Source organism: Flavonifractor sp. DFI.6.63 (genome assembly GCF_024462255.1).
GTDB classification, from domain to species: domain Bacteria; phylum Bacillota; class Clostridia; order Oscillospirales; family Oscillospiraceae; genus Lawsonibacter_A; species Lawsonibacter_A hominis.
The window spans coordinates 1-52325 of record NZ_JANGBE010000026.1 but is presented as its reverse complement, the minus strand read 5'-3'; the positions used below and the strand labels follow the sequence as shown (position 1 = coordinate 52325).

Sequence of the window (52325 nt, the reverse complement as noted above, 5' to 3'; positions counted from 1 at the left end):
GTGTCCCTCAGGGACCAAATCTTCTATCGTCACCATGTGCAGCTTCAGTTGCATTCCCATCCCCCTCTCCGCTCTTTTTTCATTATATCATATTTCCAGTGATACGCGGGCTTTGTCAACAGCCCCATATCGCGCCCAGGTGGATACGATGGGAGGAGAACTCATATCCTGCCGGGACGGACAGGGACTGGAATACATCTGGCAGGGGGACGCCGCCGTCTGGCCGGGCCGCAACCCGCTGCTGTTCCCGATCGTGGGTGCTCTGGCGGACGCAACGGTCTGCTTCGCGGGCAGGGCATACCATATGCAGCGCCATGGTTTTGCCCGGCGGCAGGAGTTTGCGGTGACCGGGCGCGGGGAAAACTGGGCGGAGCTGGAGCTGCGGGACAGCCCCGAGACCCGGGCGGCCTATCCCTACCCCTTCCGCCTGCGGGTGCGGCAGACGCTGGGCGAGGGCGGCTTTACCACTGCGGTCACGGTGGAGAACCCCGGACCGGCGGAGCTGCCCTTCTGCCTGGGGGCGCATACCGGCTTTCGCTGCCCCCTGCTGCCGGGAGAACGGTTTGAAGACTATGAGCTGGTCTTTGCACAGCCCGAGACCTGCCCCGCCCTGATCCCGAAGGGAGGGCGCCTGGATCGGGGCCGCACCGCGCCCGGTCTGGAGAATGCCCGGGTCCTGCCCCTGCGGTACGAGACGTTCGATGCGCTGGACACTCTGGTGTTCGAGGGGCTGCGCTCCCGGTCGGTCACCCTGCGGCACCGGACGGCGGGGCGGGGCGTGCGCGTGGACTTTTCCGGCTTTCCGGTGCTGGCCCTGTGGACCATGCCGGACAAACACGCCCCATACCTGTGCATCGAGCCCTGGCACGGCTGCCCCCACATGGAGGGGGAGGGGACGGAATTCACCGATAAGGCGTACTGCATCCGACTGGCGCCGGGAGCGGCGCGGACCCTGTCCTACCGGGTGGCGCTGCTCTGAACGGGGGGGGCGGATCTCGCGCCGGGCCCTGGCCGTCATGCATCCCCCTTGTCGAAAAAGGCCTTTTTCGACAAGCTCAGGCGGACCCGCAAGGGCCCGCCTTTCCTGCACCCTTTTCGGGCGCGGGAATAGGATGAAACAGTCACGGATATCGGAGGGGAGTGCCATGAGAAACGAATTGAATCTATGGGTGATCGGAGGCGACATGCGCCAGGCCAAGCTGGCCGAGCTGCTGGCCGACGACGGTCACACGGTGCACGCCTTTGCGCTGGAGCAGCTGGGCAGGCTTCCCGGCGTGCTGCCGGAGGAGAGCCTGGAGGGCGTGGCGCTGGCCGACTGCGTGGTGCTGCCCCTGCCGGTGGCAGGGGAGGGCACCCTGCTGAATGCGCCGCTTGCCGCAGGACGCCACCCCCTGGCCCTGGTACTGGACGCGCTGCGGCCGGGGCAGGTGATCTGCGCCGGAATGGTCTCGCCCCAGACGGCCTCTATGGCTGCGGACCGGGGGCTGACCCTTCACGACTATTTCCGGCGGGAGGAACTGGCGGTAGCCAACGCGGTGCCCACCGCAGCAGTGATAGGACACAGGCGGGGGCGCATATCCTCTTAGTGCCGGTCAGGCGGCGGAAAAGAAGAAAGGGGGGGAGGGCCCATGGGTCCGGCGGAACGGGGAAAACGCAGGGGCGGCGGCGCCCTGCGGGTGGCGGCCTACTGCCGGGTCTCCACAGAGAAGGAGGATCAGCTCAATTCTCTGTCTGCCCAGCGGCAATTTTTTCAGCGTTACATTACGGAGCATCCGCAGTGGTCGCTTGTGGACGTGTTCGCGGATGAGGGACTGTCCGGGACCTCGGTCCGGCGCCGGCTCCGGTTTGCGGAGATGATCCGGCGGGCGATGGACGGGGAAATCGACCTGATCCTGACCAAAGAGGTCTCGCGCTTTGCCCGCAATACGGTGGACGCGCTCCAGGTCACCCGGCAGCTCAAGGAGAAGGGGGTGGGCGTGCTTTTTCTCAACGACAACATCGACACACGGGAAAACGACGGGGAATTCCGGCTGACCATCATGGCCAGCGTGGCCCAGGAGGAGAGCCGAAAGGTGTCGGAGCGGACCCGGTGGGGACAGCTCCAGGCCATGAAGCGGGGCGTGGCCTTCGGCAACGACTCGCTGTACGGCTATACGCTCCGGGCGGGACGGCTTACCATCCGGCCGGAGCAGGCGGAGGTGGTCCGGACCGTCTACCGCAGCTTCCTGGAGGAGGGCAAGGGGGCCCACGCCATCGCGCGGGCGCTGACGGAGGCCGGGGTCCGCCCCCCGCTCCGGGCCGGCGGAGCGTGGTCCGCCACGATGGTGCTGCGCATGCTGCGCAACGAAAAATACTGCGGCGACCTGCTGCAGAAAAAGTACCGGACCACCGACTATCTGACCCACCGCAAGGTCCCCAACGACGGGACGGAAGCGCAGTTCTGCCTGCGGGACCACCACGAGGCCATCGTCAGCCGGACGCAGTTCGAGGCCGTGCAGGCGGAGCTGGCCCGGCGGGCGGGCCTGGCGGCGGACAAGGGCAGGTTTTCCGCCCGCTACTGGTATTCCGGGAAGATCCGCTGCGGGGCCTGCGGAAAAAGCTTTACCCTGAAGCGGACGCGCCGGGCGGACGGGACGGAATACCAGCGTTTTGTCTGCCGGGGGCGATTGGAGGGCGGGCATGCCTGCCGGATGCGGGCGGTGCCCGCGCAGGACCTTCTTGCCTGTGCCCGCGGGGTGCTGCGGGCAATTGGCCTGGACGGCCGGGCCGTCACGGAGGAGCTGGTGCGGGCGCTGGAGCGGCCGCAGCCGGACGCCGCCGGCGGGGCGGAGCCGATCCGCAGGGCCTTGCAGCGCAGGACGGAGCGAAAGGAACGGGCCCTGGAGGCATTCCTGGACGGCGACCTTGCCGGCGGCGATATGCGCCGCATGGTGGAGCGGTACGAGGAGGAGATGAAACAGCTGCAGGAGCAGCTGGAGCGGCTGGAGCAACAGGGGGCGGACGCTGAAGAGACCGGGGCGGAGCGCCGGGCCCGGGTGGCGGAGCTGGCGGAGCGGGAGCTGGCGGGCTCGGACGCGGTCCTGGACGAGGCGATCCGGCGCATCACGGTTTATCCGGAGCAGCTTCTCGTTGAGGTGGCGGAGCTGCCCGTCGTCTTTCGGGTCTGTACCGGAGGGGGCGTTCCGGCGGGGGACGGCCCGCCGCAGGATACTGCTTGCAAATAATAATCAGACATTGTAAGATAAAGAACACAAAACGCGGATATGGGAAAGGAGCGTGCCGGATGGATCTGCTGCAAAGTGTTATGAATTCCTCCTCCCACGCAATGTTTACGCTGGACCGGGAGGGGATCATCACACACATCAACCGGCAGGCAAAAAACCGGTTTGGACTGTTCAATCACAGCCAGTATTCCCATGCGGCCGGGCGGCTGGAGCCGGGGGACCTGGTGATCGTGGCGGACAGCGCCATCGGCGCCGACGATGGGAATCTGCGTCCCGCCGATCTGGAACGCCTGGGCATTCAGGATAGGAAGATCCGCTCCGGCGATATGTTTGTGGCCATCGGCGCTTTTGACCTGCCTGGGAGCAAGCCGGCCTATAAATTCCTGCCCGGCAGGGATGCGGACGTCCTGCGCCTGGAGTCGGTCCATCAAGGGACCGCGGTCCGGGCGTCCATCGGCAACCGGATCGCTTTGGCGGCGGTGGGAGAGACCGAATACGTCATCCGCTATTTTCGCTCCATCGGACAGATTGTGGTGATCGACGGCAAGACGGGGCAGGTGAAATTTTGGCAGGAAAACGGCTACTCCGCCCGAAGGGAGGGCGTGGGCAACCTGCTGCGGGGCGGGGCGTACATCGCAAAGAGCCCCGACTTCGAGATCAAGGTCGAGGGCTATCATTTTCGGGAATTTTTTGAGGGCGAACGCTTTGAACGCCATCTGGCACAGGTGATGAGCGGCCAGGTGCCGCAGTACGAGGATATGGAGTACGAGATCAACGGCTTTGAGCTGATCGCCTCCATCCTGCCGGTGCCCGGCGGCGCGCTGCCGGAGAGCGTGATCGTGAAGTTCCGGAACATTGAGGATATCCGGGTCACGATCATGGAGCGAAACAACGCCATCAAGTCCGCAGAGCGGAAATACCGGGAGACGGAGCGCAGCGTGCGGCCGGATGAAAACGCCTTTGCCGCGCTGTTCGGCATCGGCACCGCCACGGCCTCGGCCCGGCACCATGCCTATAAGCTCTCCCAGCTGGACTGCAACGTGCTCATCACCGGCGAGAGCGGTACGGGGAAATCCTTCCTGGCCCGGGCGATCCACCAGGCGCAGCCCCGCAAGGGGCCCTTCGTCACCGTGGACTGCTCCACCATTGCGCCGACCCTGTTTGAAAGCGAGATGTTCGGTTATGTGGGCGGCGCGTTTACCGGCGCCAGTCCCAAGGGAAAGGCCGGATTCTTTGAGGAGGCCGACGGGGGCACCATTTTTCTGGACGAGATCGGCGAGATCCCGCTGAATATCCAGGCCAAGCTGCTCAACGTGATCCAGAACAAGGTGGTCTGCCGGGTGGGCTCCACCAAGATGGTGCCGGTGGACGTGCGCATCCTGGCCGCCACCAACCGCAATCTGAAGGAGGATGTGGCCGCCGGGCGCTTCCGCCAGGACCTGTACTACCGGCTCAGCGCCTTTTCTCTGGAGCTGCCGCCCCTGCGCAGCTGTCCGGAGGACATCTGCTTTATCATCGACAACCTGATGGAAAAGATCCAGCAGAAATACGGTGTGACCAGAAAGAATTTGTCCGGCGAGGCCTTCAGCAAGCTGATCGCCTATGATTGGCCCGGCAACATCCGCGAGCTGGAAAACGTGCTGGAGAGCGCCGTAGCCCTGTCCGAGTCGGACATCATCTACGCCGAGCAGATCCGCCTGGAGAGCGAGCCGGTGCGAATGGGGCTGAAGGAGCGGCTGAAGATCGAAGAAGAAAAGATCATCCGGCAGACGCTGGCCCAGTGCGGCGGCAGCCGGAGCCGGGCCATGGAGCAGCTGGGGCTGTCCAAAACGGTGTTCTATGGAAAATTGAAGGAATACCAGATCGAATGAGCCGAGACGCTGTCAAAGAGAAAGAGGTTCTGATTTCGGGAAAAGGAGTCCCGAAATCAGAACCTTTTTTGTGGGGCGAAAGGGACGTGCCGGCGTTATCCGGGGGCGAGACGACAGGAAGCGGCCTGGAGATGGGCGATATAGACAAAAGGCAGGGCAGGCCATTTGCTCTTTCAGACAAAAATAAGCGGCATGCGGAGCTTGGCAGAGAATTTGCACATAGAATGGGCAGAAGCCGACGGGGTCGGAACGAAAGGAGCGTGTCATTCCATGCAGTTTTGGAAAATGAACGGGGCGGGCAATGATTTTATCATCATCGACAATATCCGGGAGCAGATCCCCGTGGAGCGGTTCGGGGACCTGGCCAGGCTTCTGTGCGAGCGGCATCTGTCGATTGGCGCCGACGGACTGATGGTGGTGGAGCCGGCCCGGGGGGACGCCGACTACCGGATGCTGTTTTACAACTCGGACGGCAGCCTGGGCGAGATGTGCGGCAACGGCGCCCGCTGTATCTGCCGCTACGGCTATGAAAACCGCCTGGCCGGCGAGGTGCAGCGGGTCGAGACCACCGCAGGCCTGGTCACCGGCCGCAGGATCGACCGGCGGCGGTATCAGATCCGCCTCAACGATCCCACGACCGTCAGGCTGAATGCGCCCATCGAGGTGGACGGGACGGTCTATGACTGCGCCTATGTGGAGCTGGGGAACCCGGGCCTTCCCCATGCGGCAGTCCCGATTTCCGGACTCAGGGCGTATCCGGACCGGGCGCTGTTCGACCTGGGCCGGCGGATGCGGTATCACCCCGCGTTTCCCAAGGGCGCGAACGTAAACTTTTATGAGGTCACCGGACCCGACCAGGTCTATGAGCGCACCTACGAGCGGGGCGTGGAGGATTTTACCTACGCCTGCGGTACCGGCACCGGTTCGGTGGTCACGGTGCTGACGCTCCAGGGCAAGGTCAGCGGGACGGGGGTCCGCGTAACGATGCCCGGGGGCGAGCTCATCGTGGATATCGACCGCCGGGGGAACGAGATCGAAAACCTGCTGCTGACCGGGCCCACCAATATTGTGGCCAAGGGCGAGGTCACCGACGAGGAGCTGTGCGATTAAAGTGTATGTAGGTCCGTAAGGACGTTACATAAAAAGAACGCGCCGCAGGGTTGTCTGGGTACCGGGAGAGTGCCCCCCGGTTTTCGTTCAGCTGTGTGGTAAAAAAGAAATGGAGGAGTTCTATCATGAAGCGTTTTCTAAAAAAAGTTGGATCAGCAGCTATCATCGCATGTATGGCACTTGGAATGATGGCCACCGCATTGGCCGTATCCGGCACCGTGAGCAAGGACCTTTACTTCAACAACATCAAGGTCTCTTTGGACGGAAAGATGGTGGATCTCAAGGATGCAAACGGAATGGCCGTCGAGCCCTTTGCCATCGACGGCACGACGTACCTCCCCGTGCGCGCGGTGAGCGATGCCGCCGGCCTTGACGTTGAATGGGACCAGAAAAATCAGCAGGTCAAACTGTCCACGGGTACCGAAGGCATGACCACTCCCGCCATTTCGTCCTGCATCCTGGTCAAACCCCACGCGGACGGGGCGCCCGAGGCGACGGTCACTCTGTATGAAAACGACGGGAATTTCTGGAAGCAGGTCCTGACCACCGACGAGGCCTTCGTGGGCCGCAACGGCACCACGAGCGACAAGCACGAGGGCGACGGCTGCACGCCCCGGGGCATCTATACGCTGGGCCAGGCCTTCGGCGTGGCGGACGACCCCGGCAGCACCCGCGATTACCTGAAACTGACCGAGGATGAGTACTGGGTGGACGACCCCGAGAGCGAGTATTACAACCAGCTGGTCCGGGCCAGCGAGACCGGCGGCGTGGTCTGGGACAGCGCCGAGCACCTGATCGGCGAGACGGTGGCTTACGAGTACGCCGTCGCCATCGATTACAACAACTCCTGCACGCCCGGCAGCGGCTCCGCGATCTTCTTCCACTGCAGCACCGGAAACGGGACGGCGGGCTGCGTGTCCGTGCCCCGCGACGTGATGGTGAAGATTCTTCAGACGCTCAAGGATGATACGCTTATCATCATCATGTAAGGCCCACTTATTACCCAAAATATTCTTTTGAGAGGTAGAGAATGTAATGAGTAACAAAGTAACACTCGACAAAAACTCCGTCAGAAAGAACTATGCTTTTCTGGCGCTGATGTTGGGCGGCATGGTCTTGGGCTGTATCGTGGGCTGGTTTGCTCCCGACTTCGGCCATACGATTAAGCCCTTGGGTACTGTGTTCATCAACATGATGTTCTGCGTGGTGGTACCCCTGGTGTTTGCCTCGATCGCCGGATCTATCGCTAACATGAGGAGCCGTGGCCGCGCGGGGAAGATCATGGGCACCACCGTGGCCACCTTTATCGTTACCGGCGCGATCGCCGCCGTCATCATGTTTGTGCTGATGAAGATATTTCCCCCGGTCCTGGAGCCTTGGCAGAACATGACCTCTGAGCAAATTGGCGAGTACGCCTCTATTTCCGACATGCTCGTGAACTTCTTCACGGCTTCCGACTTCGTAGGTCTGCTGAGCCGCAAGGCCATGCTGCCCCTGATTGTATTCTCCATCCTGTTCGGCTTCGCCACGAACATGGCTGGCGGCCCCGACAGCCTGGTAGGCCAGTGGCTGTCGTCCCTGTCCGATGTTATGATGAAATTCATCAACATCATCACCAAGTACGCCCCCATCGCCTTCTTCGCCATTTTCGCCGATCTGGTCGCTACCTATGGCTCCTCCGTTACCACTGCCTATGGACGCGCCATGGCGGTATACTATCCGCTGTGCTTCATCTACATCTTCACGGCCTTCCCCCTGTTCGCCTGGTTCGGCGGCGGCAGACACGGCATCAAGACCATGTTTAAGCACATCGCCCGGCCCGCCATCGTCTCCCTGGGCACCTGTTCCTCCGTGGCTACCATCCCCACCAACGTGGAGGAAGCCCGCGAGACCGGTATCGACGAGGATGTCGCCAACATGGTCTGCCCCCTGGGCGCTACCATGCACATGGACGGCTCCTGCTTCTCCTGTGTGCTGAAGATCGCCTTCGTGCTGGGGGCGCTGGGGCAGCCCTTTCACTGGAGTATGCTGCCCTTGGTCGTGGGCGTTGCGGTCTTGTCCTCCGTGGGCATGTCCGGCGTGCCCGGCGGCGGCTACATTGGCGAATACATCATCGCATCTATCTTTTTCCCCGCTCAGATCGATGTGGCCTTCCCCATCCTGGTGGCCATCGGGAATCTGGTCGATCCTCCCGCCACGATGATCAACTCCGCTGGCGACTATGTCGTCTGCTACATCGTCTCCCGCTTTAATGATGGAAAGGACTGGCTGGACAGGGCCATCGCCAAGAAGACCTCCGCTGGCAAGTAACACTGATATTCTTGTTTCCTCCCTCTCCCCAGCGAGAGCGGGGCGCGGGGCCGCAGCGCGCCGCGCCCCGGCTCCCCCTCCCCCACACACTATTGAATGGAACCGAAAGAAAAGGAAGAACCATATGATCTGTGATAATATTACCGTTTCCGAAAGTGGACGCCTGCTTTTTGCCGGGCAGGACACGGTGGAGCTGGCCCGGCAGTACGGCACCCCCCTGTACCTGATGGACGAGGACAAGATCCGTGAGAACTGCCGGGTCTACGCCGCCGCGTTCCAAAAGCATTTCGGCGACCGCGCCCGTCCCCTGTACGCCAGCAAGGCAAATTCCTTCAAGCGCATCTACGAGATCATGAAGGAAGAACAGATGGGCATCGACGTGGTGTCCTCCGGCGAGATCTACACCGCCCTTCAGGCGGGCTACGACCTCAGCCGCGCCTACTTTCACAGCAACAACAAGACCGATGAGGACATCCGCTACAGCATGGAAAACGGCATCGGTTATTTCGTGGCCGACAATGTGGAGGAGATCCGCGCCATCGAAGCCGAGGCGGCCCGCCGGGGCGTTCGGCAAAAGGTGCTGCTGCGTCTGACTCCGGGGATTGATCCCCACACCTACGAGGCCATCGCCACCGGCAAGGTGGACTCCAAATTCGGCAGCGCCATCGAGACCGGCCAGGCGGAAGAGATCACCGCCTTTACGCTGCAGCAGCCCCATGTGGAGCTGGTGGGCTTCCACTGCCATGTGGGCTCCCAGGTGTTTGCCGAGGACGTGTTTGAGCGCGCCGCCGTCATCATGCTGGAATTCGTGGCCGCCATGAAGAACAAGTACGGCTACATGGCCCAGCAGCTGGATCTGGGCGGCGGCTACGGCGTACGCTATGTGGAATCCGACCCCGATCTGGATGTGGACACCAAGGTGGGCGAGGTGGCCGCCGCCATCCGGCAGGCCTGCGCCCGGCTGGAGATCGACCTGCCGGAGATCCATATGGAGCCCGGCCGCAGCATCGTGGGCGCGGCGGGCATGACCCTGTACACCGCGGGAACCGTCAAAAAGATCCCTGGGTACAAGAACTACGTGTCGGTCGACGGCGGCATGCCCGACAACCCCCGCTTCGCCCTGTACGGAGCCAGCTACACCTGCCTGCTGGCCAACAAGATGAACGAGCCGGCCGGCTTTGAATGCTCGGTGGTGGGCCGCTGCTGCGAGAGCGGCGATATCATCCAGGAGCACGTGATGCTGCCCGCCAGCGTGGGCCGGGGAGATATCGTGGCCGTGTGTACCACCGGCGCCTACAACTACTCCATGGCCTCCAACTATAACCGCCTGCCCCGTCCGCCCATTGTCATGCTCCGGGGCGGCGGCGAGCACTATGTGGCGGTACGCCGGGAGTCCCTGGAGGACCTGTGTCGAAACGATCGATAGCATTCCGCCCGAAACCCGTAAAACGCGCCCGCCGGAGATCCGGCGGGCGCGTCAGTTTGTCGAAAAGCCCCTCAGAGGTTCGCCGCCGCAGCGGAAAAACCGGAACCGTGTTCCGCCGCGGCAGGCGCGTGCGCGCTCCTTACAAAGCGTTCACGGCCGCCTCCAGCTGAGTCATGGCCTGTTTCAGCACGCTTCTGGGACAGGCGGCGTTGAGCCGCATGAAGCCGTTCAGGCTCCGGCCGAAGCTGCTGCCGTCGTTGAGCCCCAGACCGGCCTTATGGATCATAAAGTCATGCAGCTCCCCATTGCTCAGGCCCAGCGCCCGGCAGTCCAGCCACATGAGGTAGGTGGCGTCGGGAGCCCAGGTTTTGATTTTCGGAATGCGCCGGGCGCAAAAGCCGGCTACAAAGTCCAGGTTGGCGCTCAGATAGGGGAGCAGCTGCTCCAGCCACTCCTCGCCGCCGGTGAAGGCGGCTTCCATGGCGGTGAGGGAGAAGGCGTTGTTGCGGTGGATGTCCATGTTCTGCCAGTAGCGGTCAAACACCTGCTTCATGTGGGCGTTGGGGAAGACCACGGTGCTGGCCTGGAGTCCGGCCAGATTGAAGGTCTTGGTGCCCGAAATGCCGGTGACCGCAAACCGGGCGATCTCCGGGGACAGGGCGGCCACAGGGGTGTGCCGTTTGCCGTGGAAGACCAGGTCGGAGTGAATTTCGTCGGAGAACAGCACCACATGGTGCTTCATGCACAGCCGGGCCATGCGCTCCAGCTCCTCGGGGGTCCAGACGATGCCCAGCGGGTTGTGGGGGCTGCACAGGAGAAACAGGTCGGACTGCTCCAGCTTGGCCTCAAAGTCCGCCCAATCCACGCACCAGCGCCCGGCCCGCTCGGCAAAGGGGCTCTCCACCACCCGGCGGCCCCAGGCCTCGGTCATGTCATAGAACTCGGAGTAAACGGGGGTCTGGATCAATACGCTGCCGCCCTCGGGGGTGAAGAGCTTTACCATGGCGCTGATGGACTGCACCACGCCCGGGCTGAAGCTCATGAGGTCCGGGTCGATGTCCCAGCCGTGGCGGCGCTTCTGCCAGCTGCGGATGGCCTCAAAATAGCTGTCCGGGCGGGCGGTGTAGCCCCAGATGCCCTCCTGGGCCCGGGCGGACAGGGCGTCGATGATGGGTTGAGCGGTCTTGAAGTCCATGTCCGCAATCCACAGGGGGATCACATCGGCGGTGCCAAATTTTTTGGCCCGTTCATCGTACTTGGCGGCGTGGTTTTGGGAGCGGTCTACGATTTGGTCGAAATCATACTGCATGGTGGGTCCATCCTTTCTGTTTGTGTTCTGGTATGCCATCCGGCGGAACACGGCCGCCCCTGGAACAAGGTACGGACGGAAGCGCCGGGGACTGCTGAAAATAGATGCAAAAACTGTGCCAGCTTTTGCAGGCGGCTGAGGTCCCGAGGGGATGCCGGGCCGGACGGCCTGTTTTGTGTCCGGCCGGCAATGCGGTGCCCACCGCAGAGGGGGCCATCCAGATCGCCATGGAGGAGCTGCCCATCACCATCCACGGCGCACGGGCGCTGGTCATCGGCTATGGACGGCTGGGGCGGGCGCTCTCCCAGCGGCTGGCGGGGCTGGGGGCCAAGGTCAGCGTGGCGGCGCGCAAGTTTGCCGACCTGGCCTGGGCGGAGAGCTGCGGCTACGGCATCGAGCACACCGGACAGCTGGAAGGCTGGCTGTGCTGCTACGACTTGGTGGTCAACACCGTGCCCGCCCGCATCCTGAGCGAGGAAGACCTGGAGGACCTGCGCCCGGGCTGCCTGGTCATCGACCTGGCCTCCAAGCCCGGCGGCGTGGACCTGGAGGCGGCGGCGCGCCTGGGAGTGAAGGTGATATGGGCGCTCTCGCTGCCCGGAAAGGTGGCCCCCGTGACGGCGGGCAAGAGCATCAAGATCACGATCTACAACATCCTTCACGAGTTGGGAGTGTGAACATGGAACAAATACGCGTGGGGTTCGCTTTCTGCGGCTCCTTTTGTACTTACGGCCAGGCCATGAGCGCGCTGGAGCAGGTCAAGGCCCGCTTCGGAGACGTGACGCCCATCGTCTCCGAGGCCAGCGCGGCCCTGGACACCCGCTTCGGCGCGGCCCACGATCATATGCGGGAGATGGAGCGCATCTGCGACCGGCGGGTGATCGACTCGATCCCGAAGGCGGAGCCCATCGGGCCCAAGCATCTGCTGGATGTGCTGCTGGTGTGTCCCTGCACGGGCAACACCCTGGCCAAGCTGGCCTGCGGGATCACCGACACCACGGTGACCATGGCGGCAAAGGCCCATCTGCGCAACGGCGCGCCGCTGGTGCTGGCCATTTCCACCAACGACGCCCTGGCGGCCAGCGCCAAACATATCGGCGCGCTGATGGACAAAAAGAACGTCTATTTCGTCCCCTTCCGGCAGGATGATCCGGTGGGGAAACCGACCTCTCTGGTGGCGGACTTCTCCCGGGTGAACGCCGCCATCGAGGCGGCCCTCCAGGGCCGTCAGCTCCAGCCGGTGGTGCTGGGGCCGGAACAGTAGCGATACCTGCAGCGCCGGGAAAGGAAATGGCCGGGCGGCCCGGTCCAAAGCGGAAAAGCAGGCGCCCCGTTCCCTGCCGCGGCAGGGAACAGGGCGCCTGCTTACCGTCAATCGGAGGCTCAGACGGTTGCCCACAAGTCGTCGGGATAGAGCCCGGCAGCGGTTTTTTCCGCGATGGCGGCCACCACCGCCGGTTTGTCCTCCCGATACGTGACGCCGTACCATTTCTCGGCGCTGCGCAGTACCTTGACCCGGGCCTTGCCGGCGTCGATGAGCTGGCTGACGACGCTGGGAAGAAAATACTCGCTTTTGAGCGGGTCTTCCGCCAGGGCCCGGTCCAGAAAAGCGGGGAAGCGCCGCTGTGCTTCGGAAAGAAAGCTGTTGGTGAAGCCCCACAGGTTCATCGAGACGATGGTGCCGCCGCTCAGACGGGTCCAGGTCTGCCCGCCGTCTTCCGTAAAGCGGGCGTCCGCGCCCTCCGGCTCGATGTGGGTGTGTTCCACCACCTGTTCCAGATAGTGCCCGGCATCCTCGCGGCAGACACCGCGGGCCACATGGCCGTGCTCGGTCACGGTATTGCCCAGAAGGTAGCCCACCATGGCGTATTCATAGCAGCCGGGCCGGTCCGTGTGGCGGGAGAGATAATCGTATATGGTACGAAAGGCCTCCGGGCCGTAGTAATCGTCGGAATTGATGACGGCAAAGGGGCCGTCCACCAGGCCCCGGGCGGCCAGCACGGCATGGCAGGTGCCCCAGGGTTTTACACGGCCGGCGGGAACGGCGTAGCCCTCCGGCAGGTCGCTCAGCTCCTGATACGCGTATTGTACGTCGATGACCCGGGACAGACGCGCTCCGATGGCGGATCGGAAGTGATCCTCGAGTTCGCGCTTGATGACGAAGACTACCCGCTTGAAACCGGCGCGCAGGGCGTCGTAGATGGAATAGTCGATGATCAGCTGGCCGTGGTTTCCCACGGGGTCGATCTGCTTGAGGCCGCCGTACCGGCTGCCCATACCGGCGGCCATAACGACCAGAACAGGTTTGGTCATGGAGCACACTCCTCCGTAAATTGAAATAAAGGCATTAGGAAGCTGGACCCGCGCCCGCAGGCACGGCGGGCGCGGAGGAAGCGGACGTCTTTGTAAGGCTAAGCGGCGGCCGTCCCGGCAGACAGTATTATAATTGCAAATGGGAAAATGTGCAACCGGGAGATCGAACCGCCCCGCCGGCTGCTGCGGCAGCCGGCGGGGCGGTTGTCACTTCGTGTGCCTGACCTGCTCGAAGTTCCCGCAGATCTCCGCAGAAGGGGGCGGGGTGAGCAGGGACACGGCCACGATGGCCACGCAGGCCACCAGAAAGGCGGGCAGCAGTTCATAGAGGTCCCACGCGCCGCCGAGGGGACGGATCAGGTACTTCCAGAGAAACACCATCCCTCCGCCCGCCACCATGCCGGCCAGCGCGCCCCACTGGTTGCTGCGCTTCCAGAACAGGGCAAAGAGCACCACCGGGCCGAAGGCGGCCCCGAAGCCCGCCCATGCGAAGGAGACGATGGTAAATACCGAGCTGTTGGGGTCCCAGGCCAGCGCCACGCTGACCACGGCAATGGCAATGACGGTGACGCGGGCGGCCAGCATGGCGGCCTTGGCGCTCAGCCGGATGTGCAGGACGTCCTGCAGCAGATTCTGGGATACGCTGGAGGCGGCGGTGAGCAGCTGAGAGTCGGCGGTAGACATGGTGCAGGCCAGGATGCCCGCCAGCACCACGCCGGCCAGCAGGGCAAAGAGCACGCCGTTCCGGCTGAGCAGGTCGGCCAGGCGGATGACCACCGTCTCCGACTCGGCGCTGGAGGCGAACTGGGGGATCTTGCCCGCCCTGGAGACGCCGTAGCCGATGATGCCGATGAGGATGGCCACGAACATGGAGATGACCACCCAGATAGAGGCAATGCGGCGGGACAGACGCAGCTTGCCCTCATCCTGAATGGCCATAAAGCGCAGCAGGATATGGGGCATGCCGAAGTAACCCAGGCCCCAGGCCAGGGTGGAGAGGATGGACAGGCCGCCATAGGGGACGGCGGCGCCGGAGGCTGCGTCGTGGCTCTGCGTCATGCTCAGGTAGCCGCTGAGACCGGCGGCGTGATCCAGTACGGCCTCCCACCCGCCTGCCTGTTGGATGCCGAAGAAGACGATGACCACCAGGGCGATGGACATGACGATGCTCTGGATGAGATCGGTGGTGGACACCGCCAGAAAACCGCCCAGCACGGTATAACCGATGATGACGATGGCGCCCACGATCATAGCGGTGTGATAATCCACGCCGAACAGGCTGTTGAACAGGGTGCCCACCGCCTTGAAGCCGGAGGCAGTGTAGGGAATGAAGAAAATAAGGATGAGGATGGCGGCGATGCAGGTGAGCACGTGGCGCTCGTCCCGGTAACGCAGGGAAAAGAAGCTGGGGATGGTGATGGCGCCCAGCTGGGTGGAATAGCGGCGCAGCCGCTTTGCCACGATGAGCCAGTTCAGATAGGTGCCCACGGCCAGGCCGATGGCAGTCCAGCCTGCGTCGGCAATGCCGCACAGGTAGGCCACGCCGGGCAGGCCCATGAGCAGCCAGCTGCTCATGTCCGAAGCCTCCGCGCTCATGGCGGTGACGATGGGCCCCAGCTTCCGCCCGCCCAGGTAGAACTCGTCGGAAGACGAGCCGCCGCCCTTACGGCTGAAGTAAAAGCCCACATAGACCATCCCCAAAAGGTAGATGACGATGGCTGCGATGATGCAGAATTGTTCCGTGGTCATTGCTTTCCCTCCCAAAAGTACCGTTTCCGCCCGCCTGCGGCACACACCGCGCAGAGCCGGGCGAAACAAGAATGGGGTTATCATACCACGGCAAAAAATAGACTACAATACAGAATAGGGTATAGACTACAGTCTATACCCTACATGATAAAAATACGTTTTTTATTGAAAGATCAAGGAAAAGCAGACAGACGAAAAAGAGACTAGACTTCGGGCAAAAAGCCGCTCAAAAAATTCGGAAGTACGGAGGCGGCATAGTCCCGCAGGGAGTATTCCCCGCCGCACAGGCACCAGTCGTACATCAGGGCGCGCTCACACAGGGCGTAGAGCTTTACCATTTCGTTGACGCTGCGGCGTGTGGAGAGCTCTCCCCTGGCCTGGCCGTCGGCGATGATGCGCCGCAGCAGGCGGTAATAGGTGCGCTTATGGTCCAGCAGATGCTTTTCCCCGCTGGTGACCAGCTGAGTGGACAGCAGACGGGCCAGAAGTTCCATGGACACGCTGTTTTCGATCATGGAAAACAGCTCCGCATTCAGGAAGAGCAGCTGCTCCAGAGCGGGCATGGAGGGGTCCATGGCCGCCCGCAGGGTCTCGTACTTCTCGTCAAACAGGTCGCTCAGCGTGCTCAGAAGGGCGTCCTTGCCGTCAAAGTAGTGGTAAAAGGAGCCCTTGGAGGTGTGGGAGAGCTCGATGATCTCTTCTACCGTAGTATGCTCGTAGCCCTGCTCATAAAACAACTGCCATGCCGCCCCTACGATCCTGCCCCGGGTGTTGCGGGCGTTCCGTTTTGCCATATCAGGCGCCTCCTTCCGCTGGATGCGGCTGGCGCCGCGCGCATCGGCCGCAAAACCATGGGTTCCATGGCCATTATTATAGCGTGTTTTGGGCCGCAGGGCAATGGGGGAGGATGGGCCCGGGGCGAAGCGAAAAAAAGAGACGGCGTTTTGTACAACTTAGACGAATGAAAATTTGGTGAAATGCTAAAATTATGGAAAGTGCGCAAAATCCGCTTGCATTTTTGAAGAAAGGGGAGTAGCATAGAAACGCAGAGGTTGGAAACGTTTCCATGAAACGTTTCCAACCATCCGCAACCATACTGAACAGGAGGAATATCAGAATGAAAAAGCGACTGTTTGCTCTTGCACTTTCCGGCGCAATGCTCATTGGCCTGCTGGCCGGATGCGGCGGAGGGGGGACCTCCGGCACCCCTGCGCCCGGCACCGCCGCGCCGGAGACCGGCGCTCCCGAGACCACAGCCCCCGCTGCGGACGGCTCCGTCTATTACCTGAACTTCAAGCCCGAGCAGGATGAGCAGTGGCAGGCCCTGGCCGAAGCCTACACCGCCGAGACCGGCGTGCCCGTCACCGTGGTCACCGCGGCGTCCGGTCAATACGAGACCCAACTGATGGCTGAGATGGGCAAGAGCGAGGCTCCCACGCTCTTCCAGGTCAACGGCCCCGTGGGGCTGGCCAACTGGAAGGATTACTGCTATGACCTGTCCGGCTCCGCCCTGTACGGCGAGCTGACCAGCGACGACTTCGCCCTGAAGGACGCGGACGCGGTCTACGGCATCGCCTATGTCATCGAGACCTACGGCATCATCGTCAACAAGGCGCTGCTGGAGCAGGCCGGCCACTCCATGGACGAGATCACCGACTTCGCCGCGCTGAAGGCCGTGGCGGAAGATATCACCGCCCGCAAGGACGAGCTGGGCTTCTCCGCGTTCACCTCCGCCGGTATGGACGGCTCCTCCGACTGGCGCTTCAAGACCCATCTGGCCAACCTGCCCATCTACTATGAGTACGAGGCCGAGGGCGTGCACGCCGACGCCATCAACGGCACCTATCTGGACAACTACCGCGCCATCTGGGACCTGTACATCAACAACGCCACCTGCGCTCCCGCCGAGCTCTCCGCCAAGACCGGCGACGACGCGGTCGCGGAGTTCGTGAACGGCCAGGCCGTGTTCTATCAGAACGGCACCTGGGCTTACGGCGACGTATCCTCCCTGGGCGACGAGAACCTGGATATGCTGCCCATCTACATCGGCGTGGACGGCGAGGAGAACCAGGGCCTGTGCACCGGCTCTGAGAACTACTGGTGCGTCAACAGCCAGGCCGACCCCGCCGACATCCAGGCGACCCTGGACTTCCTGTACTGGGTCGTCACCTCTGAGACCGGCACCACTTCCCTGGCCGACGACATGGGCTTTGTCTGCCCCTTCCGGTCCGCCAAGCCCTCCACCAATTACCTGGTCGGGATCGCGGACCAGTACATCGCCGCCGGCAAGAAGTCCGTGGACTGGTGCTTCCCCACCATGCCCTCTGAGGAGTGGAAGAACGGCGTGGGCTCCGCCCTTACCGCTTACGCCGCCGACCAGACCGACGCCAATTGGGACGGCGTGGTCTCCGCCTTTGTGGACGGCTGGGCCACTGAATATCAGCTCAGCCAGGGCTGAGGCTGTTACCGCCGGAAAAGGGGGAGCGTTGGCTCCCCCTTTTCCAAACCCGGCGGCTTTCGATGAGGGCGCGGCCGAACGCGCCTTTATCCAAGGCTACCGGAGCTGCGGACCCGGCTTTGCCGGCGTACGGCATACCGGGCCCGACCCGAGAAAAGGAGGGAACACCCACCATGGAAAAAGCGCTCAAACGGTATTTCCCCATCTTCGTCCTGCCTACCCTGGCGGCCTTTATCATCGGCTTTCTCATCCCCTTTGTCCAGGGGCTCTATCTGTCCTTCTGCAGGTTCACCACGGTGGGCAATGCGCAGGTGGTGGGCATCGGCAATTATTTGAAGGCCTTTGCGGACAGCACCTTCACCTACTCCTTCTGGTTCACCGTCCTCTTTGCCGCGGTGAGCACCGTGGTGATCAACGTGCTGGCCTTTCTGGTGGCCCTGCTGCTGACCCGGGCCATCAAGGGCACCAATGTGTTTCGCACCATCTTTTTCTTGCCCAACCTCATCGGCGGCATTGTGCTGGGCTACATCTGGCAGATCCTGATCAACTGCGTGCTCTCCCTGGCGGGCAAGCCCCTGCTGGCCCTGAATACCGCAGCCGGGTACTGGGGGCTGATCATCCTTATGGCCTGGCAGCAGATCGGCTATATGATGATCATCTATATCGCGGGCCTCCAGTCCGTGCCCGGCGACCTGCTGGAGGCCGCCCAGATCGACGGGGCCACCTCCTGGCAGACGCTATGGAAGATCAAGATCCCCATGGTCATGTCCTCCATCACCATCTGCGTGTTTTTGACCCTGACCAATTCCTTTAAGCTCTTTGACCAGAACCTGGCCCTTACCAAGGGCGAGCCCAGCCACACCACCGAGATGCTGGCCTACAATATCTACAATACCTTTTACGCCCGCTCCGGGCCCCAGTGGAAGGGCATCGGACAGGCCAAAGCGGTCATCTTCTTCGTGCTGGTGGTGGCCATCGGCCTCATCCAGCTGCGGGCTACCCGCTCCCGGGAGGTGCAACAGTGATGAAAAGCAAACGCCGCTCTTTTGCCAACAGCCCATTCTGGACGGTGCTGATGACCGTCGTGTGCGTGATCTATCTGTACCCCATCTTTATGGTCTTTATGAATTCGCTGAAGGTGGAGACCGCCATCACCACCTCGGGGGCCTTTACCCTGCCCACCGCGGACACCTTCGCGGGCCTGAGCAACTATGCAAACGCCATCGGCGCCAAGGGCTTTCTGGTCTCCTTCGGGTACACCGCCTTTATCACCGTGTCCTCCGTGGTGCTCATTCTGATCTGCTGCTCCATGTGCGCCTGGTACATCACGCGGGTCAACTCCGCGGCCTCCAAGGTCATGTACTATCTGTGCGTGTTCTCTATGGTGGTCCCCTTTCAGATGGTCATGTTCACCCTCTCCTCCCTGGCGGATAAGCTCAGGCTCAACACGCCCTGGAACATCTGCATCATCTATCTGGGCTTCGGCGCGGGGCTGGCGGTGTTTATGTTCACCGGGTTTATGAAGACCATCCCCGTTGAGATCGAAGAGGCCGCCATGATCGACGGCTGCAATCCTATCCAGACCTATTTCAAGGTGGTTTTCCCCATCCTGCGCCCCACCATGGTATCCGTGGGCATTCTGGAGGCCATGTGGGTGTGGAACGACTATCTGCTGCCCACGCTGGTGCTGGACATTAAGAAGTACCGCACCATCTCCATGCTGATCCAGTACTTCCGGGGCAGCTACGGCCGGGTGGAGATGGGGCCCATGATGGCCTGCATCATGCTGACCATCTTCCCCATCGTGGTAGTCTATCTGCTGGGACAAAAGCACATCATCAAGGGCGTGGTGGCCGGAGCGGTCAAGGGCTGAGCGCGCCCGGAAGCAGTATGGAGGTGAAGGGGTTGACCATCAAAGATATCGCTCAGCTGTCCGGCTACGCCGTGGGGACCGTATCGCGGGTGCTCAACGACCGCCCCAATGTGTCCGACGCGGCGCGGCAGCGGGTGCTGGCGGTGGTGGAGGAGCACCACTTCAAACGCAACAGCAACGCCAAGCACCTCAAGCAGCAGTCCAGCAGCGGCGTGGCCATCATTATCAAGGGTTCCCGGAATATGCTCTTTGCCGACATCGTGGAGCATATCCAGGCGCTGCTGCGGGACAGCGGGTACCCGAGTACCGTCTATTATCTGGACGAGGACCACGACGAGGTGGAGCAGGCCCGCCAGGTCTGCCGCGAGCGCCGGCCCCAGGGCATCTTGTTTCTGGGGTCCAATCTGGAGCTGTTCCGCGCCGCCTTCCAGCCCGTCCGCGTGCCCTGTGTGCTGGTGACCAACTCGGCTGCCGGCCTGGGCTTTGCCAACCTGTCCAGCGTCAGCACCGACGACGCCAGAGCGGCCCGGGAGGCGGTGGAGCGGCTGATGGTGCTGGGACATCGGAAGATCGGCATCATCGGCGGGTGCATGGAGGCGTCCAACACTGCGTATACCCGCTTTCTCGGCGTGCAGCAGGCGTTTGCGGAGCACGGCCTTGCCTTTGACGCGGAGCGCCAGTATGAGATCAGCCGCTTTGCCATGTCCAGCGGCTATGAGGCCATGGGGCATCTGCTGGACCGGATGCCGGAGCTCACCGCCGTGTTCGCCATGTCCGACGTGCAGGCGGTGGGGGCCATCCGGGCCCTCCATGACCGGGGGCTGGGCGTGCCGGAGGATATCTCCGTGGTCGGCTTTGACGGGATCGAGCTGGGCGGCTATTTGGTGCCGAAGCTCGCCACCGTCCGCCAGGATGCCGAGACCATGGCCCGGCGGAGCGTGGAGATCCTGCTCCGGCAGGTGTGCGAGGGGGAGGGGGCGGTCCACGAGCTGATCCCCTACCGCTTCCTGCCGGGGGAGAGCACGCGGGAATTGAGAGAGGAAAGGGCCTGATCCATGTGAGAGCAAGCGGTATCCTGATGCACCTGACCAGCCTCCCGTCGCCCTTCGGGGTGGGGACCATGGGGGCGGCGGCACGGCGCTTTCTGGAGTTTTTAGAGGCGGCGGGACAGACCTACTGGCAGCTGCTGCCCATCTGTCCCACCAGCTTTGGCGATTCCCCCTACCAGAGCTTTTCCACCTTTGCGGGAAACCCCTATCTGATCGATCTGGACGATCTGGCCGCGGACGGCCTGCTGCGGGCGGAGGAGTATGTGCCGCTGGATTGGGGCGCGCAGGCGCTGGCGGTGGACTACGGCCTTCTGTACCAACGGCGCTACCCAGTGCTGCGCAAGGCCTGTGCCCGGCTGCTGGCCGCGCCGCCGGCGGAGTTTGCTGTTTTTTGTAAGAACAACTCCTTCTGGCTGGAGGATTACGCTCTGTTTATGGCGCTGAAGGGCGCCCACGGCGGCGCGGCCTGGCAGGACTGGGAGGCGCCCCTGCGCAATCGGGAGCCGCTGGCGCTGGAACGGGCGCGGCGGGCCCTGGGGGAGGATATTTCCTTCTGGAAAGGGGTGCAGTTCCTTTTCTTTCGCCAGTGGCGGGCGCTGAAGGACTGCGCCGGCAGACGGGGCGTGCGGATCATCGGGGACCTGCCCATCTATGTCTCCGGCGACAGCGTGGACGTATGGGCCCACCCGGAGCAGTTTCAGCTGGACGGGGACCGTCTGCCCCATGAGGTGGCGGGCGTGCCGCCCGACGGCTTTTCCGCCGACGGGCAGCTCTGGGGCAATCCGCTGTTCGACTGGGACGCCATGAGCCGGGACGGCTATGCCTGGTGGAAACGGCGCATGGCCTATCAGTACGAAATCTACGATGTGCTGCGCATCGATCATTTCCGGGGATTCGATTCCTATTACGCGGTGCCCTACGGGGAGGCGACCGCCCGGAACGGCCGCTGGCGGCAGGGACCGGGCCGGGCGCTGTTCCAGGCCGTGGAGGAGGCGGTGGGGCCCAAGCCCATCATTGCGGAGGACCTGGGCTACCTGACGGAATCGGTACACCGGCTGCGGGACGACTGCGGGTTTCCCGGCATGAAGGTGCTGGAGTTCGGCTTCGACAGCCGGGACGGCAGCGGCTCGGTCTATCTGCCCCATCATTACCCCCGAAACAGCGTCGTGTACGTGGGGACCCACGACAACGACACCGCCCTGGGCTGGCTGGCCTCCATTACCCCGGAGGATGCGGCCTACGCCCGCGCTTATCTGCGCCTGAACGACCCGGACGGGGCCAACTGGGGTATGATGCGCGCGGCCTGGGCCAGCACGGCGGATACCGCCGTGGTGCAGGTGCAGGATCTGCTGGGGCTGGGCAGCGAGGGGCGGATGAATACCCCCTCCACCGTGGGCGGCAACTGGCGGTGGCGGGCCGCGCCGGGCTTCGACAGCGCGGAACTGGCCGCAAAGCTCCGCCGGGAGACGGCGCTCTATGAGCGCCTCAGCGCGCCGGCGAAGGCGTCTTACCCGGGCTGAACCTCTCCAGGCGGGGTGCAATGGGTGCCGAACAAAGCCAAAGGGCCTTGAAAGCCAAGACTTTCAGGGCCCTTTGGCTTTGTTCGGGTACTAGGAGTCCGGGCGGGACGGCCCGCGCACCTCCCGGCGGGACGGTTTATGCCCCGCTGCAGCGGTGACACGGCGGCTGCCGTGCGAAGAAACCGCAAGGCAGTTTCCTCAGCAGGTACTATTTTAAAATTGGATTTTATAGAGTGATTCAAGAGAAAGCGTTGCCGAAGATTGCGCATCCAACGATTTTCGGCAGATTTTTTGCACGAAAAATCTTGGATTTGACCGGATCACCGCGCGCGGCGTCCGGCTCTGCCTCCCCCTGAAAGGCAAAGATTCTCGCAGGAAGGCGTTGACAAAATCCGGGGAGCGGTGGTATGATAGGTAAAGATTGAAATAAGATTTCACAAAATGAAATAAGGGGGATTCCAACTTATGGTTCACGACATGCCGGAGCGTTACCGCTACCACATCTCCAACGAGGAACTGGAGCGGCGCTGGAGCGCGGTGCGGGCCAAAATGACGGAGCAGGACATCGACTGCCTGGTGATCAACGGCTACGACAATATGCTGGGCGGCTATCTGCGCTGGTTTACCGATATCCCGCTGGCGGATTACCCGCTGTCCGTCCTGTTCCACCGGGAGGACGAGATGACCTTTATCGGCCACGGCGGCGTAGGGACCCGCAGCATCGCGGCCGAGCTGGCCCGGGGCGTGGGGGAAGCCCCCGCCACCCCCATGATGCCGACCCTGTGCTACACCGACCGCTACGTGCCCGACCTGATGATCGAGAGCATCAAACGCCGCAATTACCGGAAAGTGGGCTTCGTGGCGCTGGCTACCATCCCGGCCAGCATGTATAAATACCTGACCGAAGAACTCGGCGGGGTGGAGTTTGTGGACGCCACCGAGCTGGTGGACTACATCAAGGCCATCAAGAGCCCGGAGGAGATTGAGCGGATCCGCTGGTCTGCCGCCGTGCATGACAAGGTATACGCGGCCATGCCCGCCATTTTCCGGCCTGACCGCTATGAATATGAGATCACCAACGATATCCGGGCTCTGGGCGGGGAACTGGGCGCTGAGTGCATCATCAACGTGTCCATCGGCACCGATCCCAACACCCCGGTGAAGGGCGTGGTGCCCTGGCAGTACCGCCGCACCAAAATGGGGGACAAGATGTTCTGGCTCATCGAGCTCAACGGCCCCGGGGGCTACTACAGCGAGGCGCTGCGCACCCTGGTGCTGGGCGAGCCGCCCAAGGAGTATGTGCAGGCTGCGGATACCGCGGCCAAGTGCCTGGATCTGATCGCCTCCATGATGAAGCCGGGCGCCAAGTGCCCCGACCTGTTCCGGGCCAACAACGAGTACCTGGTGGCCCACGGCTATCTGCCCGAAGGGCGGCTCTTCGGCCATGGCCAGGGATACGACATGGTGGAGCGGCCCGCCTTTGTTCCTGCCGAGACCATGGCCCTGGCGGAGAACATGTACGTGGCCTGCCACCCCGGCGCGGTGGACGGCAAGGTGGTGGGACTGGCCTGCAGCAACTTCCTCATCACCAAGGACGGCTGCGAGCGGGTGACCACCACGCCCAACGGCCTGATCATCTGCTGAAAACGCGCAGGTTTGGATCAATCAAAGAAAGATAAGGAGCGTGACGCCAATGACACCGATCGCGGAAGAAAGCCTGAAGCTGCATTACGCCAAGCGTGGCAAGATCGAAGTGATCTCCACCGTGCGCGTGCAGGACAAGAACGACCTGAGCCTGGCCTATACCCCGGGCGTGGCCCAGCCGTGCCTGGAGATCCAGAAGGACGTGGACAAGAGCTATGAGCTGACGCGGCGCTGGAACATGTGCCTGGTGGCGACCGACGGCAGCGCGGTGCTGGGGCTGGGAGACATCGGTCCGGAAGCTGGGATGCCCGTTATGGAGGGCAAGTGCGTGCTGTTCAAGGAGTTTGGGGGGGTGGACGCGTTCCCATTGTGCATCAAGAGCCACGACGTGGACGAGATCGTGCGCACCATCCAGCTCATCTCCGGGTCCTTCGGGGGCGTGAACCTGGAGGACATCGCGGCGCCGCGGTGCTTTGAGATCGAGCGGAAGCTGAAGGAGTGCTGCGATATCCCCATCTTCCACGACGACCAGCACGGCACGGCGGTCATTACGCTGGCGGGCCTGACCAACGCCCTGAAGGTGGTGGGGAAGCGGAAGGAGACGGTCCGTGTGGTGATAAACGGCGCCGGGGCGGCGGCGATCGCCATCTGCAAGCTGCTGCTGGCGGCGGGCGTGAGGGACGTGACGCTGTGCGACCGCAGCGGAGCCATCTACGCGGGCCGGGAGAAGGGGATGAACGCCGTCAAGGAGGAAATGGCCCGGGTGACCAACCTGCAGAAGCGGGCGGGCAGCCTGGCGGAGGTGCTGGCGGGGGCCGACGTGTTCATCGGCGTGTCGGCGCCCGGCGCGGTGACGACGGAGATGGTGCGGACCATGAACCGGGACGCGATCCTGTTTGCCTGCGCCAACCCCACGCCGGAGATCTTCCCCGACGAGGCCAAGGCAGGCGGGGCGAAGGTGGTGGCCACGGGGCGCAGCGACTTCCCCAACCAGATCAACAACGTGCTGGCGTTCCCGGGCATCTTCCGGGGCGCGTTCGACGTGCGGGCCAGCGACATCAACGAGGCGATGAAGGTCGCGGCGGCCGAGGCGCTGGCGGGCCTCATTTCAGACGAAGAGCTGAACGCCGATTACATCATCCCCGCCGCCTTCGATCCCCGGGTGGGCAGGACGGTGGCCGCCGCCGTGGCCCGGGCCGCCCGCGACAGCGGCGTGGCCCGCATCTAAAAAGGGAGGCGCCTATGAAGCTGAATACCAGCGCCCAGGCGGGCAGCGAGAACAAGAGCGACGTGCTGGTCACGGTGTCGCCTGCCGAAGAACTGACGGTCAAGCTCCTGGCAAAGCCTATCATTGCAAAGCAATTCGGCGCCCAGATCGAGCGTGCGGTGCGCCAGGCGGCGGCCGACGAGGGGGTCGACGCCGCCCGGATCGAGGTCAGGGACGGCGGCGGCGCGCTGGATTTTGCGATCCGGGCCCGGGTACGCTGCGCCCTGCGCCGTGCGAAGGGGGGGACTGCGTCGTGAGCCAACGGTTTACCATCTGCGGCAACGACCCCAAGGCCCTCATCAACGCCCCCCTGCGGGGGGAGCGGGAAGTGGTCATCGATCTCTGGGAGAGTGTGGACGAGGCAGAGCGGGACGCCGCGGAGCTTTTGACCGAGGAGGCCCTCGCATTTCTGGATTACAGCGGGATGGAGGTCTTTCTCCGCCGCGCGCCCGCCCAACCGGGCGGCGCGCCGGAGCTGGGGCGCGTACCGCCGCGTTCGTTCCCGCGTGCCGACGATGTGCCGGCGCCCGGGCGGACTGCGCCGGATCGGGCGGTCCCCGACTACATCGAGTATTACGGGCGGGTGGAGCATTTCAGCGGCGCCTTTGCCCACGTGGGCGAGCGCCGGCGCACCGGCGCCCGGGTCAAATCCCGGACGCCCGGAGAGCAGAAGGTGGTCGCCCTGCAGGAGGCCATCCGGCGCTCCGGCTTGAAGGACGGCATGACGGTCTCCTTCCACCATCACCTGCGCAATGGGGACAAGGTGACCAATCTGGTCATGCAGACCATTGCGGACATGGGCTTCCAGGACATCCACCTGGCGGCCTCCGGCATCTTTGCCTGCCATGAACCTCTGGTGCCGCTGATCGAGTCCGGGGTCATCACCCAGATCTCCGTCAATACCTTCAACCCCGGCCCGGTGGCCCGGGCCATTTCGCAGGGCAAGCTGCGCAAGCCCGCCATCCTCCGCAGCCACGGCGGCCGGCCCCGTGCCGTTGAGAGCGGCGAGATGCATGTGGACGTGGCCTTTATCGCCGCGCCGACCTGCGACGAGATGGGCAACCTGAACGGGACCCACGGCCCCTCCGCCTGCGGCTATCTTTCCTATGCCTATGCCGACGCGGAGTTTGCCGATACCGTGGTGGCGGTCACCGACAACCTGGTGCCCTACCCCGCCTGCCCCATCGAGATCGGCCAGAACCTGGTGGATTACGTGGTAAAAGTGGACTCCATCGGCGATCCCAACGGCATTGTCTCCGGTACCACCAAAATCACCACCGACCCGGTAAACCTGCGCATCGCCCGCGACGCCGCCCGGCTCATCGACCAGGCGGGCTATATCAAGGACGGCATGACCTTCCAGACCGGCGCGGGCGGGACCTCCCTGGCCGTGGCCGCCGAGGTGCGGGAGTATATGAAGGAGAAGGGCGTGGTGGGCGCATTCGGCTCCGGCGGGATCCATTCCTACTTTGTCAAGATGCTTCAGGAGGGCCTGTTCCGCGCCCTGTTCGATGTACAGTGCTTCGACCTGGACGCCATCCGGTCTGCGGCGGAGGATCCCCGCCATATGGCCATGAGCGCCTCCCTGTACGGCAACCCCCACACCAAGGGCTGCATCGTCAATAACCTGGATGTCATGATCCTGGGCGCCACCGAGATCGATACCGACTTCAATGTCAACGTGATCACCGGCTCCGACGGCGTGATCCTGGGCGCCTCCGGCGGCCATAACGACTGCGCGGCGGGCGCCAAGCTCACCATCATCGTCACCAATCTCCTCAAGGGCCGCCTGTGCGTGGTCCGGGACCGGGTGACCACCATCACCACCCCCGGAGAGACCGTGGATGTGCTGGTCACCGAGTACGGCGTGGCCGTCAACCCCAGGCGGACGGATCTGCTGGAGCGGCTCAGGGACAGCGGACTGCCCCTGGTGGACATCCATACGCTCCGGCGCATCGGGGAGCACCTGACCGGGACGCCGGCGCCCCAGGAATTCACCGACCGGATCATCGGGGTGGTGGAGTACCGGGACGGCACGGTGATCGACGTGGTGCGGCAGCCCAAATAGCGGCGCTCCCGGCGGCCTCTTTTTTTGCGGATCTGATTTCACTATACAAAATAATATTTTTTAGGAGGAAATTACCATGTTGAACGACGTCATGCGTACCAGCCTGTACATCCCCGGCAACAACCCCCGCTTCATCGCAAAGGCCCCCACCTCCGGCGCGGATATCGTGACCTTTGATATCGAGGATGCGGTGCCCCCTCAGGAGAAGGCAAACGCCCGCAAGATGACCGCGGAGAGCCTGAAGATGGCTGCCGAGGGCGGCAGCGAGGTGTATGTCCGCATCAACGGCTGGCACACCGAGTGGACCAACGACGACCTGGAGGCCGTTGTGCGTCCCGGCCTGAACGGCATCACCCTGCCCAAGACCCGCAATGCCGACGACGTGAAGCGGCTGGACTGGAAGATCAGCGAGATGGAGTACCGCTACGGCATGCCCGAGGGCAGCGTGAAGATGAGCGTGCTGCTGGAGACCGCCTCCGGCATCATGAACGCCTATGAGATCTGCACCGCCTCCAAGCGCCTGGTCTCCGCCTTCTTCGGCGCCGTGGATTACTGCGCCGACATGCGCATCAAGCGCACCAACCTGGCCGCCGAGCAGAAGGTGGCCCGCTCCATCGTGGCCATCGCCGCCCGCAGCGCCGGCCTGACCGCCCTGGACGCCCCCTTTGCCGACTTCTCCAACATGGCCGACTTTGAGCAGAATACCCTGGACGGCATCGATATGGGCTACGAGGGCCGCATGATCATCCATCCCAGCCAGATCCCTGTTGCCCACCGTCTGTACAGCCCCACTGACGAGGCGGTCGCCCATGCCCGCAAGGTGAAGAAATTCTTTGAGGAAGAGGGCCTGGCCAAGGGCCTGGCCTCCGTATCCATGGACGGCGGCATGGTGGATACCCCTGTGTATGTGTCCGCCTGCGAGACCATCGAGCGCTATGAGGCCATCCAGGCCAAGGAAGCCAAGCGTAAGTAACAACTGTGACAGAGCCACCGGCGTTTCACTTATAGAAATTGGAGTTTACTACAAAAAATCGACTTAGATTTTAGGAGAAATGCCGGTGGCAATTTTATCCGCCCGCCTTGACAAAAAAGGGACGAAAGCGATATAATAGCCACAGCAAATGAAACTTAGTTTCATTTGGTAAAATTTAAGGGGGAACAACAAAATGAAAAGGACGAACCGCATCCTGGCATTGATCCTGGCGCTGGTTATGGCCCTCGCCCTGGCGGCCTGCGGCAACGGCGCCGGCACCGGCAACACGCCCTCCACCACTGCGCCCGAGACAAGCGCGCCTGAGACCGCCGCGCCCGAGACCACCGCTCCTTCCACCGGCGACAAGGACTACGGCGACTACTCCGCTGAAAACCCGCTGGAGCTGAAGCTTTCCCACTTTGCCGGCAACGACACCAACCAGCTGGCCCAGCTGGCCATCGCCTTTGAGCGCATCGTCGAAGAGAAGACCGGCGGCGCTGTGGACGTGGTCATCTATGGCGGCGGCGTGCTGGGCAACGACCGTGAGTCCTTTGAGAGCGTGATCGCCGGCACTCTGGATATGGCCGTGAACAACACGCCCATTATCTCCAACTACGATGAAATCTTCCAGGTGCTGGATCTGCCTTACCTGTTCCAGGATTACGATCACATCAACGCCTTCCTGGCCTCTGACATCTGCCAGCAGCTGCTGGACAGCCTGACCTCCACCGGCGCGCGCATGCTGTGCATGCAGGCCGTGGGCTTCCGCAACATGGATATGTGCACCGGCCCCGTCAAGACTCCTGCCGACATCGCCGGCACCAAGATCCGCGTCACCGACAGCCCCATCTACCGCGCTCAGTATGAGGCCTGGGGCGCCAATCCCCAGATCATCGCCGGGCCCGAGGTGCTGACCGCCCTGCAGCAGGGCACCATCGACGGCTGCGACAACGTGCACAACGTGCAGTACGCCGACCGCTACTATGAGTTTGCCAAGTATATCTCCATCACCGAGCACGCCGTCCACTTCAACGGCCTGACCATCAATAACGCCCTGTTCGAGGGGCTGAGCGCCGACCTGCAGGCCGACATCCTTGCCGCCGCCCAGGAGGCCGCCGCCGAGCGGACCGAGGCCCTGCGCGTGGAGAACGACGAGCTGCTGGCCACCATGGAGTCCGAGGGCGCCGTCGTCACCAAAGACGTGGACAAGCAGTCCTTCATTGACGCGGTGCAGCCCCTGTATGAGGACTTCACCGCCAACCACTCCGCCGGCTCCTATGTGGAGCAGATCCAGGCTCTGGCCGGCTGATCCGAAGAAAAAGAGAGATTGTTCAGCCTTGGGACAGGCGCGCGTCGGTTGCGTCGCGCCTGTCCCAATTTTTTAGGAAGCGCCGAGGATCCCTGCCGTGCAGGACGATCCGGCGCTTGCTTAAGCCAAAGGTCGAGAAAGGAGCGCGTGCATGGTTTCCACGCTGCAAAAGGTCAGTGATGTGCTGACCAAGATCATGAGGGTCGTCATGGTCGTCCTGTTCATCTGGATGGTCGTGTCCCTGGGCATCCAAGTAGGAGCCCGATACATCTTCCACAAGAGCTTCGTCTGGTCGGAGGAATCCGCCCGGTACTGCATGATCTGGATGGTCTTTATCGGCGCCACTGAGATCATCTTCAATGACGAACATATCAAGGTTACCGTCATCGAGGACCTGGTGCACGGTCTGGGGAAGAAGATCGTGCTGGTTCTGCAAGACATTGTGGGGCTGATCTTTTCCGTGATGCTGGCCTACTACAGCTTCCCCCAGGTGGCTCTGGCCTCCAAGGCCGTCTCCTCCAACATGGATATCAACATGGGGATCGTTTACGGGATCTTCCCCGTGGTCACCATACTGATGGTAGTGGCCTATCTGTTCCGCCTGATCCTGGTCTTTGCCAAACAGCCTGAGAAGGGAGGGGAGCAGGCATGAACTCTGTCGCGCTGTTCTTTATTCTGGCCGTGGTCCTGCTGGTCATCGGCGTGCCGGTGGCCACCACGCTGGGCCTGTCCTCAGTCATCTTTATTATCCTGGAGGGCATTCCCACCTCCACTGTTATCCAGCGGATGTTTGCCGGTGTGGATGTGGTGGCCCTCATGTGCATCCCATTCTTCATTCTGGCCGGCGACCTGATGGCCAAAGGCGGGATTGCAAAGCGCCTGGTACGGGTGGCCAACCTGGTGGTGGGCAACATTACCGGCGGCCTGGCCTACGTAACCATCATTGTCTGCGCCCTGTTTGCCGCCATGACCGGTTCCGCCATGGCCTGCTGCGTCACCGTGGGCGCCATTATGATCCCCTTCATGGACGAAGCCGGCTATGACCGGTCCTTCTCCGCCGCCATCGTGGCGGCCGGCTCCGTACTGGGCCCCATCATCCCGCCCAGCACCGCCATGATCATCTATGCGGCCAACACCAATACGTCCATTTCCTCGCTGTACCTGATGGGCATCCCCGCCGGCCTCATCCTGGCGCTCGGCCTGTGCGTGCTGAGCTTCTTCTACTGCAAGAAGCGCGGCTATAAGGGCCTGTCCAAGACCGCCTGCCTGAACATGGGGGAGGGCGAAAAGCTCACGGGGAGTAAGGTATTCAAGACGGTGGTGGGCGCGATCCCCGCCCTGGGTTCTCCCGTCATCATCCTGGGCGCCATTTTCTCCGGTTTCTGCACCCCCACCGAGGCGTCGGTCATCGCGGTCATCTATTCCTTTATCATCGGCATCTTTGTCTACCGGGAACTGAAGATCCGCGATATCGGCAAGGTGCTGCTGGGCTCCGCCAAGAGTACCGCCAAGGTCATGTACATCGTGGCTGCCGCCGGACTGTTCGCCTGGGTCATCTCCTACGCCCGCGTGCCCCAGATCATCCTGGACGTGCTCATGAGCATCTCCGACAGCCGCGCCGTGCTGTACTTCATCATGATCGCGGTGCTGCTGGTGATGGGCTGCCTCATGGACGCCACTCCCATCATGCTGATCACCATCCCCATTTTCCTGCCCATCTGCAATGCCGTGGGCATCAACGCCCTCCATTTCGGCATCTGCATGTGCGTGGCGGTGTGCATCGGCTTTGTGACCCCGCCCTTCGGCACCTGCCTGTTCACCGCGATGGACGTGGCGAAGGTCAGTATGACGAATCTGGTCAAAAAGATATTCCCCTTCGTACTTTTGATGATCGCCATCCTGTTCCTGCTGGTGTATGTGGAACCCCTGACCATGTTTGTCGTATAAGGAGAAGAAAACGATGGCAGACGTATTGATCCTCTTCGGGCACCGGCCCGACATCCCCATGAAGGTGGAGCGGCGGCATCTGGATGCGGTCCAGGCCGCCTGCTCCGGCAAGGTGTACTACTACCAGACCGAGGAGGAGGCTTTGGCCGACGGCGTGGACGCCGAGGTCCTTTTCCTCTGGGGCGGAAGCGGCAGGATGCCTGAGGCATGGTGCGCATCTTCCAAACGGCTGAAATGGATCAACTCCTTTTCCGCCGGCGTCAACCCCATCATGGACGGTCCCATCTCCGATCTGCCGGTGCGTCTGACCAACGCCAAGGGCATTCACGGCAAGACCATGGGCGTGACCACCATGGGGTACATCATCTCATTTCTGCGGCATTTCCCAACCATGCTGCGCCAACAGCGCGAGCATGTGTGGGACAAGACCACCGTCACCTTTATGGAACCCACCGGCCTGACCGTGGGCATCATCGGCGCGGGCGCCATCGCCGGCGAGGTGGCCCGGCTCTGCAAGAGCATGGATATGACGGTACTGGGCGTCAAGCGTACCGTTACGCCCCTGGAGCACTATGACCGGGTCTACCCCAACACGGAACTGGACACGGTGCTGGCCGCCTCCGACTTCGTGGTGATCCTCACGCCCCTGACCGACGCCACACGGGGCATGATCGGCGCGGCGCAGCTGGCCAAAATGAAACCCACCGGCGTGCTCATCAACATTGCACGCGGGCCTGTGGTGGATACCGAAGCGCTGGTAGAAGCGCTCCAGAAGGGCATCATCGGCGGCGCCGCCCTGGACGCCGTGGATCCGGAGCCGCTGCCTGCGGACAGCCCCCTGTGGGACATGGAACAGGTGATCCTTACGCCCCACTGTGCGGCGGACAGCACCCTCTATATGGACCGGGCCATGGAGCAGTTCTGCGAGAACCTGAAGCATTTTGAACAGGGCGAGCCTCTGTTCAACGAGATCGACCTGAAGCGAAAGTACTGAGCACCGGCAGGGGCAGGGACCGAAGCGGCCCCTGCCCCTGCCGCCATGTATAACGAAGGGAGCGTGGTCAGCAATGACGGAAAAGGAAAATGTCCTGCATGCACTCCGGCACGACGGGAAGGCGGAGTGGATCGCCAACATTACAGACAGCGTGCGCTTTTTCACAGTACCCCAGTCCCGGGACAAGGTAAAGGAGGGGCTGGACTGGTTCGGCGTGCGCTGGCGGGATTTTTCCCCGCTGAACGAGCCGCTGTTCGAGGACATATCGGAGTGGAAGGAGCGGGTGGTATTTCCGGACCTGGACGCCATCGACTGGAAGACGGAGGCCGAACGGCTCCTGCCCGGACTGGAGCGGGAAAGCAAGGCGCTGTGGCTTTCCCTGTCTCAGGGCCTGTTTGAGCGCCTGCACTCCCTGCTGGGATTTGAATATGGCGCGACCTCCTTCTATGACGACCCGGAGGCAACGCTGGAGCTGATCGGGGCGCTGACCGATTTCCGTCTGAAGCTCATGGAAAGGCTGATCGACCTGTATGATCCGGATATCGTGGATTACCGGGACGATTATGGTACCCAGACCAGCCTGTTCTTTTCCCCGGAGATCTTTGATGCCTTCTTCCTGCCTTCTCTGAAACGGATCGCGGACTATGTGCATGCGCGGGGCAAGGTGTTCGTCTTCCACTCCTGCGGAAAGGTGGACCCGCTGGTGGGGCGCTTCGCAGCGCTCGGCGCGGATACCTGGGATTCGGTGATGCCCTGCTGTGACCTGCCCGCGCTCTATGCGCAGTACGGGGACCGGCTGGGCTTCTCCTCCAACATGGATATGCAGAAATTTGACTTCTGTACGGAGGAGGAGGCCCGCGCGGTGGTGCGTTATTACATCGACACGTTGGGCGGCAGGAACAATCTGCTGCTGTGGGATTTGTATCCTATGAAGCTGAAACTGGATCCGGCCATCCTGCGGGATGAAATACGCACCTATGGGCGCCTCCGGAGAAGCTGAGCGGATTTATTTCTGCCCCAAGAGTTCCTTTACACTTGCGTGCTTGGAAAAATTGTGCTAAAGTTTTACGTAATGAAATGAAGTGAAGGGTGTAGAGGGAACATGACGGCCAAATTGTCAAAACTCAATCAATCAGTGGAAAAGGTGCTCCAGATCATCGAGATCATGGCGCATGAGCGGCAGCCCATGCGCCTGCAGGATGTGGCGGCCGGATGCGGCATGCCGGCCAGCACGGTCCTGCGGATGCTCAATACGCTGCTGGTGTACGGCTACGTGAACCAGGATCCCCACAGCCTGCGCTATTCCCTGTCGCTGAAATTCGCACAGATCGGCAGCCGGGTCTGTGAGCAGGTGAGCCTGCGGGATATCGTGCATCCCCTGCTGGCGGAGCTGTCCCGGGAGTGCCGCGAGGCCTCCTGTCTGGCCATCGAGGAGGACATGGAAGTGGTCTATACCGATGTGGTGGACGGCCCGGACAGTATGCTCAAGATCATGCAGCGGATCGGAAAACGGGCGCCCATGCACTCCACCGGCATCGGCAAGCTGCTGCTGCTGAATTACAGCGAGGAGCAGCTGGACGAATACATAGCCGCCAAGGGACTGCCTGCACTGACCCCCAATACCCTGGTCACCAAACAGGCCCTGGCGGCTAAGCTGGAGGAGATCCGCGGCCAGGGCTATGCCCTGGATGATGAGGAGTGCGAACTGGGGGCCCGCTGCGTGGCCGCGCCCGTTCGGGATTATACCGGCCGGATCGTGGCCGGGATCAGCATTTCCGGGCCCATCTCCCGGATGACGATGGAGCATATCCGGGAGGTAGCCCCCGTGGTCACGGGGACGGCGGCCCAAATCTCCAAGGCCCTGGCCTATGACGCCATGTGAACGGCAGCGAAAACCCCCGCCCACGCAATTGCGTGGGCGGGGGTTTTGTTACAGGATCACGTTGATTTGACGGCCCGCGATCCACTGCTGGAGCGAGTCGAATACGATCTTGCAGCGCTCCTCCATGGATTCGGCGGAGGCGAAGGCCACGTGGGGGGTAACGATGGTGTTCTTGCTGTGGAGCAGGGGGTGGTCGGCGGACAGAGGAGGCTCCACTTCGAACACGTCGATCCCGGCGCCGCCCAGATAGCCGCTGTTCAGCGCGTCGGCCAGGGCCTGGGAGTCCACCACCGGGCCCCGGGCGGCATTGATGAGCAGCGCGCCCTGCTTCATTTTGGCGATGTTCTCCTTGCCGATCAGGCCCTTGGAGGATTCGTTCAGCGGACAGTGGAGGGAGACGAGGTCCGACTGCGCCAGCAGTTCGTCCAGGGAGACGAACTGGATGAAGGAGGGCTCGTCCCCCTTGACGTGCCGCTTATTGCCCAGCACCCTGCAGCCAAAGGCGTGGAACAATTCCGCCGTACGCCGGCCGATGGCCCCTACGCCCACGATGCCCACCGTCTTGCCCTGCAGCTCGCAGCCCACCAGGCCGTCCTTGGTCTGCCCGGCGCGGCAGCGCGCCTCCACCTGGGGAACGTTGCGCAGCAGAGAGAGGGCCATGCAGATCACCAGCTCCGCAACGGCCTGGTTGGAATAGCCGGCGGCGTTGGATACCTTCACGCCCTTGGCGCGGCAGGCGTCCAGGTCCACGTGGTCCACGCCGGTGAAGGCCACGTCGATGAACTTCAGCTCCGGGCAGGCGGAAATGACCTCGCCCTTCAGCGGCATATTGGCGATCATGATCACGTCGGCGGCCTTGGCGCGCTCGATCTGCACCTGGGGATCGGTGTCCTTGGGGTAGGCCTGGAACGTGTGCCCCGCATCCACCAGGGGCTTGGCGCAGGCGTTCAGGATCTGGTCCGGCACGCCCAGGGATTCCAGCAAAACAATGTTCATCCGGGAAGCATCCTCCTGTCGTTTACACGCTGTAAATTTCATACATTAAAATGTAGTTTTATTATATCACCTTTTTTGCCCCTTGACAAGCCCTTTTTCCCGCAGCGTCAAAGGTTTCCGGAGGAAAACGCGCCTTGCAGCAGCGCCCCCAGCAGGAGGGGCAGGACAAGGGCCGACAAAAACAGAACGGCCTCCAGGACCAGGTCCCCGCGGCGGCGGCGCAGGCGGCGCCGCTCCCAGTAGCGGCTGACGTCGTCCTGCCGGAAAAGGGCCAGCAGAACCGTGATGCGGGAGAGCAGGACGACCAGCGTCAAAGCGGTCGCCCGGTCGAGGGCGGAAACGCCGCCGAATTGGAGCAGCCCCACCAGATCGCCCACGCCCCGGACCGCGCCGATACAGAACACCGCCAGGGCGGGCCAGCTGCCCCGGAGCAGTCCCCAGAGCACCACCGCCGTGGGCAGCAGTCCGGCGGCCGCAAGCAGGAGCACAGGGCCGCTCCGGTACGGCCAGACGGGCAGCGTCCGTTCCAGCGCGGTCAAAAGCAGGTTCAGAAGCAGCAGGGCCGCCAGCCACCTGCGGCCGCGTTTTTCTTCCGGATGATCCTTCATGGCGTTGCCTCCCAAGCAGATGAAGCTCAATTGATTCTATCCTATCACGACCCCTACCCAATTGCAATTTTTTGTGTTATGATACCCTCGGTGAATCCGGGGCAGTACGCCTGCCGGACTTCCGGCGGGCGTATGCCGTGTAATGCCATGGGATGACCCAATCAAGGAAACCCGGGAGGAATGTACATGAGCCGCGCAGACGAGCTGTTCATCCAAAACTGCAAGGAGATCCTGAGCCACGGCGTTTGGGATACCGATCTGGAGGTGCGCCCCCGGTGGGAGGATGGCGCCCCCGCCCATACCGTGAAGCGCTTCGGCATCGTCAACCGCTACGACCTGCGGGAGGAGTTCCCGGTCCAGACCATCCGCCGCATGGCGTTCAAAAGCGCGGTGGACGAGCTTTTGTGGATCTGGCAGAAAAAATCCAACAATGTCCATGATTTGAACAGCCACATCTGGGACGCCTGGGCCGACGGGAGCGGCTGTATCGGAAAGGCCTACGGCTACCAACTGGGGGTGAAGCACCGCTACCCCGAGGGGGAGTTCGACCAGGTGGACCGGGTGCTCTACGACCTGAAGCATAACCCTGCCTCCCGGCGTATCCTGACCAATCTCTACAACCACCACGACCTGCACGAGATGGCCCTGTACCCCTGCGCCTATTCCATGACCTTCAATGTCTCGGGCAGGACCCTCAACGCCATCCTGAACCAGCGCAGCCAGGATATGCTCACCGCCAACGGCTGGAACGTGATGCAGTACGCCGCCCTGGTGCACATGCTGGCCCAGGTCTCCGGCCTGGTACCGGGGGAGCTGGTCCATGTGATCGCGGACGCGCATATCTATGACCGGCACGTGCCGGTGGTGGAGGAGATCATTGCCCGCAAGCCTTACCCGGCTCCCCGGCTGCGGCTGGATCCGGCGGTGGAGGACTTTTACCGCTTTACCCCCGCCAGCGTAAAGCTGGAGGGCTATCAGTTCCATCCGCTGGATACGCCCATCCCGGTGGCGGTGTAAGGGGGCGGGCGCATGAATCTGATCGTGGCGGCGGACCGGAACTGGGCCATTGGAAAGGACGGGGATCAGCTGTGCTATCTCCCGGCCGACCTCAAGCGCTTCCAGGCCCTGACCACCGGACACACGGTGATTTTCGGCCGGAAGACCCTGGCCACCTTTCCCGGCGCACGGCCTCTGAAGGGGCGCCGGAACTTGGTGCTCTCCCGGCAGGCGGGACTGGAGATCGAGGGGGCGGAGGTCTTTCAGGACCTGGACGCCCTGCGCAGGGCCGCCCCGGCGGATGCCTTCGTCATCGGCGGGGAGAGCGTATACCGCGCCCTGCTGGACGCCTGCGACACCGCCTATGTGACCAGGATCGACGCCGCCTGGCCCGCCGACTCCTTTTTCCCCGACCTGGACCGGCGGGCGGACTGGTACGTGGCCGGGGCGGAGGCTCCGCTGGAGCACGAGGGGCTCGTCTTCCGCTATGTGACCTATCGCAGGAGGCCTTAGTATGTATGCCGACGCGCTGCGGGCCTATTCGCCCCAAAACGAGCAGGAGGACGCGGACCGGCGGATGATCCTGGAGTATATCCGCCGTTTTCCCGACAATATCCTCACCCGGGACAACGCGATCGCCCACATGACCAGCTCGGGTTTCGTGGTCAACGCCGACGCCTCCAAAGTGCTGATGGCCCACCATAACCTCTACCGGGTGTGGGCCTGGACCGGCGGCCATGCCGACGGGGAAGCCGACCTGCTGGCAGTGGCCCTGCGGGAGGCGCGGGAGGAGACCGGCGCGGAGCATGTCCGGCCCCTGTCCGCACAGATCGCCTCGGTGGATATCCTGCCCGTCTGGGGCCACGTGAAGGGGGGGCGGTATGTATGCGCCCACCAGCATCTGAACGTCTCCTATCTTCTGGTGGCCGATGAAACCGATCCGCTCCGGGCCCGGGAGGGGGAGAATACCCGGGTGGGCTGGCTCCCGGCGGAGCGTCTGCTGGAATACACCCGGGAGTGGCAGATGGACGGGGTGTATACCAAGCTGCTCGCCCGCGCCAGGGCGCTGCTGGGCCGTGAGACCGGACGCGCATAGGAAGACGGCGGGCGGCTGGAACGAGAAAACCCGTGCGCGGCTCCGTTTGAGCCGCGCACGGGTTTGCATCCGTTCCCATCCGGTCCAACTCCGGTCAAGCGCCGGAACAGCGTTTGACCGCGCGCAGCGGGCCGGGCCTTTGGAGCCGATCGCCGCGCCGAAGACACGGCGTCAGTCGTCGTCTTCCGCTTCCGTGGGGGGCAGCTTGGATACCAGGGCCCACTCCACCCGGCGGTCGGTGAGTTCCTCTACCTTGATGTGCAGACCGCAGGCATCCACCTCCGGGTGGCTGCCGTCCTCGGGAATGACGGAAAGCTGGGCAAAGACCAGACCGCCCAGGGTCTCGGTATCCTCGTCCTCAGGGAACTCCACATCCAGCGCCCGGGCTACGTCGTCCAGATCGGCCCCGCCGGCGATCCGCCACAGATTGTCGCCCAGAGGCACGATCTCCTGGTCCTCCAACGGGTCGAACTCGTCGTAGATATTGCCCACGATCTCCTCCAGCAGGTCCTCCATGGTCACCAGACCCGAGGTGCCGCCATACTCGTCCACCACGATGGACAGGTGCACCTTCTTGCTCTGCATGTCGCGGAACAGAATGTCGGCCCGCACCGACTCGGGCACGAAATAGGCCGGGCGCAGCAGCTGGCGAAGGGGTTTGGGGGCGGGTTTGCGGGCGTTGAGCAGCCAATCCCGGGTGTTGAGGATGCCGATGATATCGTCGGCGTCCTCCTCGTACACCGGGAACCGGGACAGGCCGGAGTCCTCGATGGTCTGCTCGATCTCCTCCGCCGTGTCCTCCGCCCAGAGCATCACCATATCGGTGCGGTGGACCATTACGTCCTCGGCGGTGGTGTTGTTGAACTCAAAAATATTCTCGATCATTTCTTTTTCGCCGGACTCAATGGCGCCCTGCTCCTCGCCGATATCCACCATCATGCGGATGCCCTCTTCCGATACCTCATCGCCCTCCTCGTTGGGGTCGATATGTACCAGACGGAGCACGCCGTTGGTGGAGACGGTCAAAAGCCAGATGAGCGGGCGCATGGCCACCGACAGCGCGCTTACCACACCGCAGGCAAAGCGGGCCACCGGCTCGCTCTTCTTCATGGCGATGCGCTTGGGCACCAGCTCCCCGAAGACCAGGGTAAAGAAGGAGAGGATCACGGTGATGAGGATGACCGACAGGGTGTGGACCGCCCCGGCGGCGGCGTCGGGCAGGGCGTACTGAACGGTAAAAAAGCGGGTGATGCGTCCGGCAAAGTTGTCCGCGGCGAAAGCCGAACCCAGAAAGCCCGCCAGGGTGATGCCGATCTGGATGGTGGAGAGGAAGCGGGTGGGCGTCTCCACGATCGCCAGCAGGCGGACGGCCTTTTTGTCGCCCTCCTCGGCCTGGCGGCGGACCACCGCCTCATTCAGGGAGAGGACGGCGATTTCCGTGGCGGCGAAAAAGGCGTTGAGGGCGATGAGTACGACTTGTAAGAGCAGCTGCGGCCATAACGGGGGTTGCAAAACAAATTCCTCCTTAAAAAATACGGCACAAATTGGATGCGATACAAAATTCAGTATACCATGTTTGCGAAAAAAATCTATATAAATGAAGAAAAAACTTGGGATGCATGGTATAATAGCCGCGATGCGGCTGTTATGCCGCTTGCCCGGCACGCTGCGTTCCCGCCCTGCGGGCTTCCGCAGCGAACGGGTTGGCATCTGTGGGATCCGGGCGGCAACGCGGCGCTTCCGCCGCGCAGGCCCCATATGTAATCCTGACAACGGAGTGAGCGGATATGAACCAAGCAAAACCGCGCCGCGGCGCGCTGCGCAGATGGCTGGACGAGCCGGGGGTCTTCCTCAAGTGGGTGGTCTTTGCCTGCGTCATCGGCATCGTGGTGGGCGGCGTGAGCACCGCCTTTTATTTCTGCTTTCACTGGGCCACCACCCTGCGGCAGGCCCACCACTGGCTCATCGTTCTGCTGCCCGCCGGGGGCGCGGCCATCGTGCTGCTCTACCGGGCCTGCGGGATGGAACGGGACCGGGGCACCAACTTCGTGCTGGTGGCCGTGCGGGAGGACCAGCCCCTGCGCCTGCGTACCGCGCCGCTGGTCTTCCTTTCCACCATTATTACGCATCTGGTGGGCGGCTCCTCCGGCCGGGAGGGGGCCATCCTTCAGATCGGCGGCTCCATCTCCTCCAAGATCGGCCACTGGATGGGGCTGAACGACAAGGACCGGCGCATCATTACCATGTGCGGCATGTCGGCGGCGTTTTCCGCGCTGTTCGGTACGCCCCTGACGGCGGCCATGTTCGCCATGGAAGTCACCAGCGTAGGCGTGCTCTATTATGCCGCCATCGTTCCCTGCGTCCTCTCGGCCATCATCGGACTGTGGGTGGCGCAGTTTTTTGGCGTGCCCGGCACTGCCTTTGACCTGGCGGGGGTGCCCGATCTGACCCCGCTGACCCTGGTACAGGTGATCGGTATGGGCATTTTGTTTGCCGCCCTTTCCATCCTGTTCTGCCGGCTGATGCACGCCGCGCCGAAGATCTACGACCGTTTCCTGCCCCGGCCGGTGCTGCGGGCCGCAGTGGGCGGAGCCGTCGTGATCGGGCTGACGTTCCTGGTCTGGCTGTGGAACCCGGGCACTTACGACTATAACGGCGCGGGGGAGGCGGTCATCCACGCCGCGATCGGCGGTCAGGCCCGGCCCGAGGCCTTTTTTCTGAAGATGCTCTTCACCACCATCACGCTGGGAGCGGGGTTCAAGGGCGGTGAGATCGTTCCCGTTTTCTTTACCGGGGCGACCTTCGGCTGCACCGTGGCCCCGCTGCTGGGACTGCATCCCTCCTTTGGGGCGGGGCTGGGCATGGTCAGCGTCTTCTGCGGCGTCACCAACTGCCCGCTGACCTCCCTGCTGCTTTCCCTGGAGCTGTTCGCCGGAGACAGCTACGGGATGTTTACCGGACAGAGCCTGGGGCTCTTCGCCGTCTCGATCGGCGTTTCTTATATGCTTTCCGGTTATTATGGCCTGTATAGCGAACAAAAAATCGTTTATAGTAAGCTCAAACCGGAATTTATCAATAAGAAGGCGAACGAGCATGAGCAGAAGTGAGGCCCTGTTTTTCGGCGGAAGCATTTTGACCATGGAGGATGCTCCGGCCCCGGAGGCGGTGCTGGTCCGGGATGGAAAAATTGCCGCGGCGGGCCCGCTGGCCGCCCTGACGGCGCTGGCCCCCGGCGCCCGGCGGCGGGACCTGGAGGGGTGCTGCCTGATGCCCGCGTTTTTGGACGCCCACTCCCACATCACGGCGTTGGCCTCCACGCTGGGCCTGTGCCAATTGGGGGCGGCGGGCTCCTTTCGGGAGATCCGGACGGCCCTGCAGGACTACCGCGCGGCCCATCCGCAGGGGTGGACGGTCGGGTTTGGCTACGACCACAACGTGCTGGACGAGCGGGCGCACCCCACGCGGCAGGTGCTGGATGAATGTATGCCCGGAGTCCCTGTCCTCATTACCCACGCATCCGGCCACATGGGGGTGGCCAGCACCGCCGCGCTGGAGGCCATGGGGATCACCGCGGACACCCCGGACCCGGAAGGCGGCAGGATCGGCCGGGAGGCCGACGGACGCACGCCCAACGGCTACCTGGAGGAGACCGCCTTCCTTCGCATCCGCGCCGCCCTGCCCGCGCCGTCCCGGGCGGATGCGTGCAAGGCCCTGGCGGCGGCGGAGCAGACCTACCTGTCCCACGGCATTGTGCTGGCCCAGGAGGGGCTGGCCGACCAGGGGCGGTACGATCTGCTGGCATCGGCGCGGCTGACGGTGGACACCGTGGGCTATGCGGATTTGAAACATGACCCGGACCTGGCGGAGCGGCCCGGGATCGGCGGGTATAAGATCTTCCTGGACGGGTCGCCCCAGGGACGCACCGCCTGGATGCTGGAGCCCTACGCGCGGCAGGAGGAAGGGGAGACGGATTACCGGGGCTACCCGGTCTATTCCGACGACGAAGTGACGGGGTTTTTGCGTACGGCGCTGAAGCGCAGGCGGCAGATCCTGGCGCACTGCAACGGCGACGCGGCGGCGGAACAGTACCTGCGCTGTATGGAGCGGGCAGCGGCGGAGACCGGCGTGGAAGCCGCCTGCATCCGGAGCGTGATGATCCATGCCCAGCTGGTCCGCAGGGAGCAGCTGGAGCGGATGAAACGGCTGGGGATGATCCCCTCCTTTTTTGCCGCCCACCTGTGGTACTGGGGGGATGTCCACACGGAGAACTTCGGAGCGCGGCGGGCCGCCTCCATCAGCCCCCTGGCCTGGGCGGCGGAGCTGGGCCTGCCCTTTACGCTGCACCAGGATACCCCGGTCATCCAGCCGGACATGCTGGAGAGCGTGTGGTGCGCGGCGTGCCGGGTGACCCGGCGCGGCGCGGTGCTGGGTCCGGAGCTGCGCCTTTCGCCGCGGGAAGCGCTCAAGGCTGTCACCATCCACGCCGCGTACCAGTATTTTATGGAGAACGAGCGGGGAAGCATCGCCCCCGGCAAGCGGGCGGATCTGGTGATCCTGAGCGGCGACCCGACGGCGGTAGAGCCCATGTCCATCCGGCAGATCCGGGTGCTGGAGACCATCAAGGACGGAACGACGGTATACGCGCGCTGAACGAAAGCGCGCGGAGGGCGGCCTGGCGGGGCGCTCTGCCGGAAGGGAGAAGGGAGCGATCGTATGAACCTGTTTGATATCATGGGGCCGATCATGGTGGGGCCGTCTTCGTCCCATACGGCGGGGGCGGCGCGGATCGGGCGGATTACCCGGCGGCTGCTGGGGGAACCGCCTGTTTCGGCCCAGCTGCTGCTCCACGGGTCTTTCGCGGCCACCGGCGCGGGGCACGGCACCGACCGGGCCCTGGTGGCGGGGCTGCTGGGCATGCGGCCTGACGATCCCCGCCTGCCCCGCTCCTTTGAGCTGGCGAAGGAGGCCGGGATGGACCTCGCCCTGGGAAAGACGGTGCTGCGCGGAGCGCACCCCAACACGGTGCTGCTGCGGGTGAAGGGCGGCAGCGGCCGGGAGATGGAGGTGGTGGCCTCCTCTCTGGGCGGCGGCCGGGTGAAGGTCTGCTCCATCGACGGCCTGGAGGCCAGCTTTACGGGGGACCTGCCTACCCTGATCATCCGCAACCGGGACAAGCCCGGCATGGTGGCCGAAGTCACCGGCGTGCTGTCCCGGCGGCAGGTGAATATCGCCGCGATGCAGCTCTACCGGGATATGCGGGGCGGTCTGGCGGTGATGGTCATCGAGAGCGACCAGCCCATCTGCGGCGCGGCGGCGGAGGAGCTGCGGGCCTGCCCCGGCATCGTCAGCGTGACTTATCTGGATCTGGAAGGAGAGGAATGAGCCATGGCGTTTTCATCCGTTGAGGGACTGTTGGCGGCTGCCCGGACGACGCCCCTGTGGCAGGCGGTATTGGAGGACGACCAGCGGGACCGGGGCGTGGCGCGGGAGCATTCCTGGGCGCAGATGGAGCGTCTTTGGAAGGCGATGCAGGCTCCGCTGGAGGACTATGATCCCGCACGCCGCTCGCCCAGCGGCCTGAGCGGGGGAGAGGGCGCCCGGCTGGACGGGACGGGACCGGGCCTGTGCCCGCCCTTTCTGCGCAGGATCATTGCCGCGGCGCTGAAAACGGGGGAGTGCAACGCCTGTATGCGCCGCATCGTGGCCGCCCCCACGGCGGGGGCCAGCGGCGTGCTGCCCGCAGTGCTCATCCCCCTGCGGGAGCGGGACGCGCTCAGCGACGAGGTCATGATCCAGGCCCTCTATGTCGCCGCGGGCTTTGGGCAGGTCATCGCCACCCGCGCCTCCATCGCCGGTGCGGAGGGGGGCTGTCAGGCCGAAGTGGGCTCCGCCTCCGGCATGGCCGCCGCCGCGCTGGTGCATGTGATGGGCGGAACGGGGGAGCAGATGGCCCATGCCTGTGCCATGGCCTTGTCCAACACCCTGGGGCTGGTGTGCGACCCGGTGGCCGGGCTGGTGGAGGTGCCCTGCGTCAAACGCAACGTGATGGGGGCGGTCAACGCCCTGTCCTGTGCAGAGATGGCCCTGTCCGGCGCGGAGAGCGCCATTCCCTGTGACGAGGTCATTGACGCCATGCGCGCCGTGGGCGACGCCCTGCCCGCCGCGCTGCGGGAGACGGGCGGAGGCGGATTGGCGGCCACACCCACCGGCAGAAGGATCGCGGAAGGGATGTAGGGGGCGATTCGCGGAAAAGCGGCAAAGCGCCGCCCGGAGAAGGATCAGGAGGAAGAGAACGATGCTGCAATTCAACCATTTCAATTTCAACGTGCTGGACCTGGAACGCTCGCTGGCCTTTTACCGGCAGGCGCTGGAGCTGGAGACGGTCCGGGAAAAGACGGCCCGGGACGGCTCCTTCCGGCTGGTGTACCTGGGGGACGGGGAGACCGGCTTTTTGCTGGAACTGACCTGGCTGCGCTCCCGCACCGAGCCCTACGACCTGGGGGAGCAGGAGTTCCATCTGGCATTTCGGACCGACCGGTACGACGCGCTGTATGCCCGCCACAAGGCCATGGGCTGCGTGTGCTTGGAAAACCCGGCGATGGGCGTCTATTTCATCGAGGACCCGGACGGCTACTGGATCGAGATCGTCCCGGCCCGGGAGTAGGATACATGGGGAAAAACGGTAACGGACGCCTGGCCTGGGCGGACCTGCTGCGCTGCGCCGCGCTTTTTGCAGTCGTCCTGCTCCACGTGTCCGGCGCGCGTCTGGCGGATATGCCGGTGGATTCCGGGGCATTTCAGGTGCTCAATGTTTACGACGGCCTGACCCACTGGTGTGTGCCGGTGTTCGTGATGCTGTCCGGCGCCTTCCTGCTGGACCCCAAGCACAGCCTGCCTCTGCCCAAACTCCTGTTCCGCCACATCCTGCGCATTTTTACGGCCCTGGCGGTGTGGGGCGCGGTCTACGCCGTGGCCAACCATCTGGAGCAGGGCGGCGCATGGACCTGGCCCGGGGTGCGGGAAGCCCTTTGGCAGGCCCTGCGGGGGCACACCCACTATCATTTGTGGTTTTTGTATATGATTCTCGGCCTGTATCTGGTCACGCCGGTGCTGCGGGCCTTCGTCCGGGGCGCGGGCCGGGGGGACTTTCACTGGTTTTTTCTGCTGGTGTTTGTGTTTACCTTCCTGTTGCCCACCCTGCTTCGCCTGCGGCCCAGCCAGACGGCGAGCCTTTGGATCGGCAATCTGAACCTGCATCTGGTCCTGGGCTATGTAGGGTACTACGTGCTGGGCTACTATTTGAAGCAGAACACGCTCAGCCGGGCGGCGGAATTTGCGCTCTATCTGCTGGGCGCGCTGGGGGCGGCGGTCACCGTGGGCGGGACGGCCCTGCTCTCCCGGCAGCGGGGGGAGCTGGTGCAGGTCTTTTATAATTACGACAGCCCTAATGTAGCGCTGATGTCCGTGGCGGTATTCGTGCTGTTTCGGTATGTGCTGGGGGTCAGCGAGGAGCGCTCCCGCCGGGAGCGCCTGTCCAAAGCCGCGCAGGTGAGCTTCGGGATCTATCTGGTGCATGACCTGTTTCTTATGCTGCTGCGCCGCGTTGGGATCGACGCGCTCTCCTTCGCGCCGGCGCTGGCCGTACCGGTACTGGCGGCGGGCATCTTCCTGTGCTCCTTTGCCGTGGCGTGGGTGCTCTCCAAGATCCCCCTTGTGGGCCGTTATCTCACATAAAGGAGCCAAAGCCATGCTCTTTTCCAGCTCCCTGTTTCTCTTCCTGTTCCTGCCCCTGGTGCTGCTGGTGTACTATCTGCCCCTGCGCCGCCGGAGGCAGGGGCAGAACGTGTTCCTGCTGGCGGCCTCCCTGTTGTTTTACGCCTGGGGGGAGCCCTGGTTCGTGCTGGTCATGATCGCCTCCATCCTGGCCAACTACGGGTTCGGGCTTTGGGTGGACCGGCGCCGCCGGGCGGGGGCCTCCTGCCGCCTCCCGCTCCTGGCGGCCGCGGCGGCCAATCTGGGGCTTTTGTTTGTCTTCAAGTACCTGACCTTCGTGCTGGACACCCTCAACCGGCTGGGCGGGCATTTTGCAGTGCCGGGGATCGAACTGCCCATCGGCATCTCCTTCTTCACCTTTCAGGCGCTGAGCTATGTGCTGGACGTGCACCGGGGCCGGGGCCAGGTCCAGCGCGACCCCCTGAAGGTGGGACTGTACATCGCCTTCTTTCCCCAGCTCATCGCCGGACCCATCGTCAAATATGAGACGGTGGCGGAGCAGATCGACGCCCGAACGGAGACCTGGACGGACTTTGCCTCCGGGTGCCGCCGCTTTCTGGTGGGCCTGGGGAAAAAGGTGCTCCTGGCCAATCAGCTGGCCGTGGTGGCGGACCGGGCGTTTTCCCTGGGCGGCGGGGAGCTCTCCGCCGCCTTTGCCTGGCTGGGGTCTTTGTGCTACACCTTTCAGATCTACTATGATTTTTCCGGCTACTCCGATATGGCCATCGGACTGGGCAGGATGTTCGGGTTCCACTTTCTGGAGAACTTTGATTATCCCTATGTTTCCCGCTCGATTACCGAGTTCTGGCGCCGGTGGCATATCTCCCTGTCCGCTTGGTTTCGGGATTATGTGTATTTCCCACTGGGCGGCAGCCGGGTGGACTCCAGGGCCAAGCACATCCGCAACCTGTTTGTGGTGTGGCTGCTCACCGGCGTGTGGCACGGCGCCAACTGGACCTTCCTCGCCTGGGGGCTGTTCTACTTCGTGCTGCTGGTGCTGGAGAAATACGCCCGCCTGGGGCGCGGCTGGCCCGCCCCCCTGCAAGGACTGTATACCTTCCTGATGGTGAATTTCGCCTGGGTACTCTTCCGGGCGGACAGCCTGGGCGCGGCCGGGCGGTATCTGGGCGCCATGCTCGGCCTCGGGGCCGCAGGCTGGGACAGCCTGTTTCTCCTCTACCTGCGGGAGAACGTTCTGGTGCTGCTGGCGGCGTCGGCCTTTTCCGTGCCGGCGGGGCGCTGGCTGCGGAAAAAGACCACGGCCCGGCCCAGTCTGCTGCTGGACGTGGGGTACGCGGTGCTGATGCTGCTCCTCTTCGCGGCGGCGGCCAGCTTTCTCATCAAGGGGACCTACAATCCCTTTATCTACTTTAACTTTTAGGGAGGGGAAGAGCGGTGAAGCGCAGAGATACCCTGACCGCGCTGGGATTTTTGGCGGCGCTGGCGCTGGCCCTGGCGGTAGTGGTCTCCTCCTGCTTCGGGGGAGAGGGAGCGCTGGAGACCCTTTTGAAGCAGGCCCTCCGGGACCGGGACGTGCAGGCCGTGCTGGACGGGGCCGAGCGCGCCGTCAATCAGGACCTGGATCGGGATCATTTTTTCATCCAGCTGTTTGGCGGGGTACAGCGGCTGTGCGGCCGCCGGGTGGTGGAGGACGCCGTGGGAGAAAACACGGTGGTAAAGCTCTCGACCGGGGCGCTGAACTTTGTTGATCTGACCGGTCCGGACCCCGCGCCCCAAGCCGCCGAAAACGCCGGGGCTACGGCGGCCCTCGCCCAGGACCTGTCGGAGCGGGGCATCCCCTACCGTTTCCTGCTGGCCCCCCAGAAGATCGGCCGGGATCAGGCGCTTTTGCCCACAGGGGTGACCGACCGCGGCAACGCCGCGGCGGACGCCTTTTTGGCGGGGCTGGCGGAGGCGGGCGCGGCCTATACCGACCTGCGGCCGCTCTTTGAGGAAAACGGGAGCTATGCGGACTGGTTCTTCCGTACCGACCACCACTGGAAGCCGGAGGCGGCTTTTTTTGCCTGGCAGTATCTGACCGGACTGCTGGAAGAGGAATACGGCTTTGCCTGCGACGCCGCCCTTACCCAGGCGTCCAACTGGGACACCCGGGTGCTGGAGGACTTTTTCCTGGGCAGCCAGGGCAAGCGGGTGGGCACGCTCTATGCCGGGACCGACCGCTTAACGCTCTATACCCCGAAGTTTGAAACGCAGCTGACCTACGCCTGTCCCTTTTACGCCATCGACCGCAGGGGACCCTTCCAAACATCGGTCTGCTTTCCCGAACGGGTGGCCCGGCGGGACTGGTTCGGCGGCAACCCCTACACCTATTACGCCGGGGGAGACTACCCCCTGGCCACCGTCACCAACCACCTAAACCCGGACGGCCCCCGGATCGTGCTCCTCCGGGACTCGTTCGCCTGCGCGCTGACGCCCTTTTTGGCGCTGTCCTGCTCGGAACTGGTCACCATCGACCTGCGCTATTTTTCCGGCGATCTGCTGGACACCGTCGTGAAGCTGGAGCCCGACCTGGTGCTGAGCCTGATGACGGCGGGGTCGACGGGAAACGCAGCGCTGTTTCCATCCAAAGCCGCATTGGAGGAATGACCCTTGGACGAAGGTAAGACGCTCCCCTCCCACCGCCGCCTTCGTGTTCCAGCGGCTGCTGCGCCGGCGCGGCGCTGCTTTGGGACGCGCTGCGGCTGGACACAAAAAATTTACTTTCCAAATCCGGACGGCTGTAGTAAAATAACTGCGGTTTATTTAAGAGAGAAACAGACATCCTACCCGATGGAGGTATGACATGAGAAAGACCAAGATCATCTGCACCCTGGGCCCTGCGGTAGACAGCGAGGAGACCATCCGAAAGCTGATCCTGGCGGGCATGAACGCCGCCCGGTTCAACTTTTCCCACGGCACCCATGAGAGCCACAGGGCGCAGCTTTTAAAGCTCAAGCGGGTCCGGGACGAGCTGGGGGCCCCCGTGGCCACCATCCTGGATACCAAGGGCCCCGAGATCCGGGTGCGCACCTTTGCCGACGGAGCGGTGACCCTGGAGCGGGGGCAGGCGTTTACCCTTACTACCGACGACGTGCCCGGCGACGGCAAGCGGGTGTCGGTGACCTACGCCAATCTGCACAACGAGGTGGGCCCCGGCTGCCGCATCCTGGTGGACGACGGGCTCATCGAACTGCTGGTGCAGCAGGTCTGCGGCCATGAGATCCACTGCACGGTGGAAAATGGAGGCGCCCTGTCCAGCAATAAATCCATCAATATTCCCGACGTGCATATCCTGCTGCCCTCCCTGACGGACAAGGACCGGGAGGACATCCGTTTCGCCGTGGAAAACGATTTCGACTTTATCGCCGCCTCCTTCGTGCGCAAGGCCGGCGATGTGGAGGATATCCGCGCCGAGCTGCACAAGCACGGAGGAGACGATATCCGCATCATCGCCAAGATCGAGAACCGGGAGGGTGTGGACAACCTGGACGAGATCATCGCCGCCTCCGACGGCGTGATGGTGGCCCGGGGCGATCTGGGCGTGGAGATCCCCGCCCATGAGGTGCCCATCCTCCAGAAGAAGATGATTAAGGCCACCATCCGGCAGGGCAAGCCGGTCATCACCGCCACCCAGATGCTGGACTCCATGATCCGCAATCCCCGGCCCACCCGGGCGGAGGTGTCCGACGTGGCCAACGCCGTGTTCGACGGCACCTCCTGCGTGATGCTCTCCGGCGAGACCGCCTCGGGCAAATATCCCATTGAGGCGCTGGAGACCATGGTGGATACCGTCCGGGCCGCCGAGGGAGCCATCGACTATTGGGGGCGCTTCCGGGAGAGCAGCCTGCTGCCCGGCGTGTCCACCATCAGCGACGCCATCTCGCACTCCGGCTGCCTGACCGCCATGGATCTGAAGGCCACCGCCATCCTGGCGGCCACCAAGTCCGGCTATACCGCGAAGGTCATCTCCCGCTTCCGCCCTGCCTGCCCCATCGTGGCCCTGTGCCAGACCGAGTCGGCCCGGCGGCAGCTGGCCGTCTCCTGGGGCGTGCACCCCTACCTGTCCGGAGAGGTGGACTCCACCGACCGGATGTTTTCCCTGGCCGTGGAGGTGGCCCGGAAGGAGGGCGCCGTCAAACCCGGCGACACGGTGGTGATTACGGCCGGCGTGCCCATCGGCATCTCCGGCACCACCAACCTGATCAAGGCTCAGGTCGTGGGCGAACGCCTGTAAGCCGCGCAGAAAAACCCGCCCCGGCGTTTCAAACGCCGGAGCGGGTTTTGGTTTAAAACAAATAGTGGCGGGGCTTTTTTTGCAGCGTGACCCAGCGGACTTCCGTGAATTCCTCGATAGCCATGAAGCCGTTCTTGCCGCTTCCGCTCTCCTTCATGCCGCCCAGGGGGGCGTGGGGCTCGTCGCCCAGGGTGCAGTCGTTGATGTGGCAGCAGCCGGCCTCCAGCCGCTCCGCCATGTCCCAGCCCCGGGCAAGGTCGCCGGTGATGATGCCGGACGAGAGGCCATAGTCCGTGTCGTTGGCAATGCGCAGCGCGTCCCCGGCATCCTTGGCGATGATCACGTTGGCCACGGGCCCAAAGACCTCCTGGTGGGCGATTTCCATCTCCTCGGTCATGACCAGCACCGTGGGCTCGTATACCAGGCCGTGGTTCTGCCCGCCGCAGAGGATTTCGGCGCCCTGTGCCCGGGCGGTCTCGATCTGGCGGAGGAGCGTATTCATCTGACTTTGGTTGATCAGAGGGCCGATGATGGTGTCGGGCAGCTTGGGGTCGCCAAACTTCAGGCTTTTGGCCTTGGCGGTGAGTTTTTCCAGGAAGGCGTCGGCAATGGACTGCTCCACCACGATACGCTTGGTGTTCATACACACCTGCCCCTGGTGCATATAGCGGCCGAACGCGGCGGCGTTGACGGCATAGTCCACGTCCGCGTCTCCCAGCACGATCAGGGGACAGTTGCCGCCCAGTTCGGCGCAGAAGCGCTTGAGGTTCTGGGCGCACTGGACATTGAGGGCGCGGCCCACCTGCGTGGAGCCGGTAAAGGTGATGCACCGCACCCGCTTGTCGCTGGTGAGCACATCCCCCACCTCGCCGGAGCGGCCCGGGCCGGTGGTGACCAGGTTGAATACTCCTGCGGGGAAGCCGGCGTCCGCAAAGAGCTGGGCCAGCATGACGCCGCCCACCACGGAAGAGGCCTCGGAGGTCTTGAGGACCACGGTGTTGCCGCAGGCCAGCGGGAAGACCACCGCCCGCAGCGCCAGCAGCAGCGCCGCGTTCCAGGGGGAGATGCACCCCACTACGCCCATGGGCTGGCGCCACATCATCCCGACGCAGTCGGGCGTCTCAGAGGGGAATATCTGCCCGTGGACATTGAGGACCTGGCTGGCGGCTTCCCGCAGGAACTCGGGGGAGTTTTTGGCCTGGAATTTGGCGAAGGGTGTGGCCGCGCCGGTCTCACGGTTCAGCGCGTCCACGAACTGATCCATCCGTTCCTCCAGCAGGTCGGCCGCCCGGTTGAGCAGCTTGCGCTTTTCCACCGGGTTGTAGGCCTTCCACATGGGGAAGGCGGCCTGGGCGGCGTCGATGGCCCGGCGGGTATCCTCGCCGCCGCCGTTGGCCACCCGGGCGAAGACCTCGCCAGTGTAAGGGTCGCAGTCGTCGTAGAATTGGCCGCTCATGGCGTCCACCCACGCGCCGCCGATGTACATTTTCTTGCAGTCGGACATGATGACAATATCTCCTTTATTGTTGGGTTTCGTCCTGCTTGCCCTTGCACTTGCCGGTGACGCACAGCAGCAGCGCCGCGCCGATGACGTCGATGACGATGAACACGCCGTAGGGCAGGGCATAGTCGCCTCCGGAGACGCCCAGCAGCACGGCCATGATGAGGAAGGCGAACTTCTGCAGCAGGGAGGCGATGGGAGAGACGAGGCTGTTGGCGGCGGTGAAGTCATACTTGCCGTACACGGAGATGACCATGGAGGGCATCAGGTTCAGCAGGCCGCCGATGCCCAGGCCCACAAAGACGATGGCGATGTAGGTGAAGATGGGCAGCTTGGCGAAGATGAGCAGCAGCAGGGCGATGATGTAGGAGGCGGAGTAGACCACGCTGGCGGGCTTGGTGCCGACCTTCTGGTCCAGCCAGCCCCAGAAATAGCTGCCGAACAGGCCCACGACGGCGGCCGCGGTGAGCATCATCAGGGCGGTGGGCTGGGAATTGCCCACGCTGATCATGCGGGGCACGAACTGGCTGACGATGCCGACGGTGACCATCCACAGCAGGCCGAAGCCCAGGGCCATGCACCACATGTCCTTGTCCCGGAGCAGTTTGGATACCGTGAAAGCGCTCTTGTGGCTGCGGACGGCCTCCGCCTGAGCTTTGAAGTCCATGCCCTCGGCTTTGATGTTATCCGGGTAAGCGCCCACGTCGTGGGGATAGTCCTTCACCCAGACGAGGGAGGCCAGGCCGAAGATGACGACGACCACGCCCACGATGGTGCAGCCGGTGGGGACGCCGAACTTGCCGAACAGACCGGAGAGGATGGCGA

The 52325-nt window shown here is 63.4% G+C and carries 47 protein-coding genes; 38 read left to right on the top strand and 9 right to left on the bottom strand.

Annotation, left to right across the window (positions count from 1 at the left end; translation table 11 throughout):
• The first annotated feature begins 139 nt into the window (after positions 1–139).
• The 8 genes from NE547_RS13100 to lysA all read left to right on the top strand — a co-directional run bounded on the left by NE547_RS13100 (position 140) and on the right by lysA (position 9941).
• Complete coding sequence (locus NE547_RS13100; RefSeq protein WP_256176138.1) at positions 140–979, top strand: aldose 1-epimerase family protein; 840 nt, start codon at positions 140–142, stop codon at positions 977–979.
• A gap of 166 nt (positions 980–1145) precedes the next feature.
• The gene (locus NE547_RS13095) at positions 1146–1586 is read left to right on the top strand and encodes a dipicolinate synthase subunit A N-terminal domain-containing protein (RefSeq protein ID WP_256176137.1); all 441 of its coding nucleotides are present in this window, start codon (positions 1146–1148) and stop codon (positions 1584–1586) included.
• 42 nt (positions 1587–1628) lie between these two features.
• Positions 1629–3224 carry a recombinase family protein gene (locus NE547_RS13090; protein ID WP_256176136.1) on the top strand — a complete coding sequence of 532 codons (1596 nt, stop codon included), beginning with the start codon at positions 1629–1631 and terminating at the stop codon, positions 3222–3224.
• 59 nt (positions 3225–3283) lie between these two features.
• Complete coding sequence (locus NE547_RS13085; protein WP_186908234.1) at positions 3284–5095, top strand: sigma-54-dependent Fis family transcriptional regulator; 1812 nt, start codon at positions 3284–3286, stop codon at positions 5093–5095.
• Positions 5096–5365: 270 nt separating this feature from the next.
• Complete coding sequence (gene dapF / locus NE547_RS13080; protein ID WP_186908235.1) at positions 5366–6205, top strand: diaminopimelate epimerase; 840 nt, start codon at positions 5366–5368, stop codon at positions 6203–6205.
• Between the two features lie 125 nt (positions 6206–6330).
• Positions 6331–7194 (top strand): stalk domain-containing protein, encoded by an 864-nt coding sequence (locus NE547_RS13075; protein WP_256176135.1) that lies wholly within the window; start codon positions 6331–6333, stop codon positions 7192–7194.
• Between the two features lie 46 nt (positions 7195–7240).
• Positions 7241–8515, top strand: coding sequence for a dicarboxylate/amino acid:cation symporter (locus NE547_RS13070; protein WP_256176134.1), 1275 nt, complete (start codon positions 7241–7243; stop codon positions 8513–8515).
• A 124-nt stretch (positions 8516–8639) separates the two neighbouring features.
• Positions 8640–9941 (top strand): diaminopimelate decarboxylase, encoded by a 1302-nt coding sequence (gene lysA / locus NE547_RS13065; RefSeq protein WP_256176133.1) that lies wholly within the window; start codon positions 8640–8642, stop codon positions 9939–9941.
• A 139-nt stretch (positions 9942–10080) separates the two neighbouring features.
• Here lysA and NE547_RS13060 read toward each other — a convergent pair whose 3' ends face one another.
• Positions 10081–11250: a MalY/PatB family protein gene (locus tag NE547_RS13060; RefSeq protein ID WP_186908239.1), complete on the bottom strand. Its 1170-nt coding sequence runs from the start codon at positions 11248–11250 to the stop codon at positions 10081–10083.
• Positions 11251–11354: 104 nt separating this feature from the next.
• On the opposite strand from NE547_RS13060, the gene NE547_RS13055 reads away from it, so the two are divergent.
• Both NE547_RS13055 and NE547_RS13050 read left to right on the top strand, forming a co-directional pair.
• Positions 11355–11927, top strand: a complete 573-nt coding sequence (locus NE547_RS13055) for an NAD(P)-dependent oxidoreductase (protein WP_256176132.1) — start codon at positions 11355–11357, stop codon at positions 11925–11927.
• 2 nt (positions 11928–11929) lie between these two features.
• A complete protein-coding gene (locus tag NE547_RS13050; protein WP_256176131.1) occupies positions 11930–12514 on the top strand; it encodes a dipicolinate synthase subunit B in 585 nt (194 codons plus the stop codon).
• A gap of 119 nt (positions 12515–12633) precedes the next feature.
• Here the strand turns inward: NE547_RS13050 and NE547_RS13045 are convergent, their stop codons facing one another.
• The 3 genes from NE547_RS13045 to NE547_RS13035 form a co-directional block, all read right to left on the bottom strand.
• Positions 12634–13563: a sugar phosphate nucleotidyltransferase gene (locus NE547_RS13045; RefSeq protein WP_186908241.1), complete on the bottom strand. Its 930-nt coding sequence runs from the start codon at positions 13561–13563 to the stop codon at positions 12634–12636.
• Positions 13564–13770: 207 nt separating this feature from the next.
• Complete coding sequence (locus NE547_RS13040; RefSeq protein ID WP_256176130.1) at positions 13771–15312, bottom strand: sodium/proline symporter; 1542 nt, start codon at positions 15310–15312, stop codon at positions 13771–13773.
• Positions 15313–15515: 203 nt separating this feature from the next.
• The gene (locus NE547_RS13035) at positions 15516–16106 is read right to left on the bottom strand and encodes a TetR/AcrR family transcriptional regulator (RefSeq protein ID WP_186908243.1); all 591 of its coding nucleotides are present in this window, start codon (positions 16104–16106) and stop codon (positions 15516–15518) included.
• Positions 16107–16429: 323 nt separating this feature from the next.
• On the opposite strand from NE547_RS13035, the gene NE547_RS13030 reads away from it, so the two are divergent.
• From NE547_RS13030 to NE547_RS12955, 16 genes are all read left to right on the top strand, one after another.
• A complete protein-coding gene (locus NE547_RS13030; RefSeq protein ID WP_186908244.1) occupies positions 16430–17770 on the top strand; it encodes an ABC transporter substrate-binding protein in 1341 nt (446 codons plus the stop codon).
• Positions 17771–17943: 173 nt separating this feature from the next.
• On the top strand, positions 17944–18795 hold the full coding sequence (locus NE547_RS13025) for a carbohydrate ABC transporter permease (protein ID WP_256176129.1): 852 nt from the start codon (positions 17944–17946) through the stop codon (positions 18793–18795).
• Positions 18795–19643, top strand: coding sequence for a carbohydrate ABC transporter permease (locus NE547_RS13020; RefSeq protein ID WP_256176128.1), 849 nt, complete (start codon positions 18795–18797; stop codon positions 19641–19643). The genes NE547_RS13025 and NE547_RS13020 overlap by 1 nt, the downstream gene beginning before the upstream one ends.
• Before the next feature lie 32 nt (positions 19644–19675).
• Complete coding sequence (locus NE547_RS13015; protein ID WP_256176127.1) at positions 19676–20695, top strand: LacI family DNA-binding transcriptional regulator; 1020 nt, start codon at positions 19676–19678, stop codon at positions 20693–20695.
• Positions 20696–20700: 5 nt separating this feature from the next.
• The gene (gene malQ, locus NE547_RS13010) at positions 20701–22212 is read left to right on the top strand and encodes a 4-alpha-glucanotransferase (protein ID WP_256176126.1); all 1512 of its coding nucleotides are present in this window, start codon (positions 20701–20703) and stop codon (positions 22210–22212) included.
• Positions 22213–22677: 465 nt separating this feature from the next.
• On the top strand, positions 22678–23856 hold the full coding sequence (locus NE547_RS13005) for a Xaa-Pro peptidase family protein (protein WP_256176125.1): 1179 nt from the start codon (positions 22678–22680) through the stop codon (positions 23854–23856).
• A 49-nt stretch (positions 23857–23905) separates the two neighbouring features.
• Positions 23906–25084 carry an NADP-dependent malic enzyme gene (locus NE547_RS13000; protein ID WP_256176124.1) on the top strand — a complete coding sequence of 393 codons (1179 nt, stop codon included), beginning with the start codon at positions 23906–23908 and terminating at the stop codon, positions 25082–25084.
• A gap of 14 nt (positions 25085–25098) precedes the next feature.
• On the top strand, positions 25099–25380 hold the full coding sequence (gene citD / locus NE547_RS12995) for a citrate lyase acyl carrier protein (RefSeq protein WP_256176123.1): 282 nt from the start codon (positions 25099–25101) through the stop codon (positions 25378–25380).
• Positions 25377–27191, top strand: a complete 1815-nt coding sequence (gene citF / locus NE547_RS12990) for a citrate lyase subunit alpha (protein ID WP_256176122.1) — start codon at positions 25377–25379, stop codon at positions 27189–27191. The genes citD and citF overlap by 4 nt, the downstream gene beginning before the upstream one ends.
• Before the next feature lie 76 nt (positions 27192–27267).
• A complete protein-coding gene (locus NE547_RS12985) occupies positions 27268–28164 on the top strand; it encodes a CoA ester lyase (RefSeq protein ID WP_186908601.1) in 897 nt (298 codons plus the stop codon).
• Between the two features lie 193 nt (positions 28165–28357).
• Entirely contained in the window at positions 28358–29473 is a 1116-nt protein-coding gene (locus NE547_RS12980; RefSeq protein ID WP_256176121.1) for a TRAP transporter substrate-binding protein DctP, read from the top strand.
• 151 nt (positions 29474–29624) lie between these two features.
• Positions 29625–30125 carry a TRAP transporter small permease gene (locus NE547_RS12975; protein ID WP_186908599.1) on the top strand — a complete coding sequence of 167 codons (501 nt, stop codon included), beginning with the start codon at positions 29625–29627 and terminating at the stop codon, positions 30123–30125.
• Positions 30122–31420, top strand: a complete 1299-nt coding sequence (locus NE547_RS12970; RefSeq protein WP_186908598.1) for a TRAP transporter large permease — start codon at positions 30122–30124, stop codon at positions 31418–31420. Before NE547_RS12975 ends, NE547_RS12970 begins: the two co-directional genes overlap by 4 nt.
• A 13-nt stretch (positions 31421–31433) precedes the next feature.
• A complete protein-coding gene (locus tag NE547_RS12965; RefSeq protein WP_186908597.1) occupies positions 31434–32414 on the top strand; it encodes a D-2-hydroxyacid dehydrogenase in 981 nt (326 codons plus the stop codon).
• Between the two features lie 73 nt (positions 32415–32487).
• Positions 32488–33414, top strand: coding sequence for a uroporphyrinogen decarboxylase family protein (locus tag NE547_RS12960; protein WP_186908596.1), 927 nt, complete (start codon positions 32488–32490; stop codon positions 33412–33414).
• A 102-nt stretch (positions 33415–33516) separates the two neighbouring features.
• A complete protein-coding gene (locus tag NE547_RS12955) occupies positions 33517–34296 on the top strand; it encodes an IclR family transcriptional regulator (RefSeq protein WP_186908595.1) in 780 nt (259 codons plus the stop codon).
• A gap of 48 nt (positions 34297–34344) precedes the next feature.
• Here the strand turns inward: NE547_RS12955 and NE547_RS12950 are convergent, their stop codons facing one another.
• The gene (locus NE547_RS12950) at positions 34345–35292 is read right to left on the bottom strand and encodes a 2-hydroxyacid dehydrogenase (RefSeq protein ID WP_186908594.1); all 948 of its coding nucleotides are present in this window, start codon (positions 35290–35292) and stop codon (positions 34345–34347) included.
• 107 nt (positions 35293–35399) lie between these two features.
• Entirely contained in the window at positions 35400–35900 is a 501-nt protein-coding gene (locus NE547_RS12945; RefSeq protein ID WP_256176120.1) for a hypothetical protein, read from the bottom strand.
• 186 nt (positions 35901–36086) lie between these two features.
• Between NE547_RS12945 and thyA the strand changes: the two genes are divergently transcribed.
• From thyA to NE547_RS12930, 3 genes are read left to right on the top strand one after another with little or no spacing between them, the layout of a single operon-like run.
• Positions 36087–36917, top strand: coding sequence for a thymidylate synthase (gene thyA, locus NE547_RS12940; protein WP_256176119.1), 831 nt, complete (start codon positions 36087–36089; stop codon positions 36915–36917).
• A 12-nt stretch (positions 36918–36929) separates the two neighbouring features.
• The gene (locus NE547_RS12935; RefSeq protein ID WP_186908591.1) at positions 36930–37409 is read left to right on the top strand and encodes a dihydrofolate reductase; all 480 of its coding nucleotides are present in this window, start codon (positions 36930–36932) and stop codon (positions 37407–37409) included.
• A 1-nt stretch (position 37410) separates the two neighbouring features.
• Entirely contained in the window at positions 37411–37992 is a 582-nt protein-coding gene (locus NE547_RS12930; RefSeq protein ID WP_256176118.1) for an NUDIX hydrolase, read from the top strand.
• A 171-nt stretch (positions 37993–38163) separates the two neighbouring features.
• Here the strand turns inward: NE547_RS12930 and NE547_RS12925 are convergent, their stop codons facing one another.
• Complete coding sequence (locus tag NE547_RS12925; RefSeq protein WP_256176117.1) at positions 38164–39504, bottom strand: hemolysin family protein; 1341 nt, start codon at positions 39502–39504, stop codon at positions 38164–38166.
• A gap of 275 nt (positions 39505–39779) precedes the next feature.
• On the opposite strand from NE547_RS12925, the gene NE547_RS12920 reads away from it, so the two are divergent.
• From NE547_RS12920 to pyk, 9 genes are all read left to right on the top strand, one after another.
• On the top strand, positions 39780–41099 hold the full coding sequence (locus NE547_RS12920) for a chloride channel protein (RefSeq protein WP_186908590.1): 1320 nt from the start codon (positions 39780–39782) through the stop codon (positions 41097–41099).
• Entirely contained in the window at positions 41086–42642 is a 1557-nt protein-coding gene (locus tag NE547_RS12915) for an amidohydrolase (RefSeq protein WP_256176116.1), read from the top strand. The genes NE547_RS12920 and NE547_RS12915 overlap by 14 nt, the downstream gene beginning before the upstream one ends.
• A 63-nt stretch (positions 42643–42705) precedes the next feature.
• Positions 42706–43374 (top strand): L-serine ammonia-lyase, iron-sulfur-dependent subunit beta, encoded by a 669-nt coding sequence (gene sdaAB / locus NE547_RS12910; RefSeq protein ID WP_256176115.1) that lies wholly within the window; start codon positions 42706–42708, stop codon positions 43372–43374.
• 3 nt (positions 43375–43377) lie between these two features.
• On the top strand, positions 43378–44226 hold the full coding sequence (gene sdaAA, locus NE547_RS12905; RefSeq protein ID WP_186908587.1) for an L-serine ammonia-lyase, iron-sulfur-dependent, subunit alpha: 849 nt from the start codon (positions 43378–43380) through the stop codon (positions 44224–44226).
• Positions 44227–44287: 61 nt separating this feature from the next.
• On the top strand, positions 44288–44656 hold the full coding sequence (locus tag NE547_RS12900) for a VOC family protein (RefSeq protein ID WP_186908586.1): 369 nt from the start codon (positions 44288–44290) through the stop codon (positions 44654–44656).
• A gap of 5 nt (positions 44657–44661) precedes the next feature.
• Positions 44662–45726, top strand: a complete 1065-nt coding sequence (locus NE547_RS12895; protein WP_256176114.1) for an acyltransferase — start codon at positions 44662–44664, stop codon at positions 45724–45726.
• Positions 45727–45739: 13 nt separating this feature from the next.
• Positions 45740–47146 (top strand): MBOAT family protein, encoded by a 1407-nt coding sequence (locus NE547_RS12890; protein WP_186908584.1) that lies wholly within the window; start codon positions 45740–45742, stop codon positions 47144–47146.
• A gap of 14 nt (positions 47147–47160) precedes the next feature.
• Positions 47161–48372, top strand: coding sequence for a DHHW family protein (locus NE547_RS12885; RefSeq protein ID WP_256176113.1), 1212 nt, complete (start codon positions 47161–47163; stop codon positions 48370–48372).
• Positions 48373–48568: 196 nt separating this feature from the next.
• Positions 48569–49999, top strand: coding sequence for a pyruvate kinase (gene pyk / locus NE547_RS12880; RefSeq protein ID WP_256176112.1), 1431 nt, complete (start codon positions 48569–48571; stop codon positions 49997–49999).
• A 52-nt stretch (positions 50000–50051) separates the two neighbouring features.
• Here pyk and NE547_RS12875 read toward each other — a convergent pair whose 3' ends face one another.
• Positions 50052–51503, bottom strand: a complete 1452-nt coding sequence (locus NE547_RS12875; RefSeq protein WP_256176111.1) for an aldehyde dehydrogenase family protein — start codon at positions 51501–51503, stop codon at positions 50052–50054.
• A gap of 16 nt (positions 51504–51519) precedes the next feature.
• Positions 51520–52325, bottom strand: an 806-nt coding sequence (locus NE547_RS12870) for an MFS transporter (RefSeq protein ID WP_370866850.1), incomplete at its 5' end; no start/stop codon positions are given.

Coding starts and splice junctions, on each gene's coding strand:
- NE547_RS13060 (WP_186908239.1), bottom strand. CDS start 11,250: ATGCAGTATGATTTCGACCAAATCGTAGACCGCTCCCAAAACCACGCC.
- NE547_RS13095 (WP_256176137.1), top strand. CDS start 1,146: ATGAGAAACGAATTGAATCTATGGGTGATCGGAGGCGACATGCGCCAG.
- NE547_RS13045 (WP_186908241.1), bottom strand. CDS start 13,563: ATGACCAAACCTGTTCTGGTCGTTATGGCCGCCGGTATGGGCAGCCGG.
- NE547_RS12930 (WP_256176118.1), top strand. CDS start 37,411: ATGTATGCCGACGCGCTGCGGGCCTATTCGCCCCAAAACGAGCAGGAG.
- NE547_RS13090 (WP_256176136.1), top strand. CDS start 1,629: ATGGGTCCGGCGGAACGGGGAAAACGCAGGGGCGGCGGCGCCCTGCGG.
- pyk (WP_256176112.1), top strand. CDS start 48,569: ATGAGAAAGACCAAGATCATCTGCACCCTGGGCCCTGCGGTAGACAGC.
- NE547_RS12980 (WP_256176121.1), top strand. CDS start 28,358: ATGAAAAGGACGAACCGCATCCTGGCATTGATCCTGGCGCTGGTTATG.
- NE547_RS13050 (WP_256176131.1), top strand. CDS start 11,930: ATGGAACAAATACGCGTGGGGTTCGCTTTCTGCGGCTCCTTTTGTACT.
- NE547_RS12935 (WP_186908591.1), top strand. CDS start 36,930: ATGAATCTGATCGTGGCGGCGGACCGGAACTGGGCCATTGGAAAGGAC.
- NE547_RS13025 (WP_256176129.1), top strand. CDS start 17,944: ATGGAAAAAGCGCTCAAACGGTATTTCCCCATCTTCGTCCTGCCTACC.
- NE547_RS13000 (WP_256176124.1), top strand. CDS start 23,906: ATGACACCGATCGCGGAAGAAAGCCTGAAGCTGCATTACGCCAAGCGT.
- NE547_RS12890 (WP_186908584.1), top strand. CDS start 45,740: ATGCTCTTTTCCAGCTCCCTGTTTCTCTTCCTGTTCCTGCCCCTGGTG.
- NE547_RS12920 (WP_186908590.1), top strand. CDS start 39,780: ATGAACCAAGCAAAACCGCGCCGCGGCGCGCTGCGCAGATGGCTGGAC.
- NE547_RS13055 (WP_256176132.1), top strand. CDS start 11,355: ATGCAAAAACTGTGCCAGCTTTTGCAGGCGGCTGAGGTCCCGAGGGGA.
- NE547_RS13075 (WP_256176135.1), top strand. CDS start 6,331: ATGAAGCGTTTTCTAAAAAAAGTTGGATCAGCAGCTATCATCGCATGT.
- NE547_RS12985 (WP_186908601.1), top strand. CDS start 27,268: ATGTTGAACGACGTCATGCGTACCAGCCTGTACATCCCCGGCAACAAC.
- NE547_RS13070 (WP_256176134.1), top strand. CDS start 7,241: ATGAGTAACAAAGTAACACTCGACAAAAACTCCGTCAGAAAGAACTAT.
- NE547_RS12875 (WP_256176111.1), bottom strand. CDS start 51,503: ATGTCCGACTGCAAGAAAATGTACATCGGCGGCGCGTGGGTGGACGCC.
- sdaAA (WP_186908587.1), top strand. CDS start 43,378: ATGGCGTTTTCATCCGTTGAGGGACTGTTGGCGGCTGCCCGGACGACG.
- NE547_RS12900 (WP_186908586.1), top strand. CDS start 44,288: ATGCTGCAATTCAACCATTTCAATTTCAACGTGCTGGACCTGGAACGC.
- NE547_RS13035 (WP_186908243.1), bottom strand. CDS start 16,106: ATGGCAAAACGGAACGCCCGCAACACCCGGGGCAGGATCGTAGGGGCG.
- NE547_RS13005 (WP_256176125.1), top strand. CDS start 22,678: ATGGTTCACGACATGCCGGAGCGTTACCGCTACCACATCTCCAACGAG.
- NE547_RS12970 (WP_186908598.1), top strand. CDS start 30,122: ATGAACTCTGTCGCGCTGTTCTTTATTCTGGCCGTGGTCCTGCTGGTC.
- NE547_RS13040 (WP_256176130.1), bottom strand. CDS start 15,312: ATGACCACGGAACAATTCTGCATCATCGCAGCCATCGTCATCTACCTT.
- NE547_RS12950 (WP_186908594.1), bottom strand. CDS start 35,292: ATGAACATTGTTTTGCTGGAATCCCTGGGCGTGCCGGACCAGATCCTG.
- NE547_RS13020 (WP_256176128.1), top strand. CDS start 18,795: ATGAAAAGCAAACGCCGCTCTTTTGCCAACAGCCCATTCTGGACGGTG.
- NE547_RS12965 (WP_186908597.1), top strand. CDS start 31,434: ATGGCAGACGTATTGATCCTCTTCGGGCACCGGCCCGACATCCCCATG.
- NE547_RS12975 (WP_186908599.1), top strand. CDS start 29,625: ATGGTTTCCACGCTGCAAAAGGTCAGTGATGTGCTGACCAAGATCATG.
- NE547_RS12945 (WP_256176120.1), bottom strand. CDS start 35,900: ATGAAGGATCATCCGGAAGAAAAACGCGGCCGCAGGTGGCTGGCGGCC.
- NE547_RS12895 (WP_256176114.1), top strand. CDS start 44,662: ATGGGGAAAAACGGTAACGGACGCCTGGCCTGGGCGGACCTGCTGCGC.
- NE547_RS12960 (WP_186908596.1), top strand. CDS start 32,488: ATGACGGAAAAGGAAAATGTCCTGCATGCACTCCGGCACGACGGGAAG.
- lysA (WP_256176133.1), top strand. CDS start 8,640: ATGATCTGTGATAATATTACCGTTTCCGAAAGTGGACGCCTGCTTTTT.
- citD (WP_256176123.1), top strand. CDS start 25,099: ATGAAGCTGAATACCAGCGCCCAGGCGGGCAGCGAGAACAAGAGCGAC.
- NE547_RS12915 (WP_256176116.1), top strand. CDS start 41,086: ATGAGCAGAAGTGAGGCCCTGTTTTTCGGCGGAAGCATTTTGACCATG.
- thyA (WP_256176119.1), top strand. CDS start 36,087: ATGAGCCGCGCAGACGAGCTGTTCATCCAAAACTGCAAGGAGATCCTG.
- dapF (WP_186908235.1), top strand. CDS start 5,366: ATGCAGTTTTGGAAAATGAACGGGGCGGGCAATGATTTTATCATCATC.
- NE547_RS12955 (WP_186908595.1), top strand. CDS start 33,517: ATGACGGCCAAATTGTCAAAACTCAATCAATCAGTGGAAAAGGTGCTC.
- sdaAB (WP_256176115.1), top strand. CDS start 42,706: ATGAACCTGTTTGATATCATGGGGCCGATCATGGTGGGGCCGTCTTCG.
- NE547_RS13030 (WP_186908244.1), top strand. CDS start 16,430: ATGAAAAAGCGACTGTTTGCTCTTGCACTTTCCGGCGCAATGCTCATT.
- NE547_RS13085 (WP_186908234.1), top strand. CDS start 3,284: ATGGATCTGCTGCAAAGTGTTATGAATTCCTCCTCCCACGCAATGTTT.